The organism is Planosporangium mesophilum (assembly GCF_016863255.1).
GTDB classification, from domain to species: domain Bacteria; phylum Actinomycetota; class Actinomycetes; order Mycobacteriales; family Micromonosporaceae; genus Planosporangium; species Planosporangium mesophilum.
Genome location: NZ_BOON01000055.1, coordinates 1 through 54334, shown reverse-complemented (window position 1 = coordinate 54334; position 54334 = coordinate 1). Strand labels below are relative to the sequence as shown.

Genomic DNA, 54334 nt, shown 5'->3' with positions numbered 1-54334 from the left:
CGTGCCACCGAGGGACGCCGCCCGCCGCGCTCACGTCAGCAGGCCGCGGACGTAGGCCGCCTGGCCGGCGTGCTGGATGTCGTCGTCGGCGATGCTCACCAGTCGGACGCCGAGGGTCACCGGTGGATCCCACCGCTTGTCGACGACCCGGTCGAGATCGTCCGACTTGAGGCCGCGCAGGAAGTCCCGGGTACGCGCGTGGACGGCGTCGTAGTACTCCACGAGGACCTCGGGGCCGTCCGGACGGACCTGTTCGACCTGCCCGGGGGAGTGGCCGTAGCCGGTGTTGGACGGGTCGGCGCCGAGCCCGAAGCGGGCCGCCCACTCACCCTCCGCCCACACCTGGTCCCGGCCGAGCAGCTCGGCGACGTGGTGGTCCTGTACCCGGGTGAGGTGCCACACGAGCCAGCCGATCGAGTTGGTGCCCGGCGCCGGTGACCACCCCAGCTGCTCCGGCGTGAGCCCCTCGACCGCGGACCGGACGTGCTCCGGGATCCGGTCGAACGTCTCGATGAGTACATCGTTCACGTTCACTTCGACGGCAGCCTCCTTCAACGTGTTTCCTGTACCCGTACCGCCCTTACCCGTACCGCTGTGGCCCGCCGACAAACGTTGACGGCCGCCCGCGTCGGGGTGTGTCCGATCACGACGTATTGTTACCGGCGGGTAGAGGTCGATACCTTTGCGCGCGGGGAGGAGATGACCATTAATCATCGTACGGTCGGCGGAGCGCCGGTGAGCGCCACCGCGTGCGTCCCCACGTCACTCGCCGCTAGGGTCAGCAAGTGACCCAGGCCCCACTGCGCGTGGCCCTGCTGTCCTACCGGAGCAAGCCCCACAGCGGCGGCCAGGGCATCTACGTCCGTCACCTGTCCCGAGAGCTGGTACGGCTGGGCCACCACGTCGAGGTCTTCTCCGGCCCGCCGCTACCCGTCCTGGACGACGGCGTCCGGCTGACCTGCCTGCCCAGTCTGGACCTCTACCGCGAGCCGGACCCGTTCCGCGCGCCGCGCCTGTCGGAGTTCCGCTCCGCAGTGGACGTTCTGGAGTGGACCGCCATGTGTACCGGCGCGTTCCCCGAGCCGCTGACCTTCTCCCTGCGCGCCTGGTCGCACCTGCGCCGCCGGTTGTCCGAGTTCGACGTCGTCCACGACAACCAGAGCCTCGGCTACGGGCTGCTGGGCCTGCGGGGGCTGGGCCTGCGGGGGCTGGGCCGGCGAGGGCTGGGTCGGCGAGAGATCCGGCTGCCCGGGCGCGGCGTCCCCGTCGTCGCCACCATCCACCATCCCATCACGGTCGACCGCGACCTGGAACTGGCCGCCGCGAGCACCTGGCAGCGGCGGCTGTCCCTGCGCCGCTGGTACGCGTTCTGCCGGATGCAGGGCCGCGTCGCCCGCCGAATGGAGTGGATCACCACCGTCTCGGACGCGTCGAAGGACGAGATCGTCCAGGCGTTCGGGGTCGCGCCCGAGCGCCTGCGGGTCATCGGCGTCGGCGTCGACGAGGAGACCTTCCGCCCGGTCGGTGAGCAAGCCCGAGTCGCCGGCCGGATCGTGACCGTCGCCAGCGCGGACGTGCCACTCAAGGGGCTCGACGACCTCATCGAGGCGGTGGCGAAGCTACGTACCGAGCGGCCGGTCGCGCTGGTCGTGGTCGGTACCCTGCGCCCCGGCGGCGCGGCCGACCGGACCATCAACCGGCTGGGCCTGGCCGGCACCGTGCGGTTCGTCTCCGGCCTATCAGACGGGGAGCTGGCCGACCTGTTCCGGTCTGCCCAGGTGGCGGTCGTGCCCTCCCGGTACGAGGGGTTCTCGCTGCCGGCGGTCGAGGCGATGGCCTGCGGCACGCCGCTCGTCGTCACCACGGCGGGGGCGTTGCCCGAGGTGGCCGGCCCGGACGGGCACGCGGCGCTGCACGTACCGGCTGGCGATCCCGACGCCCTGGCCGGCGCGGTGGGCCGGCTTCTCGACGACGCCCCGCTGCGGCAGCGGCTGGGCGCCGCCGGCCGCAGCCGGGTGGTGGAGCGCTTCACGTGGCGCCGCACCGCCACGCTCACCGCCGAGTGGTACGCCGAGGCGATCGCGGCCGAGGCGACCGGGGTCGCGGCGACCAGAGGCGAGGCGACCAGAGGCGAGGTGGTCGCGGCCGAACCGACCGCCGCGGCCGGAGGAACGGGGACCGTGTGCTGACCATCGACTACGACCGGCTCGACGTACGGCCGGGGATGCGGGTCCTCGACCTGGGCTGTGGGGAGGGCCGCCACTCCTTCGAGGCGTACCGGCGCGGCGCCCACGTCGTCGCGCTCGACCTGAACGCCCGCGACCTCGCCACCACCCGGGAGTGGCTCGGGGCGATGGAGCTTGCCGGCGAGGCGCCGGCCGGCGCGACGGCCACCGCGGTCCGCGGCGACCTGCTGCGACTGCCGTTCCCGGACCACAGCTTCGACCGGATCATCGCCTCCGAGGTCCTCGAGCACATCCCCGACGACACCGCCGCCATGGCGGAGCTGACCCGGGTGCTCCGGCCCGGCGGGCTGGCCGCCGTCACGGTGCCGCGCTGGTTCCCGGAGCGGGTGTGCTGGGCGCTGTCCGACGAGTACCACGCCAACGAGGGCGGCCACGTACGGATCTACCGCGCCCACGAGCTGGCCGGGAAGCTGACTGCGGCCGGACTGACCGTGACGGGCAAGGGGTACGCGCACGCCCTGCACAGCCCGTACTGGTGGCTCAAGTGCGCGGTCGGCACCGACCGGGACGCGGCGGTCGTACGGGCTTACCACCGCCTACTGGTCTGGGACATCACCGCTCGTCCCTGGCTGACCCGGACGCTGGAGCGCGGGCTCAACCCGGTCATCGGCAAGAGCGTCGTGCTGTACCTGCGCCGCGACACCGTGACTGCGGACCAGAATCCGGCCGAGGACCGGCTGGCCGTCGACGAAGTGCCGGCGAGCAGCCGGCGATGACGGTCCCCGAACTGCCCGGTGTGCTCACCGCCGACGCGGTCCTCGCCACGGTGGCGAGCATCGCCGCCGCCCAGGAGCCGTCCGGTGCCATCCCCTGGTTCCCCGGCGGCGAGGTCGACCCGTGGGACCACGTCGAGGCCGCGATGGCGCTGGACGTGGGCGGCCGGCCGGAAGCGGCGCGCGCCGCGTACGACTGGCTGCGCCATGCCCAGCGGCCCGACGGTACCTGGGCGTCACGGTACCGTCAGGGGGTCGTCGCCGATCCGATCGGGGAGACCAACCACAGCGCGTACGTGGCGGTCGGCTGCTGGCACCACTGGCTGGCGAGCGGCGACGAGGCGTTCCTGGCCCGGATGTGGCCGACGGTCCGGCGCGCCCTGGACTTCGTCGTCGGCCAGCAGGCCGCGTCCGGTGCGGTGTGGTGGGCCGTCGACGGGGCCGGCGCGAGCGACCGGGTCGCGCTGCTGACCGGATGCTCCAGCATCTACCAGGCGCTGCGCTGCGGGGTTGCGATCGCCGACCGGCTCGGCGACCCCCAGCCGGACTGGGAGTTGGCCGCCGGTTGGCTGGCCCACGCGGTACGCCACCACCCGGAGGCCTTCGCGGACAAGGCGCGCTACTCGATGGACTGGTACTACCCGGTGCTCGGCGGCCCGGTCCGCGGCGACGACGGACGGGACCGGCTGCGGCAGCGGTGGCACGAGTTCGTGGTACCGGGGATGGGTGCGCGCTGCGTCGCCGACCGTCCCTGGGTGACCGGGGCCGAGACCTGCGAGCTGGCCCTCGCCCTGGACGCGGTGGGCGAGCCGGACGCGGCGGCCGAGGTCGTCGCCGCGATGCAGCACCTGCGCGAGGACGACGGGTCGTACTGGACCGGGCTGGTCCTCGACGACCACGTCCGCTGGCCGGTGGAGCGGACCACCTGGACCGGCGCGGCGGTCGTACTCGCCGTGGACGCGCTGCACGGCGCGCACCCCAGAAGCGGGATCTTCCGGGGTACCGACCTGCCCGTGGGCGTCGAGATCGGCGGCGTGTGCCCACCCGAACTGCGCTGCGGCGCTGTCGGGAAAGGCGTGACTGAAACCCGGGGCGCAGCCGAACCGCAGTAGGACGCCGCGGTAGGAGGACGCCGCGGTAGGAAGACGCCGCGGTAGGAATCAGCGGCCGCGGCGCAGTAGCCGCAGCGAACCGCAGCCGGGCAGTTCGGTGAACGCGCCGGAGGCCATGGCCTTCAGATAGACGCGGTACGGTGCCTGGCCGCCGTCGGCGGGGTCGGGGAAGACGTCGTGGATGGCGAGGACGCCGCCGACCGTCAGGTGCGGGGTCCAGCAGGCGAGGTCACGTTGGGCGGACTCGTCGGTGTGGCTGCCGTCGAGGAAGACGAACGCGACGGGCCGCTGCCACAGCGCGGCCAGGGTCTCGGACCGGGCCACGACCGCGACCACCAGGTCCTCCGCGTCGGCGGCGGCGATGGTACGGCGGAAGCCGGGCAGCGTGTCGATCCGGCCGGCCTGCGGGTCGACCAGGTCCGGGTCGTGGTACTCCCAGCCGGGCTGGTGCTCCTCGGAGCCGCGGTGGTGGTCGACGGTGACGACCTGGGTACCGCGCTCCCGGGCGGCCGCGGCCAGGTACAGCGTCGACTTGCCGAGGTAGCTGCCGACCTCCAGCAGCGGGCCGTCGGCCGTGACGGCCAGCGCGGCCTGGTACAGGGCAAGGCCCTCGTCGTCGGGCATGAAACCGGGCGCCGCCACGGCGGCTGACAACAGGGTGTCGGACAACAGGGCGTCGGACAACAGGGTGTCGGACAGCAGGGCGTCGGACAACGGTGCTCGCTCCATCGTGGCCGATCGTATCGGCGCCGGTGGGCGGCGGTGGCGGCGGGACCGTCTCCACGATCGCGGAGAGGCGAGCAAGAGGCGGACGGCGGGTTTTCGGCGACCGGAGGTGGGTACGAGGGCGTCGATTCCTCGTCGCTCTGGGTCACGCCGCCGGACGAGACCAGCCAGGTGCCGGTACCGGCCCGGCTCGGTCCGGTCTGCCAGCACAACCAGATCAACATCACCGCGATGTCGCCGAGCCGCCCGTCGCTGTAGGCGGGTTCCCCGACTTTCCCGTACCCGGATAGGTGACCGCCGGACGTGGGTAGGTGAACCGCCGGGCGCCAACAGATTGCTGCGGAGCGGCTCATGAAGCTCGGCGTGAACGTCGTCAACTTCGGTGCCCCGGCCGGCCCGGACAGCCTGCGGGCCTGGGCCGCGCGGGCGGAGAGCGCCGGCTTCGACATCGCGATGCTCTCCGACCACGTCGCCGTGACCCCCGACGTGTACGCCGTCTACCCCACGCCGTTCTACGAACCGTTCACCGCGCTGGCCTGGCTGGCGCCCATCACCAGGCTCGAGCTCGGCACCACCGTGGCCATCGTGCCTTACCGCCACCCGCTCCTGACCGCGCGGATGGTGGCGAACCTGGACCAGCTGAGCGGCGGTCGGTTGATCTTCGGAGTGGGCACCGGCTGGGCGGCCGAGGAGTACCGGGCGCTGTCCGTACCGTTCGAACAGCGCGGCCGGCTCACCGACGAGTACCTGGCAGCCATGATCACGACGTGGACCCACGAGGTCGCGTCGTTCGAAGGCGAGTACGTCTCGTTCGCCGAGGTGCACACCGGTCCGCTGCCGGTACAGCGCCCGTATCCGCCGATCTGGGTCGGCGGCCAGAGCTGGCCGGCGATCCGCCGCGCGGTGCGCTTCGGTACGGCGTGGCACCCCCTCGACGTCAACGTGGGCTGGCTGGAGCACGAGGGCCTACCGCTGCTGCGGCAGGCCGCCGTGAACGTGGGGCGAGACGTACCAGCGCTGGCGCCACGGGTCAAGATCAGATTGAGGGACCGGGCGGTACCGGAGGCCGCGCGCCGTACCGGAGAGGGCGACCTGCACCAGATCTCCGACGACCTGCACCGGCTGCGCTCGCTCAACCCGACGCATCTCGTCCTGGACAGCGACGACTTCGACGCCGACGACCGCGAGGACTTCGACCGGCACTGGCGGGTTCTGGATGCCGTCCGAGAGTTGCTCTGAACCGGCTGCTCCGAACCGGCTGCTCCGAACCGGCTGCGACGGTCAGCTGGCGCCGGCGAGCGCGGCGAAGACGATGATGTTGTCGAGGTAGTTGCCGGTTTGTCGGTCGAAGGTGCCGCCGCAGGTGATGAGGCGGAGTTCGGGTCGGGTGGTGGGGCCGTAGACCTTGGTGGTGGGGAAGTTGGTTTTGGGTGCCTGTTCGGTGCGGTAGACGGTGAAGCGGGTGGTGGTGGCGTCTTTGCGGGTGATGAGGATGGGGTCGCCGGGGTGTAGGTCGCGCAGGTGGTAGAAGATTCCGGGTTCGTCGTAGCCGTCGACGTGGCCGAGGATGACGCTGGCGCCGGTTTCGCCGGGGGTGGGTCCGGGGGCGTACCAGCCGGCTTGTGCGGGGTTGGTCAGGGGTGGGACCTGGACGGTGTGGTCGGGGTTGAGGTTGAGCGGGATGAGGGTGGACTGGGCGTCGATGGTGGGGATGGACAGTCGTACCGGCACCGACCTCGGCAACGCCACCTGGGCCCGCCGGCGTGACGACGGCTGCGCGGACCGTCCCGCCGACGCTTCGGATGCAGTCGGCGGGACAATTTCGGTCGGCTGGTGCAGGCCAGGCGTGACCGGCGCCCCCGCGAGTTGGACGACGCTGGGTACCAGCGCAGCCAGGGCGAGGAGCATGGCGATCACGCCTGCGCCAGGAATCAGCCTCGAGAGGCGATCATTCATCCGTCAGCCGGTGTCGCCTCGTCAGGGCGATACCGCCCGCGATCGCCACGAGGGCCAGCGCGCTCAGCGGCGTCACGAGGTTGTTGCCGGCCCCTGCCGTACCGCCACCACCGGTCACGGGCGCGCCGGTGGGTGTCGGGGCCGGGGTGGTCGGTGTCGGGGTCGGTGTCGGTGTCGGGGTGGTCGGTGTCGGGGTCGGTGTCGGGGACTGCGTCGGTGCCGGTGACGACGCCGTCGGGAACGGCGACTGCGTGGGTGCGGGCGACGACGCCGTCGGCATCGTGGCCGCCGACGGCGATCCCGAAGGATCATCCTCCTGGGCCGAGGCGACCCCGCCGGTAGCGCCCAACGCCAGTACCGCGAACGCCAGCACCGCGAACAGGCGCAGTCCTGCACCGCGGCGGAGACGGCCCGGATTCTCGGCGTGCCGTGGCGATCCATTGTCAATGGGCTTGTGCACCACTACCCCCTTGAAGATCACAAGTCGGTACGACTGACCTTGAACTGCTGGGGTTTCGCTCGGTCTTCAACAGATTTGTGCGACCACGCGTGGTGCGAACCGTGCCGGTGGTATGAGGTACCCGGGTAGGCGGGCTAGGCCATCTGTACTAGGCCGGCAGTAGGCGCGCTACCCGGATAGCGGCGGCCTATCCGCCGGGGCGCCGATTTAATGGAGAGGGCCCCGCCCGTACCGGCCGGCCGTCCATCGTGGACCGCGGCCGAGGGCCCCGAGCCGACGGGTCAGCGGCAGACCGGTGCGGGTGGATGTTCTTCGTTCACGACGACGGGGCGGCCGGCAGATCGAGCGGGATACGGGTCATCGCGGCCGACCGGGGTAGTCGAGTCAAGTGCCGGTTATTCTCCTTTTCCTACCGCTCGGGGTAATCGTCGGTCTCGCGATTCGCCGGCGCGTCAGCGATCAGGCCTTCCGGCTGCTCTTCCGGCGGGCACTCGTGACCTTGACCGTGGTACGCGGCTGCCTCGCGGGCTGGGTCTTCCCGGGGGTGCTCTCCACGATCGGCGTCATCGCCGTCGTGGCCGGCTCCGAGGTGCTCTGCGCGTACGTGCTGGCGCGCGCCGGCCCGTGCGGTCACCGTCCGGTGGCCGGGTTCGCCGCCCACAGCAACACCGGGTACTGGTCGCTGCCGCTCGCCGTCGTCCTGTTCGGACCGGCCGGCGTCACGTTCGTCTCGGTGTACGAGATGCTCGCCGCTCCCCGGGTGGCCCCGTCGATCCGCCGGTTGCAGCGCCAGGCCCCCACGCGTACCAGCGCGGCCGAGCGTACAACCGACCTGAGCCCGGTAGCCGCCGGCCTGCTCGGGCTCGGGGCCCGGACGGTCGTCCCACCGTCGCCGGGGGCCGCCCGCGTACTGCTGCCGCTCGCCGTCGTGGGCGGCGCGATCGGCGCGGTCTCCTTCGGCCTGTCGATCCCCGCCCGTCGACCGGTCGCGCGGTACCTGACCCCGGCGTCGGCCGTGGTCGCCCTCCGCGCCGTCCTACTGCCGGCACCGCTGGTGGTGCTCGCCCTGATGGGGCTCTACGTCCCGGCGGTGGCGTGGGTGGGTGGTGACCGGTCTGGCCCCGTTCAACACGGTGGTGCTGGGCCGGCTGTACGGGTACGACACCGCCTTCGGCACGACCGTCGTCGCAGTGTCCTCCCTCGCCTCCGCGCTCACGGCGCTCGTCGTCGCGCTGGGCTGGCTGGTCCTGCCATAGCCGTCGCAAGCTGCCGGCGGAGCGTGCCGGCGTAACGTCAGGAGCCGAACCCGCCCGTATCCGTGGACGAGAACCGGGGTTGACCAGTGACCACGCATAACTCAGCGACCACGCACAACTCAGCGACCACGCATAACTCAGCGACCGCGCATAATTCAGCGACCAACCCTGACAGCGATGCGGACGCATCCGTCGCCGGCGTACGGGTTCTGGTGACGGGAGCGACCAGCGGACTCGGGCGATCAATGGCGCAGGCCCTGGCCGACGGCGGGGCGAGGGTGGTCATCACCGGCCGGGACGCGGACCGGACGGCCGAGGCCGCCGAGTCGATCGACGCCGGTCGTGGGCGGGTCAGGGGCATCGCGATGGATGTCCGCGACGAGCGCTCGGTGGCCGACGGTGTCCGTCAGGTCCTCGACGATCTGGGCGGTCTGGACGTACTCGTCAACAACGCCGGGATCGGCATGCGGACGGTCAACCCGGGGTTCTTCACCGAACCGCGTGGATTCTGGGAGGTTACGCCCGCCGGCTTCCGGGACGTGATCGACACCAACCTCACCGGGTACTTCCTGGTCGCCCGGGAGGTCGTACCGGCGTTCTTCGCCGCCGGGGGCGGCCGGATCGTCAACGTCTCGCTCAATCAGGAGACCATGGTCCGCAAGGGTTTCGCGCCGTACGGCCCGTCCCGGGCCGGATCGGAGGCCCTGTCCCGGGTCATGGCGGCCGATCTGCGTGAGCACTCGGTATGGGTGAACGTGCTCCTGCCCGGCGGGGCCACCCGCACCGGAATGATCCCCGACGACGTACCGGAGGAGTTGCGCGAGCAGATGCTCGACGCCTCGGTCATGGCGGCGCCGATCCGCTGGCTGTGCTCGCCGGCCGCGGACGGCGTCACCGACGAACGCGTCGTGGCCCGGGATTTCACCGAGTGGCTGAGCGCCCGCGAGGCCGGTACGCCCCGGAAACGGTGAGGCCGTCGCCGGGTAGCGACGAACGCCGGGCCGGCCGGGTTTACCCGTACCGCTCCGGGAAATCATCCCGCGCGTGTGACGAGCGGTTCGGCATGCGGAATGTGACGTGCGGTGACGCGGGGCGGTGACCGCCCGGCTGCGTGGTGACACCGGCGATGTGCGGAGCTGACCTGTCGTGAGGAGGTCGACGTGGCGACGTACGGATACCGGTGCCCGTGGGACGGCGACTTCGAGCTGAGGTTCGCGATCGGTACGGCGACCGCCAGTTCGCCCTGTCCCACCTGCGGCTGCGACGCCCGCCGGGTCTTCTCCCCGCCATCGCTCGCGCGGACGCCACCTGCCCTGGCGGCCGCCATCGACGCGTCGTGGCGAAGCGCGGAGACGCCCGAGGTGGTGTCGAGCGTGCCGGCGAGGTCCCGAGAACCGGGTCGCACCTGAGGATCGCTCAGCACCTGAGGATCGCTCAGTGCCCGAGAACCGCACAGCCACCCGTACCGCAGGCAGCCATCCGCGCGACCGAAGGTGAAGGGGAGCGGCGATGCCCGAGGTCCTGTTCCGACTGGATCCGACGAGGAAGTTCACCGAGCAGGAGAAGATCGGCCACAACAGGTGGCATCCGGACATCCCACCGGTGGCCACCGTCCGACCGGGCCAGTCGTTCCGCGTGCACTGCCGCGAATGGTTCGACGGCTGGATGCGCAACGACGACTCGGCCGACGACATCCGGGATGCGCCGCTGAGCCGGGTGCACTGCCTCAGCGGCCCGTTCGCAGTCGAGGGCGCGGACCCCGGCGACCTGCTCGTGGTCGACATCCTCGACGTCGGCCCGATGGAGGAGGATTCCGGTCCGCTGGCCGGTATGGGCTGGGGGTACACCGGGATCTTCCACAAGCGCAACGGCGGCGGCTTCCTGACCGACGAGTTCCCTGACGCGTACAAGGCGATCTGGGACTTCAGGGGGCAGAAGGCGACGTCGCGGCACATCCCGGGGGTCACCTTCACCGGAATGATCCACTCCGGGCTGATGGGTACCGCGCCGTCGGCGGACCTGCTGGCGAAGTGGAACGAGCGGGAGGCGGCGCTGATCGCGCGGGACCCGCACCGGGTACCGCCGCTGGCGCTCCCGCCCGAGCCCCGGGACGCGATCCTCGGCACGCTGTCCGGGGAGGACTTCGAGCGGGTCGCCAACGAGGCGGCGCGCACCGCGCCGCCGCGCGAGAACGGCGGCAACCAGGACATCAAGAACCTGACGAAGGGGACCCGCGCCTTCTACCCGGTCTACGTTCCCGGCGCGAAGTTCTCGGTCGGGGACCTCCACTTCTCGCAGGGCGACGGCGAGATCACCTTCTGCGGCGCGATCGAGATGGGCGGCTACATCGACTTCCACATGGACCTGATCAAGGACGGGATGCGGAAGTACGGCGTATCGGAGAACACGATCTTCCTGCCGGGAAACACCGACCCGCAGTACTGCCAGTGGCTGGCCTTCTCCGGCATCTCCGTCACAGAGGAGGGCGAGCAGCGCTACCTGGACTCGCAGCTGGCGTACAAGCGCGCCTGCCTGCACGCCATCGAGTACCTGACCAAGTTCGGGTACACCGGCGAGCAGATCTACCTGCTGCTCGGGGCCGCGCCGATCGAGGGGCGGTTCTCCGGGGTCGTGGACATCCCCAACTCCTGCGCCACCATCTACATCCCCACCGAGATCTTCGACTTCGACGTACGGCCGACCGCCGGCGGTACGACCAGGGTCGACGCCGGCCGGGGCGCCCCGAAGTCAAGCTTCTGAGCCGCACGGTCACGACCCGGTGCACGACGTCGTGATCTGTCCGTCGTGCGGTCAACCGCCGCAAGAACGTCAGCCCGCCCTGCATATCGGCTCCCCGCCCGGGCATGGACACCCCGGAGGTGGGCGATGGGCGTACTGGAGACCGTTGCCAGGGTCCGGCACGATCTCGGGCCGGTCGGCGTCTGGCAGGCGCTGCTGACCCGGGCGAACGCCCAGCAGCAGCGCTCCTTCGTACGGAGCGTCGAGGTCCTGGGCTACGGATCGGTCTGGGCCGGCGAGGTCGTGGGCGGGAACGACATCTTCGCGCAGGAGGCCGCCTGGTTGTGCGAGTCCTCGACCATCACGGTCGGTACCGGCATCGCCAACGTCTGGGCGCGCCACCCGGCCACGGCGCGGGCGGCGGCGTCCGCGCTCGGCGACGCCTGGCCCGGCCGGTTCATCATGGGCCTCGGCATCAGCCACGCCGCCATCGTGGACCGTACCGGCCAGAAGTACGAGCGGCCGCTCGACCACATGCGCCAGTACCTCGACGGCATGGAGCAGGCGAGCGCTCCGGCGCCCGCGATCCCCGTACCCCGCGTGCTGGCGGCGCTGCGCCGTCGCATGCTGGAGCTGGCCAGGGACCGTACGGACGGCGCGCACACCTACTTCGTGACGCCCGAGCACACCCGGCGGGCCCGCGAGATCCTCGGACCGGACCGCCTGCTCATCCCCGAGCAGGCCGTCGTCGCCGACGCCAACCCGGTCGCGGCCAGGATGGTGGCCCGCCGGCACACCGGGTTCTACCTGGGCCTGCCCAACTACGTGAACAACCTCAAGGAGCTGGGCTTCGGCGACGAGGACCTCCAGGACGGGGGAAGCGACCGCCTGGTGGACGCCATCGTCGCGTGGGGCGACGGGGACGCCATCGCGGGCCGGGTCCGCGAGCACCTCGACGCCGGCGCCGACCACGTACTCATCCAGACCCTGGCCCCGGACCTCGAAGGCGCACTCAGCCAGCTCGAGGACCTCGTGATCCCGCTGCTGCCGCAGCCAGCCTGACGCTCACCCCGGTACCAGCAGTCGCTGGTACTCGCGGGGCAGCTGCGCGGTGGTGTCCTGGAACTCCTTGTCGCCGACCGCCTCACGCAGTACGGACAGGACCGCCCGGGCGTGCGCGGGGGCCTCCTGGCCGGAGACGCCCTCCCGCTGCGTGATCTTGTTGACGAACTCGTCCAGCGACATCGGCATCGCCTCGCCGCGGCTGCGGGTCAGGCCCCGGTCCAGGGCCGGGCGCAGCTCGTACGGGAGGAACGGCCGGAGGTCCTCGACCTGGCCCGCGCTGACCCGCATCGCGAGCACCTCCAGGACGGCCTCGGTCGCCTTCCGTGCGCCCTCCCGGTCGAGCCCGGCGCGCTCGGCCACCCGGGCGATGAAGTCGTCGTACGACAGGCTCCCATGGAACGGGGGCTCCTCGTCCCGAGGCCGGGGCGGCGCTTCGAGGATGGCCGACTCCAGGAGCGGTACGAAGTCTCCGGGCAGTTGCGAGGCCATGTCGGCGAACTCCTTGGGGCCGACCGCGGTCCACAGCGTGGCGAGGACCGCCCGCGCCACCCGTTCGGCGGTCGGCCGGTCGGCGCCCATCTGCTTCTCGATGCGCCGCATGAACTCCTCGAGGTGGAAGGTCGCGATCGGGCCCTCGTGGGCCACGCACGGCCGCAACTCCTGGGGCAGTCGTCCGGCCAGGTCCGCCGCCTGCCCGGACGAGATGCGCTGCGCCAGGGTGTTCAGGGTGAAGCAGGCGATGGGCTCGGCCTGGTCGCGCGGGATGCGGGCCCGTTCGGCGACGCTCGCGATGAAGTAGTCGTAGTTCATGCCGATCCTCCCGTCCGTACCGGGTCTGGGAGGTAGCTGCCCGCGTGGGTACCCGATATGTCGTCCGGCGGCGGTTAGTCTGCGGCGACGTTGCGCCGCTTGCCGAGGAGGTCGGACCGTGCTTCACCTGCGGGTCATCACGCCCACGGAGCGTAGCCAGGAGGTGATTGACCTGCTCTCCAACGAGCCCGCGGTCGCGCATCTCATCGTGGTGCCCGGTGCGGGCAGGCGACCCGAGGGCGACGTGGTGCTCTGCGACGTCGTACGCGAGGGCGCCAGCGAGGTGCTCGACCGGCTGCGCGCCCTGGGCGTCGACCGGACCGGCGCGATCGCGATGGAGACCGTCGAGGTGGCACTGTCCGAGGCGGCGCACAAGGCGGCCCACGCCGTACCGGGGCTGGGCGTGGACGCGGTGGTGTGGGACGAGATCGAGCAGCGGACCGGCGAGGAGACCAGGCTCTCCGTCGCGTACCTGGTCTTCCTGACCGTGGCCACGGTGCTCGCGGGCATCGGGGTGCTGCTCGACCAGCCGATCCTGATCGTCGGGGCGATGGTGGTGGGGCCGGAGTTCGGGCCCCTGGCGGCGCTGTGCGTCGGGATCGTGCGCCGCCGTGCCTCCATGGTCCGGCGCTCGGTGCTCGCGCTCGCCGTTGGGTTCCCGATCGCCATGCTGGTCACCATCATCACCACCTGGGCGATGACCGCCACTGGCCTGGTCAGCAGGGAGATGCTGCTCGGCCCCCGCCCCATCAGCGGGTTCATCTGGCGGCCGGACGCGCTGTCGTGGATCGTCGCGTTCCTCGCCGGGGTCGCGGGGATGCTCTCGCTCACCTCGGCGAAGTCGGGCGCCCTCATCGGCGTGGTCATCTCCGTGACGACGGTCCCCGCCGCCGCCAACGCCGCCGTGGCCCTCGCCTACGGCGTACGGCACGAGGCTGTCGGTTCGGCCGTCCAGTTTCTCGTCAACGTGGCCGCCATCGTCGTGGCCGGGGTCGCGACGCTGCTCATCCAGCGCCTGTGGTGGCGACGGCGGCCGAGGCGAACCCCGACCGCGATGGTGGTCAAGAGGGTCGGTGCCGCCGACCGGTAACGGTCGTGCCGGTAGCCCAGCCGACCGGTAATCGTTTCCTCGACGGGCTGTTACGTCTACTGAGGACGGTCAACAAGCCGCTATTCCGGGCATTCCACGATCAAAGTATCTTCACTCGGAAGAGGACTTGCGGCGTACGAAAAATCCGCTCTTGGGTTAGCGGCGATCACTGCCTAAGCTGTGCCGATGCGCCGTGTCGCCGACGCCGATCAATTCCCCTGTCCCATCGTTTTTCCGTCACCGCAGCCCCGCGAGAGAGCCCGGAGTGCCGACCGTGCGAGCGGGTTCCGGCTCCGGCCGCTCTTCGCGGTGCCGCTGGCGGCCACGGTTCTGGCGACGCTCGGCGGCGCCGCGCTCACCTTCGGTCGCCCCGTCGACCAGGCGGTCGCCCGCGCGGCCGTACGCGAACTGCTCATCGTCGCCCAGCCGGGGCTCGCCGGTGACCCCGGCGTTGCCAGTCCTTCCCCGTCGCCGACCAGGCGACGGCCAGTGGCCGGCCTGTCGCAGGCGGCGATGGACAACGCGGTCGCCATCGTGGAGACCGGCAAGCGGATGAACCTGCCCAGGCGTGCGTACGTCATCGCGATCATGACCGCGTTGCAGGAGACCATGCTGCGCAACCTCGCCAACGCCACGGTGCCCGCGTCCCTCAACCACCGCCACCAGGGAGTGGAGCGCAACTACGACTCGGTCGGCCTGTTCCAGCAGCGCCCGAGCCAGGGCTGGGGTACGGTCGCCCAGCTCATGGACCCGGCCACCGCCTCACGGCTGTTCTACAACCGACTGGTCAAGGTCGACGGTTGGCAGTCGATGAGTCCCGGCGCCGCCGCCCAGGCGGTGCAGCGTTCCGCGTTCCCGGACGAGTACGCCAAGCACCAGCGGAAGGCGGAGCAGATCGTCAACGCGATCGTCTGACGGTCGCCGTATCCGGACATGCGTCGGGGGCGGGCTGGGCCCGCCCCCGACATCTGTCAATTCTCAGTGGCCGAAGCGCTTGGTCGCCTTCTTGATCGACTTGTCGAAGCGCCTGGTCGTGGTGCGCCACGCCCGCTCGGCCCGCCCCTTGGGCGTACGACGGGCCTGCCGCCACTTCAGGGCGCCGATCGTCGCCACGGTGGCGGCGACCACGCCGGCGCCGATGGACGCCCACCGGGTCGGGTGCCGGCGTACCGACTCACCGACCTCGTCGGCGGCCTGCTGGCCGCTCTCGCGGGCACGCTCGGCGGCGTGCTGCACCGTCTCCCGGGTACGGGCCTTGACGTCGGCCTTCTTCGCCAGCTCAGCGGTGGTCTCGGCAAGAGCCTCGCGCGTTTCGGCGACATCCTCGCTCAGGTCGCCAACCAGGTTGTCGGTACCGACCTTGGTGCCATTCTTCATACTCATTGGTGTCTCCCTTCATGAACTGCGTGGCTCACAGTCCGTACATCGGCCTTGACGCTCTCGATCGTCTGCTCCGGCATGATCGAGCCGACCCGACGGACCCGGCTCCGTCCGGTCAACGCCATTACCCCGGCAGCGGCGAACAGTCCGACGGAGACGATGAGCGCCGCCACCCAGGCGGGCATGACCAGGGCCAAGACCAGGATCAGAGTGGTCAGCAGTGCCGCCACGCCGTACAGGCCGACGACACCGGCGCCACCGAACATGCCGGCGCCGATGCCGGCATGCTTGGCCTTGGCGGACAACTCGTCCCGTGCCGAGTGCAACTCGTCGCGCACCAGCCGGGTGACCTGTTCGGACAGCTGCTGGACCAGTTCGGCGGTGGACGGGTTGCCGCCCGGTTCGCCTGTCCGGTCGGTGACCGTAGCTCTGTTCACCCTTATGGGATGCCCAGGATGGGCTTCGGTCAATCGTTGACAGCGTGATGAATTGACACCTTCGGCTGTCAGATGGCGGGCAGCAGGTCCACCGCGTCGGCCCGGGTGGCGCCCTCCACAGTGCCGAACACCCGCAGCCGGGAGAGCAGGCCCCGGCCGCGGAGCGCCTCGCGCACGGACCGGCTGGGGGAGGCCAGGCGCAGGTCGATACCGGCGAGGGTGGCCGCCCGGTCGCAGGCGTCGAGCATCGCCAGCCCGGCCGAGTCGCACGCCTCGACCTCGGCAACGTCGATCACGAGGGCCTTCCGCTCGCGGGTGAGCAGCCAGGCCACCTCGGGTTCAAGCAGCAGTACCGTGGACGCGCAAAGCCTGCCGGTCAGCGCGAGGACGGTGATGCCGCGCACCTCGTACGTCGACCATCTCAACTCCATCCTCCGCTCATACCCACCGTCCACCTTGATTGCACCGGGCCGCCGCATCTCGGCCCGTCCGACGGTGTCCGTCGGGGGACCCACGACCCACCCCTCCGGGCTCGTCCGTTCGGCTGCCGGGCCCCTGGCCGATCGGTATGGCTAAGATGGCCGAACTATGGACAACGCCCCCGCTGCCCAGGGCAGGCCGAGGCTTCGGATCGCAGTCGAGAAGGTCGGGCCCGACGAGGTCACCGTCTCGGTCCGGGGCGAACTCGACCTCGCCACCGCAGACCAGCTGCGCTCCGCGATATCCGCGCTCCTCAACCGTGGTGCGGTCACCTGCATCGGGCTCGACCTCCGTGGCTTGGACTTCATCGACTCGACGGGCATCGGTACCCTCGTCGTCGCGCAGCGAATTTGTCAGCAGGTAGGGGTGAAGCTGCGGTTGACCGCGGTCAACGCCTTCGCCGCGCGTATCCTCGGCGTGGTCGGCGTCGACGACTCGCTGGGGCTGCCGCCGGCCCACCCTGACACGGTCGACCTGGTCGGCGTCGATTAGCCGTCGGCCACCCGCAGCCCGGCCCGTGCCTCCGAGAAGATCGCCGTACCATTTCGCCGTGTTTGGTGGAGCGACGGTCGGGGTAATGGCCGACGGTTGCCGAAGGCGAAGCGTCGCGGGGAGTTGGTTTTGAGCACTGGTGTGGGTGGACAGATCAGCACCCACCGGTTGGCGGACGGCACGATGGTCGTCGACGTACGCGGTGAGCTGGACGTCGCGTCCACCGCGACGCTGCGCGACGACCTGGCGTCCCGGGTGGTCGCCCTCCGGCCGCCGGCCGTGGTGATCGACCTGGGACTGGTCACGTTTATGGACAGCACCGCCCTGACCGCGCTGATCAACGTACAGCGCAGCGCCCGCAGCGTCGGTGCCACGATGAGGGTCACGAACCCCAGCCCGTTCGTGGCGAACCTGCTCCGCACGGCCGGGGTGGCCGAGGCGCTGGGGGTCGGGTCCGTCCAGCGGTAGCGCGGGTTCAGCGCCGTCGGGGCGCCGGCTGTTGGGGCGCCGTCTGCACCAGTTCCCGGAACTGGTGCGGCAGCTGCGCCATGACCTCGTCGAACTCCCGGTCCCCGACCAGGGGGTGCATCGTCTGGAGGACCGCCCGTACGCCGCGCTCCGCGATGTCGTGCTCCACCCCGGCGCGCTGCGCGACCCGTGCGATGAACTCTTCGTACGGGAAGCCCTGGGCCGGCTCCGTGAACTTGATCAGGAGAGGGCGGAACTGGTCGGGCAGTCGGGCGGGTAGGTCGTCGGCCTCGCCGGCGGTGATCCGCTCCGTCAGGGTTCGCAGGGTGGCCTCGGTCAGGGACGCGGCCTGGTCCTCGGCGACCCTGGCGCGCTCGGCGACCGTCTCGATGAACCTCAGCTCCGCCATGTCCGGCCTTCCGTTTCAGCGAAGACGGTTCGGATACCCGTGCGTCGTCACCTGAAACCGAAGCCACCCGCCAACGGGTCATCCAGGATCCTAGGAAGCTTTTGGCGGTGTGGTGCCCGCCGTCCCGCCGCCGCTCCTGCGGGTCTTGGACACTCAGGCGACCTGGAGACGGCGCACGTGTCCAAGACCCGCGTCGGGGCCGGGGCGGGTCAGACCGGCGGGACGTCGAACGCCGCGACGGCCTCACCGTGCAGGCTGCCGAGCCAGACCACGCCGTGGTGCTCGCGGACGCCGGTGACCATCGAGAAGCCGTCCACCCTCGCCTGCAGGTCGTGGACCAGCTCCCCGGTCGCGGTCACGGCCTGTACCCAGGCGGTGTCGGCGGGCCCGGGCTGGAGCGCCTCCGGTAGCGCCCAGACGGCCTTCCGTAGTACCGGGTGCTTAGGCGCGAGCCAGTCGACGATCGCCTTGCGTGGCGAGGCCATCGCGATCCAGAACAGCCCGTCGCTTCCCAGCGAGACGTTGTCGGCGAACGCCGGCAGGTTGTCGACCAGCCGGTCGACCGTGCCGGCCCGCGGCCCGGTCAACCACAGCCGGGTCAGCCGGTACGCGCCGGTCTCGATGACCACGACGAAGGACTCGTCGGCGGCGAGCGCCACGCCGTTGGCGAAGTGCAGGCCGTCCACGGCCACCTCGGTGTGCCCGTCAGGGTCGCGGCGGATCAGCCGCCCGGTGCCCGAGTGCTCGAGCAGATCGGCCTTCCAGTGCTCCAGCGTGAACCGGCTGGAGGAGTCGCTGAACCAGATCGTGCCGTCGGCGGCGATCGACGCGTTGTCGCAGATGCCCAGCGGTTTCCCGGCCACCCCCTCGGCGGCGGCGACCAGTTCGGTCACCGCGCCGCGGTCCGGGTCGACGCGCAGCAGCCCGCGGTACGCGTCGCAGACGACGTACGTGCCGTCGCGGTCGACCTCGACGCCCAGCGGGCGGCCGCCGGTGGTGGCGACCACCTCGACGTCGCGGCCGTCCATGCCGCCGCGGTCCATGCCGCCGCCGTCGATGCCGCCGCCGTCCATGCCGGTGCCACGGGGGGACAGCCGCAGCACCCGGCCGTCCTCGACACAGGTGACGATGCGACCCTCGGCGTCGAGGGCGACATCCTCCGGGCCGGCGCCGACGATCGGGAACAGCCGGACCGGCGGCAGCGGGGTGTCGCCGGCGGCGCGGCGCGCCCGGGCCGGGAAGGCCGGCGGGTGCCAGACGACGGGCCGGACGTGGGGGCGGTGAGCCCCGCTTCGGGGGGTCATCGTCACGCCATCCGAGACACGGCCGACAGCGGCAGCGCCCGCATGGCGACCGACAACGGCGCCCAGGGCCAGCGCGGCACGTACGCCTTGGCCGGCTCCCGCTCGATGGCCGCGGCGAGCAGTCGGCAGCCGGTCTCGGTGTCGATCATGAACGGGGCCTTCTTCACCTTCTCGTTCATCTCCGAGCGGATGTACCCGGGGTAGATCGTGCTGATCTTGATCCGGGTGCCGAGGACGTCGGCGCGGATGCCCTCGGCCAGCGTCGCGACGGCCGCCTTGGAGGCCGCGTACGCGGTCATGTTGCGCGGCATCCCGCGCAGCGCGCTCATCGACGAGATGACGACCAGGTGCCCGGCCTTCTGCTCACGGAACGTCTCCATCGCGGCCTCGCACTGCGCCAGTGCGCCGAGCACGTTGGTACGGGCGGTCTGGACGTTGGCGTAGAAGTAACCGGTGCCGATGGGCTGGCCCTTGCCGATTCCGGCGTTGACGATGACCCGGTCGAGCGAGCCGAGATCGGCGCGGAACGCGCGGAACACCTCGAAGACCTGGTCGTGGTCGTCGACGTCGAGGCTGCGGACGCTCACCGTGAGGCCGGGGTGGGCGGCGAGCAGCTCCTCGCGCAGCTCCTCCAGGCGGTCGGTCCGCCGGGCGCAGAGGGCCAGGTTGCGACCGCGGGCGGCGAACTCGCGGGCCATCCCGCGACCCAGCCCGGAGCTGGCTCCGGTGATGAGGATGTTGCGGCGCACTTGTCGACCTCTCAGCGGTAGGTGAGCAGCCGGCGTCCGTCGCCGGCCACGTGGGCGTGGTCGTTGTACGTCAGCAGCGAGGCACCGCGACCGCCCATCAGGACGGCGGTGATGCTCGTGTTGACGATGACCCGGTTGAGCGCGAGCCAGCCGTCCGCCGGTACGCCCAGCAGTCCGGCGCAGATCGCGCTGATCGGGCCGCCCGAGCTGACCACCACGGCGGTGGCCCGGCCGGCGGCGGTGACCTCGTCGAGAGCCGCCCGCACCCGGGCGCGGAACGCCGGAAAAGTCTCGGCGTACCCCGCGTGGTCCTCCGCCGTCATCCAGGCGCGCAGCGCGGTGTCGAGCAGGTCCTGCAGGGCGCGCCCCGGTCGGGGAGCGGTGCTGATGTCCGTGGCCAGGGCGATCGGGTCCCGGTGGCGGGGCTCGTGCGCGGCCAGGAGAGCGAGGTGGTCGTACTCGTCCCAGCGGCTGTCGGTCTTGCGTACCGGTACCGACCAGCCGGCCGCTGGCTCGCCGAGCATCGTGAGTAACTCATCGGCGGTCTCGCGCTGACGGCGCAGTTCTCCGGTCACGACCAGGTCCGGCTCCACCCCGCGGCGGGCCAGCTCGGCGCCGACCGCTCGGGCCTGCTCGCGGCCCAGGTCGGTCAGCCCGTCGTAGCTTCCGTCGTTACCGCTGGCCTGCCCGTGGCGGACCAGGTAGAGCACGCCCATCAGTCGCCCTTCCGCGCGGCCGCGCGGAGCAGCCGCCGGCAGCGGTAGTCGAGATAGCCCACCATGATCCAGTAGTGCCGGAAGGCGGGGTTGCGGGTCTGCTTGTGGTGGTAGCGGTAGTAGATCTGCTGGGCGATGACCGCGAGCCGGAACAGCCCGAAGACCTCGTAGAAGGTCCAGTTGTCGACGGGCGTGCCGGTGCGCTCGGCGTAGTGCGCGACGACCTCTTCCCGGCGCAGCATTCCGGGCAGGTACGTGGGCTGGCGGCCGGTGAGCTTGAAGACCCGGTCGTCGTCGGCCTGTACCCAGTAGGCGAGCGAGCTGCCAAGGTCCATCAGCGGGTCGCCGATCGTGGCGAGCTCCCAGTCGAGCACCGCCCGCGGCGCTAGGTCGTCGCCGAGCACCACGTTGTCGAGCCGGAAGTCGCCGTGGATGACGCGGCTGGCGACGTCGTCGGGCTGGTTGGCGGCCAGCCAGGCCATGACACGCTCGAAGCTGGGCACGTTACGGGTACGCGCGGCGCGGTAGCGCTTGGACCAGCCGGCGACCTGCCGCTGGACGTAACCCGGACCCCGGCTCAGCTCTTGAAGTCCCGCCGCTTCCGGGTCCACCCGGTGCAGTTCGACCAGCAGGTCGACCACGTCGGTGCAGAGGGTACGGGTACGTCCGGCGTCCAGCGCCAGGTCCGCCGGGGGCCGGGACCGCAGCACGGTGCCCGGCACCCGCTCCATCACGTAGAAGTCGCTGCCGAGCACGGCGTGGTCGGTGCACAGCGCCACCATCGCCGGCACGTACGGGTAGACCGGCGCGAGCAGCCGCTGCACCCGGTACTCGCGGGCCATGTCGTGTCCGGAGGTGGGCTTCGCGCCGGCCGGGGGCCGGCGCAGCACCAGGTCGCGGTCCGGGTAGCGCAGCAGGTAGGTCAGGTTGGACGCGCCGCCGGCGAACTGCCGTACCTCGGGCGTACCGGTGAGATCGGGGACCTGTTCGCGCAGCCAGACGGCGACCGCCTCGACGTCGAACGCGTCCTCGTCGCGGACCGGACGGGCGCCGTCGGCCGTCACTGCGCGGCCCCGGACCGCGCGCCGCGTTCGATGCGGTCGCGCAGCCGCCGCGCCGCGGCCACCGTCTGGCGGTGCACCAGTCCCGGGACGTACCGCTTGGCCAGCCACGCCACCCGCCCGACCCGCTCGGTCAGCACGAGGTAGCGGCCACGGTTGACGGCGGACACGACCTGGGCGGCGACCTCCTCGGCGGACAACTTGGAGCCGTTGACCAGCTTGTTGGTCAGGTCCACCATGGCCGGGTCGGGGCTGCGTACGGACGCGGCCAGGTTGGTACGCACGAAGCCGGGGCAGACCAGCGTGGTACGGATGCCGTAGGGGGTCAGCTCGGAGCGTAGGGTGTCCGACAGCGCGACCACGGCCGCCTTGGTGACGTTGTAGGAGCCCATCGCGGGCGGGGTCAGCAGCCCGGCCAGCGACGCCACGTTGACCACGTGGCCGTGGCCCTGGGCCTTGAGCAGCGGTACGAAGGTGCGGCAGCCGCGGACGGCGCTCATCAGGTTGGTCTCGAGGATCCAGCGCCAGTCCTCGACCGGGATCGCGTCGATGCGCCCGGCCGCAGCGACACCGGCGTTGTTGACCAGGATGTCGAGCCCACCCCAGTTCTCCTCGCACCACGCCCGGGCTCGCGCCCACGCGTCGTCGTCAGTGACGTCCAGGGGGAGGGCGGCGACGTCCGGAGTCCCACCGAGCGCGGCGGCCGCCTCGGTGACGGCGGCGGCGTTCACGTCGGTCAGCAGCACCCGGCACCCGTCGGCGGCGAACCGGGCCGCGATCGCCCGGCCGAGGCCGGATCCGGCGCCCGTGACCAGTACCCGTCGGCCCCTGATCCGCTGCCCGCTCACCGCGCCTCCTCCAGGTAGGGCGCCAGCTCCAGCCGGGCGACGACGCCGCGGTGCACCTCGTCCGGCCCGTCGGCCAGCCGGATGGCCCGCGCTGTCGTCCACGCACCGGCGAGCGGGAAGTCGTTGGACAGGCCGGCGCCGCCGTGCAGCTGAATCGCCATGTCGACGACCTGCTGGGCCATGGTGGGTACGGCCACCTTGATCTGGGAGACCGCCGACAGCGCCGCCCCGATTCCCTCGGTGTCGAGCAGCCAGGCGGTGTGCAGCACCAGCAGGCGGGCCTGCTGGATGGCGATCCGCGCGTCGGCGATGCGTTCACGGTTGCCGCCGAGGTTGACCAGCGGCTTGCCGAACGCGGTGCGGCCGACGCCGCGCCGGCACGCGAGTTCGAGGGCGCGCTCGGCCAGGCCGATCAGGCGCATGCAGTGGTGTACCCGGCCCGGGCCCAGCCGGCCCTGCGCGATCTCGAAGCCCCGGCCGGGACCGGCGATGATGGCGCTGGCCGGCAGTCGGACGTCGGTGAAGGAGACCTCGCCGTGCCCGCCGGGCTCGTCGTAGAAGCCCATCGTGGGCAGCATCCGCTCGACCCGTACGCCCGGGGTGTCCCGAGGGACCAGCACCATCGAGTGGCGCAGGTACCGGTGGGCGCCCGGGTCGGTGACGCCCATGAAGATGAGCACCTCGCAGTCGGGGTGGGCGATGCCGGTGCTCCACCACTTGCGGCCGTTGAGCACCACCTCGTCGCCGTCGAGCACGGCGGTGGCGGCCATGTTGGTGGCGTCGGAGGACGCGACGTCCGGCTCGGTCATGCAGAACGCCGAGCGGATGCGCCCCTCCAGCAGCGGGACCATCCAGCGCTGCCGCTGCTCCTCGCTGCCGTAGTGGTACAACACCTCCATGTTGCCGGTGTCCGGCGCGGCGCAGTTGAAAACAACCGGCGCGATCGCCGACCGTCCCATCGCCTCCGCCAGCGGCGCGTACTCCACGTTGGACAGGCCTACGCCGTACGTCTCGTCGGGCATGAACAGGTTCCACAGGCCGGCGTCGCGCGCCTTCTCCTGGAGGCGGCGGATCTCGGGGGAGACCGTCCAGCGGTCGGCCCTGTTGTCGTCAGCCCCCTCGCGCAGTGCGGCGAGGTAGGCGGCTTCGACCGGCTCGACCTCCGCGCGCATGAACTCCTGCAGCCGCTCCAGGTACTCCCTGGAGCGGCTGGACGGCGTGAAGTCCACCGGACGCCTCCCGAACGATCGGAACCTTCTTGAGCGTTGCTCAGCGCCAACCTAGCGGTATGTTGAGCATTGCTCAAGAGATGCCGTCGACGAGGATGAGGACATGTCCGAAGAGCCCGCCGCCCACCCGGCCCCGACGGCTCCGTCGGCTCCACTAGCCGTGTCGGCTCCGCCGGCCGAGTCCGCTTTGTCGGCTCCGCCGGCCGAGCCGCGCGGCCGGCGGCTGAGCCAGGACGACCGGCGCCGGCAGCTGATCGGTATCGGGCTGCAGATGCTCGCGAGCCGGCCGATCCACGCGCTCTCCATCGATGCGGTCGCGGCCGAGGCGGGCATCTCACGCGGGCTGCTGTTCCATTACTTCCCGACCAAGCAGCACTACTACGCGGCCGTGGTGCGGGCCGCCGCCCGTCGGCTGCTCAACGCCGCGCAGGCCCATCCGCACGTCGCCCCGGCGGAGCAGGTCCGCTCCATCGTCGCGGCGTACGTGGGGTTCATCGACCGCCACCTCGAGCCGTACGTCGCGTTCTTCCACCGCGGCGCGGGCGCCGACGCCGACCTGCAGGAGATCTTCGACAACGTGCGCGACACCCTGACCGACCGGGTGCTCGCCGCTTCGAAGCTCGAGGCGAACCCCGCGAGTCGGATGACCGTACGCGCGTGGTGGGCGCTGGTGGAGAGCCTCGCGGTCGACCAGGCCACACACCACGCGACCACGTCGGAGGCGCTGGTCCGGTACGCGGTCGACGTGCTCGCGGACCTGCTGGCCCGCGTGGACGAGCTCCGGGGCGAGTGACACTTCCTGGCCGATCCCGACACTCGTGCCACGCCTCCAGGTCGCACCAGTGTGCAAGATCCGGTTACAGCGTCCCGGCGCCGACGGTGGGCGGGTGCGCCGACCCGGGGCTGGTGCCGGCGGGCGAACCGGCGAGCAGTTGCGCCAACGCGGTGGCCGGCATCGGCCGGGCGAAGTGGTAGCCCTGTGCGAGCTGGCACTCCATCTCCTGGAGCAGTCGCGCCTGGCCGGCGGTCTCGACGCCCTCCGCGATGGTGTTCAGGTCCAGCGTGCGGCCCAGCTGCAGGATGGCGCGGGTGAACGCCGCGTTCTCCGCCGAGTCCCCGTCGCTGTCCGGGGTGAACGCCCGATCGATTTTCAGGATGTCGACCGGCAGGTGGCGCAGGTACGACAGGGAGGAGTACCCGGTGCCGAAGTCGTCGACGGCGATCCGGATACCGTGGCGGCGCAGCTCCTCCAGCCGGGCGATGACCCGCCGCGTCTCGACCGCGCCGACCGCGAGCAGCGCGGTCTCGGTGATCTCCAGGATCAGCGCCGAGGGCGGCAGCCCGCTGTCACGCAGGGTGTCGAGTACGGTCTGCGGGAAGTCCGGCTCGCGGAGCTGGCGGGCCGACACGTTGACGGTCAGGACGGTGTCGTGGTACCGGTGCCAGGACACCGCGTCCCGGCAGGCCTGCTGGAGTACCCAGGTCCCGATCGGCACGATCAGGCCGGTCTCCTCCGCGATCGGGATGAACGTCGTCGGCGGCACGGCCCCCGTCTCCGGTGTCCAGCGCAGCAGCGCCTCGACGCCGATCACCGCGCCGCTCGCGAGCTCCACCACCGGTTGGTAGTGCAGCGCCAGCTCCCGGCGCCCGATGGCGTGGCGCAGGCCGGCGGCCAGGCGGGTCAGGTTGAGCCGGTCGGCGCGCATCCGGGGTTCGTACGCGACCACACAGTTCTTGCCGGCGCCCTTGGCGGCGTAGAGCGCCAGGTCGGCGTCGCGCAGCGCTTCCGCCGCGCCGGTCGTACCGTCCAACGGCAGTACGCCCACGCTGGTGGTCACGTACAGCTCACGCCCGGAGACGACGAACGGCGCCTGTAGCGCTTCGACGATGCGCCCACCGGTACTCGCGAGCCCGACGGCCGTGGTGTCCGCGAGCAGGACCGCGAACTCGTCACCGCCGAGGCGGGCAACCGTGTCCGACGCCGCGACGTGGTGGTGCAGCCGTTGGGCGACGTGGATCAGCAGCTCGTCGCCGACCGGGTGGCCGTACGTGTCGTTGACGTCCTTGAAGCGGTCCAGGTCGAGCAGCAGCAGCCCCGGTGCGTTCCCGGCACCCCGCCCCGCCAGTGCGCGGTCCAGCCGCTCCTGCAGCAGCATGCGGTTGGCCAGCCCGGTCAGCGGGTCGTGCAGCGCCCGGTGGCTGAGCTGCCGTTGCAGCGCGGCCTGCTCCTCCAGGGCCTGACCCAGCCGTACCGCGTGGCCGTCGAGGTCGGTCGCGCGCCGGTGCGCCACCGCGGCGACCATGCTCAGCCGCACGATCGCCAGTACCGACAGGCTCGCCGCGATCGCCGCGACGATGAGCAGTTCGATCCAGTGGCCGTCGTCGGTGTTGGCGGCCGCGTACACGGTGAGCACCGAGCCGACGAACGCGCTGACGGTGAACATCGCCAGTCGTCCCCGGGTCGGCACCGCCTCGTTGTGCTCCGACAACCCGGTGGTGCGCGCCATCGACGGGTGCAGCGCGGCGGCACCCAGCAGCAGGCCCCACAGGTGCCAGCCGGTGTGCGCGGCCGGGTGGCCGTAGATGTCCTGTACGTGCAGCAGGGTGGCGCCGTCGGCGGCGAGCAGCGCGCCGAACGCGGCCAGCAGGAGAGCGAAGGCGGCGGTGCGTACCCGTGCCGTCAGCAGCAGGCGTACCGCCATGACCAGGACGACCAGGTCGAGCAGGAGTCGGGTGACGGTGACCCCGAGTTGCGCGCCCTGCATCTGGTGGTGCAGGCCGCGCTGGACGAACAGCACCCACGCCACCGCGGCGAGGCCGGCGCTCACCACGCCGGCGTCGAGCAGGCCTTCCCAGCGCGAGCGCCCCTGCCGCTGCCGTACCAGGGCGGCGAGTCCCAGGGCCATCAGCGGGTTCGACAGCAGGGCCAGCGCGTCGCCGACGAGCTTGTCGGTGACGCCGTGCACCTTGAGCTGCCACCAGATGACGTGCGTGACGCCGGATACGACCAGGGCCACGGCCAGCAGCCGCCAGGCCAGCGACGGCTCGGGCCGGTAGCGGCGCAGTCCGACCAGGACGGCGGCCAGGCCGACGAACTCGACCACGGTGTACAGGGCGCCGGTGTACCGGGCCGGGGATACCGTGACGCCGGCGCCGAGGACGGCCACGGCCAGCAGGTACCAGCTCATGAGGGGACGCCACGCGGCGTTGTACGACTCCGGGGCGTCCGACCCGCTCATGACCATGATCCAGTTGTACGGACCAGTGGTGGCGGGTGGGCAGCGATCCGGTGGTAGAACGGGTGCAGGGCGTACCCGGTGCCCTCCGGTGACATTGGAGAGTCGCAGCCATTGGAGAGTCGCGGCCATGGGAGAGTCGCGCACCGATGGTGGTGCCGAATTCTCCCGGATCGGAAGAGTCGAGCCACCAGCCCGCGCAGGCCTGCCGCCCTGGCCCGGGCGGGCGGAATCCGAATCTGGCATTTGTTCTCATCCCGCCGTTTCGCCCGTCGATGGGAAGTCTGTCGAATCGGTCGACGGACGAGGGATGGCGAGATGAACAAGAACCCGCTTCGGCGGAGCATCCAGGCCCGGTTGATCACCGCTTTCATGGTGGTCGCCGCGCTGCTGGCCGGCGTCGGCCTGCTCAATACCCTGCAGCAGCGTGACCTCACCGACCGCGCGACGATGGTGGCGCAGCGGGACCTGACGCCGCTGGCCGACCTGCGCGCCGCGCAGGCGCTGGCGTACGACTTCTCCGTGCTCGACCTGGTACGCGAGGTGCTGCCGGACCCGCAGGCCAAGCAGTCCTACGCGGACATGTCGCAGAAGACCCTTGCCTCCGTTGACCCGGCGCTGGCCAAACTGCGCGCCGACGCCCCGGCGGAACTGAAGCCGCAGGTCGACAAGTTGATCGAGACGTGGAAGACCTTCATCGCCTCGCACCGGCAGCGCCAGGCCAACACCGACCCGGCCAAGGCCCAGCAGCTCAACGAGGCCACGACGGGGCTGTACAACAAGGTGAACGAGGAGTTCGCCGCGCTCAGCAAGACCCTGACCGAGGACGGGACGAAGCAGCGCCAGGCCGTCGAGGGCCTGTACACCACCGCCCGTAACCGTACGATCGGCCTCGTCGTGGTCGGCGTGCTGCTGGCCCTCGTGCTCGGCGTCGCGGTCGCCCGCAGCATCCGCCGCCCGGTCGCCACCATGGTGACCGCGCTCGAGCGGCTCGCCGACGGCGACCTCAACCAGGACGTCGACGTCCGTTCCGACGACGAGATCGGCCGGATGGGTCACGCCCTGCGCCAGGCGCTGGGCAACCTGCGGGAGACGGTCTCGGCGGTGGCCCGCTCGGCTTCCATGCTGTCGTCCTCCGCCGGCACGCTCTCGGCGACCAGCCGCCAGATCAGCGCGGCGGCGCAGGAGACCTCCAACCGTGCCGGCCAGGTGTCGTCGGCCGCGGACGAGGTACTCGACAACGTACAGACGGTGGCGGGTAGCACCGAGGAGATGGCGGCCTCCATCCGCGAGATCGCGCAGAACGCCGGTGAGGCGGCCCGGGTGGGCACCGAGGCGGCGACGGTGGCCGACTCCACCAACGAGACCATCGCCCGGCTCGGCGAGTCGTCGGCCGAGATCGGCAACGTCGTCAAGGTGATCACCTCGATCGCGGAGCAGACCAACCTGCTGGCGCTCAACGCGACGATCGAGGCGGCCCGGGCAGGTGACGCGGGCAAGGGCTTCGCCGTGGTCGCCAGCGAGGTCAAGGACCTGGCCCAGGAGACCGCGAAGGCCACCGAGGACATCTCCCGGCGGGTGGAGAAGATCCAGCTCGACAGCGAGGGCGCGGTCGAGGCCATCGCCTCGATCAGCCAGGTGATCAGCCGGATCAACGCGTTCCAGACGACCATCGCCTCGGCGGTGGAGGAGCAGTCGGTGACCTCGCAGGAGATGACCCGCAACGTCGCCTCCGCCGCGGACGGCAGCGGAAGGATCACCGAGGGGATCGCCGAGGTGGCAGAGGCGGCCCGGTCGACCAACGCCGGCGTGACCGAGACCGAGCGGGCGGCCGGCCAGCTGGCCGAGCTCAGCTCCGAGCTGGAGCACCTGGTCGGCCGGTTCCGGTACTGAGCTGGTTTCTCCTACCAGGCCGGTAGTCACACTGACGTCCGCGCGCCGGCCGGGGGCACGATCCGCCCCCGGCCGGCGCGCGGACGTTCAGTTGCCGTAGCTGCCGCGTACCGTGCCCTTGAGCAGCTTCCCGGCGGCGTTGCGTGGCAGGGCGTCGACGAACACCACCGACTTCGGGATCTTGTACCGGGCGAGCCGGCCGCGCAGGAAGTCGAGGAGCTCCTCCTCGCTCACGGTGGTCCCGGCCTTCAGTACCACCACCGCCCGGCCCACCTCACCCCACCGGTCGTCGGCGACCCCGATCACCGCGCACTCGGCGACCGCCGGGTGGTCGTACAGCGAGCCTTCGACCTCGGCGGGGTAGATGTTCTCCCCGCCCGAGATGATCATGTCCTTGATCCGGTCGACGATGGCGATGTACCCGTCGGCGTCCGGGCTGCCGACGTCGCCGGAGTGGAACCAGCCGTCAGCGTCGAGGACCTCCGCGGTCGCCTCCGGCCGCCCCCAGTAGCCGCGCATCACGTTCGGCCCCGAGACGACGATCTCGCCCTTCTCACCGGGGCGGACCTCGGTCAGGTCCGGGCCGACCTGACCCGCCTCGGTCCGGCCCGGCCGGACCACCCGGACGTCGGTGAAGAAGTGCGGTTTGCCCGCGGTACCGGCCTTGGCGGTGCTCATGTCCCGAGCCAGGTACAGCGCACCGGGCGACGCCTCGGTCATCCCGTACCCCTGGCTGAATGCCAGGCCGCGCTGAAGGTACGTCTGGATGGTGGCTTCCGGGACCGGCGCGCCACCGCAGTTGACCTGACGGAGGCTGGACAGGTCGGTGTCGGCGAACGCCGGGCAGGCGGCGATGGCGTTGTACATGGCCGGCACGCCGAACATGTACGTCACCCGCCGGGTCTCGACCAGGTCCAGTACGACCGCCGGGTCGAAGGCGGGCACGATCACGACCGTGCCGCCCTTGAGCAGGGTGGGCAGGCAGGTCATGTTCAGGCCGGCGGTGTGGAACAGCGGCGCCACGACCAGGGTCACCTCGTCGCTGGCGAGGTCGATGTCGACCAGGACGTTGACGCTGTTCCAGGTGATGTTGCCGTGGGTGAGCACGGCGCCCTTGGGGCGCCCGGTGGTGCCGGACGTGTACATGATCATGCAGTCGTCGTCGAGCCCCACCGGCGTGTCGATCGCGTCGTCGGGGGACGATGCGATCAACCGTTCATAGTCGGCATCCAGCGCGACGAACTCGCGTACCGGCACGTCGACGCGGATCGCGTCGACGACGCCGGCCTGCTCCGGCGCGTACACCAGCACGTCGGTACCGGAGTCCGACAGGTTGTAGGCCAGTTCCGGGCCGGCCAGGCGCATGTTCAGCGGTACGAAGACCGCGCCGATCATCCCGGCCGCGAACAGGGTCTCCAGGATGGCGGGGTGGTTCGGACCGAGGTACGCGACCCGGTCACCCGGCCCCACGCCCAGCCCGCGCAGCCCGTGCGCGAGCCGCAGCACCCGCTCGTGGAGCTGCCGATAGGTCCACTCCCGGCCGGCCCCCTCCCGATCGACATGGACCACGGCCAACCGGTCGGGGGTCTTGCCCGCCCGGCGCGCGGTCCATGAGCCGATACCCTGGTTGCGCATGTGCCACGTCCTCCGGTCTGCCGTCGGTACCGAGCCGCGCGGACACATCGAAGCTAGGCGCATTCATGACGACGGTCAAGAGCGTGTCTAACATTGGTGTGGTGCCCGCCCAGGGCACGGTTGGGAGGCGACGTGCGTGACGCCCGGTCCGTTCAGGCGGAGGCGCCTCCCGGTTCGGACGCGCCGGAACAGACGGCGTCCGCGCGGCCACAATCCTTGAAACCGCAGTCCTTGAACCCACCGTTCTTGAAACCGCAGTCGCTGATGCTCAGCTTCCTGGGCATTCACGTCCTCGACCGGCGCGTCGCGGTCTTCTCCGGCAGCGTCATCGACGTCTTCGCCCGGGTCAGGGTCTCCGAGGAGGCGGTGCGGACCACCCTGACCCGGATGGTCAAGCGGGAACTGCTCGCCCGGCACCGGCGTGGCCGCCGGATGTACTTCGGCCTCACCGCCCGCTCGACCGCCGTCCTCGAGGACGGGTACCAGCGGGTCTGGCGCAGTGTGGTCAACCGCGACTGGGACGGCACCTGGACGATGGTGGGCTTCTCGCTACCGGAGTCCGCCCGCAGCCAGCGGCACGATCTGCGCTCACGGCTGATCTGGGGCGGGTTCGGCACGGTTCAGAACGGGCTGTGGATCGCTCCCGGCGAGGTGGACGTGCCCGGGCTCGTCGGTGACCTGGAGTTGGACGACCATCTGCGGGTGTTCACCGTGCGTACCGCCAAGCCGACCGAGGCCGGGCAGATCGCGCACTCCGCGTTCGACCTGCCCGCGGTAGCCGCGCGCTACCAGGCCTTCCTGCGACGATGGGACGGCGACAACCCGTACCCGGACGCCCCGGACGACCTGGCCCGGCAACTGTTGCTGCACACCGAGTGGCTGCACCTGGTACGCCGTGACCCCCGGCTGCCGGCCGAGCACCTGCCGGGGGACTGGCCGGCGATCCGGGCCGAGCAGGTCTTCCGCCGGCTCGCCGAGGGGTACGGGGAGTCGGCGCGGACGATCGCGGAGTCCGTGCTGGACACGATCCGGCCGTGACCGGCGAGGAGCTCGCGCTGCCCCGGCAGCGCGAACTCCTCAACTCAGGAGCGGTTACTTGCCCTGGGTCGGGCTCTCACTGCCGCCCGGGCCGCCCTGCTCGCCCTGGTCACTGCCCTGGTGGTGGTAGTGGTGATGGTGGTGCCCCTCGCAGCAGCAGCAACACTCCTCCTCGCCGGGAGTCGCCGGGGCGCCTTGGCCGGGCGCGGCCGGCACCGTTGTCGCCGGTGGAGTTGTCGCCGGTGGGATAGTCGGTGCCGTCGTGTCTGGGGCGGCGGGTGCGACCGGCGCGGTAGCTGTACCGGGTACACCGCCCGGGCTGGGGACGGTCGTGGTGCTGGGCGTGGGTGGCGGCGGGCCGTCGGCCAGGGCCGTGCCGACGCCACCGCCGAGCGCGATGGTGGTGGCCGCCACGGTGACCATCACGATGCGCTTGATCGGCTTCATGCCGGGCCTCCTGCTGTACTCGACGGTGGCCCGGTCGCCCGGGCCACCGTGCGTCCAACTCCAAGGCTGCTCGCGGTTGGCTGTGTAAACGCTGAAGAGCAACTGGGAGTCGGGCGCCGGAAGCGGGAGTGCCTGGAAGCGGAGCGCCTGCAAGCAGAACGCCTGAAAGCGGGGCGCCGTCAGAAGTCGCCTGAGCCGCTGTCGCTGCCCCCGCCCCCGGAGTCGCCGCCGCCGCCCCCGAAGTCGCCACCTCCGCCACCACCGAAGTCGGCGTCGGCGCCGCCGCCTCCGTACCCGCTGTCGCCGGACCCCTGGTCCTGCTGCTCGTGGTGGCGCTCTTCCTCGCGCCCCTCCATGCGGCCCAGTTCGTAGCCGAGCAGGCCGCCGGCCGCCGCGCCCGCGCCGCCGGCCACCCATGGGTTGACGCCACCGCCGCCGTAGCCGGGACCGTAACCAGGCCCGTAGCCCGGCTGTCCGTAGCCCGGTTGTCCGTAGCCCGGGCCGTAGCCGCCGGGCTGACCGTATCCGGAGCGGCCGTAACCGCCGGGCGGGCCGAAGCCCCGGCCGGACCGGCGGGGGCGCCGGGTCAGGCGCACGAGCGCGACGATGACGCCGACCACGATCAGGACGGTCACGACCAGGCAGAGCAGGCCGCCGAGGGCCGAACCCCCCGACGAGTGGGACGTCCGGGGCTGGGCCGGCGCCGGGGCCGCGTTGCGGATCGCGCTGCGCAGCGAGTCCAGGGCCGCGATGGTCGCCGCCGTGTAGTCGTTGTTGGTGCGGTACGCGTTGACGAACGCCTGCGTCGCCGTCGCCGCGTCCTGCGGTTTGACCCGCGACTTCGGGCCGGACCGGATCGCCAGATGGTGCGACTGGGTGTTGATCGCGATCGCGATGACCGTCGGCCCGGTCACCTTCGCCTGGGTCTCCCGGTCGAACGCGGCCTTGTCCTCGGCGAACTTGGTCGTCGTGTAGATCGCGACCGGGTCGGGCAGCGTCGCGGCCTCGTTCTGCACCCGGGTGACGTCCAGGACGTGCGAGTCGTCATGGATACTGACCGCCGCGGCCGCCGCCGGGCCGGCCGCGAGTCCGAGCACGATCACGGCCGCGGTGACGGTGGCGATGACGACCCTGATGCCAGCTGTGATGACGGCGGTGATGCCGCTGGCGCTGATGCCGGGTCGGGCCACCGGGGTCAGGGCCGAGCCGCGGCGTCGAGGGTGCCGGCTTGGTGCCGCCCACATGATCATCTCTCCCTGCTGTCGGCGCCCCGCTGTTCGCGACGGGCGTGATCGAGTGTGTACCCCCGACACAAATCGATAAGCAAGCTTTTCGTCGATGGCGGTCGACGAAAAGGCGCTCAACGAAAGAGGCTCAGAGCGTCGAGAAGATCTGGTCGCTCGCCGCGACCACCGCCCCCAGCACCCCGGCGGTCTCGCCGATCTCCGACAGCACGATCGGGAGGTTGCCGGTCGCCAGCGGCATCGCACGGCTGTACACCGTCTGCCGGATCTCGGCGAGCAGCACGTGCCCGAGGCGCGACACCCCACCGGACACGACGACCAGCGGCGGGTTCATGAAGTTGACCAGGCCGGCGAGCACGTTTCCCAGCCGCTGGCCGCCGGACCTGATCAGCCGTACCGCGACCGGGTCGCCGTGGCGGGCTGCGACGCCGACGTCGACGGCGGTGAGCACGCCGTTTCGGGCCAGCAGGTCGGCCAGAACGGTCGACTCGCTCGACGTGGCGGCGGCCGTCGCCTGTCGGGCCAGCGCGGCGCCGCCGAACGTCGCCTCCAGGCAGCCGCGGCTCCCGCACGGGCACAGCGGCTCGTCGTCGACCCGGATGTGGCCGATGTCCCCGGCGCAGCCGGCGATGCCCCGGTAGACGGCTCCGTTCATGACCAGGGCACTGCCGATCCCGGTACCGATTTTGACGAAGAGGAAGTCGTCCATGCCCTTCGCGACGCCGCCCCAGCGCTCGCCGACGGCCATCAGGTTCACGTCGTTGTCCACGGTGACCGGGCAGCCGTACTCGCGGGCGACCTGGTCGCGCAGCGGGTAGTGGTGCCAGCCGGGCATGAGCGGCGGGCTGACCGGTACCCCGTCGCGGTAGCTGACCGGGCCGGGCACCCCGATGCCGATACCGCTCGGCCGGTCCGTGCCCACCTCGCCCGACACCTTGGTGATGAGGTCCCGTACCTGGGCGAGCACCTTCCGGGGGCCGTCCCGGATGTCGACGGGCTCCTCGACGAACGCGAGCAGGTCGAGTCGGCTGTTCGCGACCCCGACCGCGACCGAGGTGGCGCCGAGGTCTACGCCGACGAAGCGAAGATCGTCGGCGAGGGCGACCAGCGGCGACGGGCGGCCTCCGCGCGAGACGCCCGGGCCGTCGCGCTGGACCAGCCCGACGGTGGCCAACTCGTCGAGTTCCCCGGCGAGGCGGGACCGGCTGACGCCGGTGAGGCTGACGAGTTCGGCCCTGGTACACGGGCCGCGGTCACGCAGCAGCCGCAGGATCCGTGACTGCTCGGGCGTCCGTTGCGAGTGCGGAGTCACTACCGCCCTCCCGTCGCGACCAGGGCCGCCGGGATGTCGGTACGGCCACGGGGCGAACCGGCGTCGATCCACAGCGGCAGGTGCTGCCGGGAGAACAGCTCGTCGATGACCATGTACGCGGCGCCCATGAGCCCGGCGCGGTCGCCCAGTGCACTGTGGACGATGCGGAGGTCGCGGGTTGCCAGCGGCAGCGAGCGGCGGTAGACGACCTGGCGGATCGCGGCGAGCAGCACGTCGCCGGCGTTGGCGACCTGGCCGCCGATGACGATGAGTGACGGGTTGTAGAAGTTGACCACGGTCGCGAGCGTGGTACCGATCAGCCGGCCGGACCGGGCCAGCAGCTCCACGCTGACCGGGTCACCGTGGCGCGCCGCCGTACTGATGTCGCTGCCGTTGATCGGCCGGCCGGAGGCGAGCACCTCAGCCAGGTAGCCGCTGCGGCCCTCCCGGGCCGCGCGGGTGCCTTCGCGGGCCAGCGCCCCGCCGCCGGCCAGAGCCTCCAGGCAGCCGACGTTGCCGCAACGGCAGACCACGTCGGTGTCGTCGACCACGGCCACGTGCCCGACGTCGCCGGCGCAGCCCTGGCCACCCCGGTGCAGCCGGCCGCCGGAGATCAGACCGGCGCCGATCCCCGTACCGATCTTGACGTACACCACGTCGTCCACGCCCTTGGCCAGGCCGGCCCGGTACTCGCCGAGCGCCATCGTGTTGACCTCGTTGTCCACCCAGGTCGACACCCGGTAGCGGGTGGCCAACCGGTCGCGCACCGGATAGTCGTCCCAGCCCGGCATGATCGGTGGTGCGATCGGGCGCCCGGTGGCGAACTCCACCGGACCGGGCACGCCGACGCCGATACCCCACAGGAGGTCCGCCGCGTCCGGCCGCTCGGCCAGGATCCGGTCGAACAGCGCCTCGACGCGGTCGAGGGTCCGCTCCGGGCCGGCCGCGATGTCGTTGCGCTCCCGGTACTGTGTGAGCAGGTGGCCCGAGAGGTCGGCCAGCGCGACGTTGAGGGCGGTGGCGCCCAGCTCGGCCACGAGCACGTGACCGGCGTCGGCGCGGAACGTCAACTGTCGCGGGGCCCGGCCCCCGGTCGACGGGCCGAGTGCGCCGTCGCCGACCAGGCCGTGCTCCATCAGCTCGGCGACCCGCTGGGCGATGACCGTACGCCCGAGCCCGGAGTGCCGACCGAGCTCCGGTCGGGTCGCGGCCGCGCCGGCGCGTACCAGATCCAGGACGGCGACGAGGCTGTCGAGCCGCTCGGACGCGAGCGGAGCGCGCTCCGCCGGTTCACCCATGCCCGCCTCCTCCTCGCCGCATCAAGGAAATCGGCTACACGCCGTCAGTAGTGCACGTCGTCGTCGGCCGGGCCGAACGCGAAGAGACGGTCCAGGATCGGCTCCGGGTTCCCCGACCAGTCCAGCGCCGCCACCTGCCGTCGGCTGCGCCGGCCCATCAGTACCCGGCCGAGCGTGAACGCGTCGCAGTGCAGCGTGGCGATCGGCTCACCCGTACCCAGGAGGTGCTCCGCGCCGTCGACGGCGAACCGGATCGGGGGCAGGGTCGACTTCGCCCACCGCGCCTGGAACCCGGACACGAGCCGGTCGCGTACCCAGGCGGTCTCGGCCGGGGTGTCCGCCGGCAGGCCGAGCGCTCCCCGGATGTCGTGCTCGTGGCTCCACGCGTCGACCCCGAGGTGGAACACCTCGTCGCCGTGCAGTCGTTCGTCCAGCGTGGAGCCGCGCGCCGTCCACTCGGCGACCACGTCGGTCAGGCTCTGGTCACGCCGCTCGGCCACGGTCCGCTCGCCCCAGCCCGGGTGCGCCGCGCGGCGGTCGTCGAGCACGTCGGCGCAGACGCCTGCCAGGTGCGCGTACGTGTCCTTGATGCTCCAGCCGGGACAGGCGGGCACGCTGCGCGCGGCGGCGTCGTCGTCGAGTCGGCCGGCGAGGTCGAGCAGGCGGGAGCGGGTCGCGGCGTACACCTCGCGCGTGGGCATGCCGGGACAGTACCAACGGTCAGGGGCGGCTGGGTCACGGTGTTGCGGGGTCACGGCGTTGCGGGGTCACGGTGTTGCGGCGGCGTTGACCCAGTCCGGGTGGGCGGCGACGAAGGTGGCGAGCGTGTCGTTGCGGGCGGCCGCGAACATCTGCTTGCTGACGTCGGTGAAGAACTCGAACTCCCGACCGCCGATGACCTGGGTGTTGTACTGGCCACCGTTGGTTTTCACCATCGTGATGGCGTTCGGTTCGATGTTCTTCAGCATCATGACCCAGTCCGGAAGGGACACTCCGTTGCCGTCGAAGGTCACCGCGTCGCCGACGGCGCGCAGGGCCCGGTCGGTCGCGAGCGGGTCGGTCAGCAGGCCGGCCTTCGCGATCTTCTTGTACAGGGTGCTGATGAGCTGCTGCTGGTGCCGCTGCCGGCCGTAGTCGCCGTCCGGGATGAGCTCGCGCTGGCGCACGTAGTCGAGCGCCTGCCAGCCGGCGAGGGGCTGGCATCCGACCTGGTAGACCTGCGGCCGTACGCCGGGGATCGGCACCGGGTGGTAGTCCGGCGGCACCAGCCGGTACGGAGCGGCCAGCCGGCCGTCGGCGTCCTGGCCGATGTGTACCGAGGCGGTCTGCTCGTCGATGCACATGCTGACCCCGCCCACCGCGTCGACCACCGCTCGGAGGCCGTCGAAGTTGACGATCGCGCCGGCGTTGAAGGTGATGCCGGTGAGCCGGTTGATGGTGAGGGCGAGCAGTTCGAACCCGCCGGCCCGGCCACCCCGCTCCAGGAACCCGTACGCGAAGGCAGCGTTGATCTTGTCTGTGCCGCCCGGATATCCGGTCCTGCCGTACGGTGGGATCTCGACCTGGCTGTCCCGCGGAATCGAGATCAGGTACACGTGGTCGTGGCTCGCCGGGATGTGGACGATGATGATCGAATCGGCCCGCGCACCATTGGAGGGGTCCTCGACGCGTTCGTCGATACCGACCAGCAGCAGGTTGATCGGCCCGTCGATCAGGGCGTGCGCCGACGCCGGCCGTACGGCGACCGGGCGGGGCGCGGCCGCGGCCCCCAGCAGGGACTCCTGATGTACGTTGCCGAGGTAGCGGTCGGCCAGGAACCGGCCGCCGGCCAGGGTGAGCCCGCTGAGCAGCATCATCAGCAACCCGAGCGCGACGAGCAGGCGCGCCCAGCGGGGGCTCCGCTCCGGTCGGGCTTCACGCGCCGCTGGGTTCTTCTTCGCCGCCAGGGACTGCTGGCCGCCCTCGCCCGGCGCCGCGTCGGCGTCGCGACGGTCCTCATACACCCCGGTCCTCCGCCCTCACGTCATGGCGGCCGGGTGGCTGTCCCTCCACCTTGTACGGTCGGGCCCGGCCTCGCGGTTGGCCCCCTGCCCACGCCTACGGCGTTCGAACCCGCGAACCTGGTGGATGCCCCGGTCGGCCGCTGTCGCCGGCCGTTGCTGCGCCATCCGTTCTTACGGCGTCGGTCCGGCTGTCGGGCCGGTCGCGCTCGCCTCGCGGCGGCGCTCCCACGACCGCCTCACCTCGGCCTCGGCCTGTTCGCGCCCGACCCAGTTGGCGCCCTCGACGCTCTTGCCGGGCTCGAGGTCCTTGTAGACCTCGAAGAAGTGCTGGATCTCCAGCCGGTCGAACCTCGGCAGGTCCTCGATGTCCCGAAGATGCGCCTGCCGCGGGTCGTGGGCGGGTACGCACATCACCTTGTGGTCGCCGCCCTTCTCGTCCCACATGCAGAACATGCCGATGGCGCGACAGTAGATCAGGCAGCCAGGGAAGGTCGGCTCCCGTACCAGTACCAGCGCGTCCAGCGGCGAGTCGTCATCACCGAGGGTGCCGTCGATGAAGCCGTAATCTGCCGGGTACTGCGTGGCGGTGAAGAGCGTCCGGTTGAGCCGAATCCTCCCGGTGGATTCGTCCATCTCGTACTTGTTCCGCTCGCCCTTGGGGATCTCGACGGTCACGTCGAACTCCAAGGTCTCCATGGAAGACTCCTCCGCTCGCCCCGTGGCGGTCACGGGCTGGCCGGGTCGAGCGGGCAAGACGGCGCCACCTGACCGCAGCGCTCCCTACCACGGTAGACCCGTTGGCCGGGAGACCTTCGCTCAGGTACCCGCCGCGCTCAGGTACCCGCCGCGCCGGCCCCGGGCCGCTCGGACTCGGCGTTACTGTCGTGCCCGCCCGGCCCCTGCCGCCACAGCCAGGCCATCGCGAGGGCGAACGCCGGGTCGCGCGGATAGGCCGAGTGCCCGTACGTCGGCGGGTACCGGGTGTCACCGGGAGCCCTGCCGAAGGACGGGTCGAGCAGGGCGCAGTCGATGTGGTGCTCGATCTGCTCCCGGTCGGCCCGCCGGCGTTGCGCCTCGTCCGGCCACTCGGACGGCCGGCGATCCTCGAGGACGTACCCGCCGATCGGGTCGCTCGGCCGGTACAGGTTGCGCCACCGCGCCGCGGCGAGGTCGTCGGACCGGATCCCGTCGGTCGCGCTGGTCGCGCCGAGGAGTTCGCTGAGCCGGTACAGCGCCTCGGCGCCCAGGTACGACGGGAAGAACCGCGCGTACAACTGCCGCAGCGGGCTGCCGTAGGTCAGCAACCGGACGTGGCCGCTCGTTTCGGCGCTGAGCTGCATGACCGCCGCCGCGGTGATGACCGAGCCCTGTGAGTGGCCCGCCAGCAGCACCTGCCCGTCCCGTGGCGGCGGCCCCCAGCCCGCCTCCTCCTCGGCCCGCTCCCACGTCCCGGCCAGGTACGTGACCCGGGTGAGGAGGTCGGGAACGGCCCGCTCGGCGTAGCAGGGCGGCGCGAGCGGGTGGGTCGCCCGGGGCCAGAACGTACCGACGTCCCAGAGCACGCCGACGGTGCGGCGCCAGCCCGGGCTGGAGTAGGCCTGTCGACCGATGGAGAGGAGCACGAGTACGAGCCCGCCGAGCAGCCAGGCGCCGAGGGCGACCGCCCAGCGCCAGGAGTGCGCGAAGATGCCCGAGGGCGTCGCGAGGTCCGCGATGACGGCGGTCGTCACGACGACGGCCACCGCCGCGGCCAGCCGCCCGCCGTGGCGTTCGAGGTTGTCGATCATGGCGCCACGGCTCCAGTCCCGGATGATCGCCTGCGCGCGCCGCTGCCGTGGCGAGCCGGGCGGTGCCGACTCCAGGTTCTCGTACCGGTACGCCTGTCTGACCCGGTCCGCGATCGACTCTGCCGGGGAGCGTCGCACCACCAGCCAGATGGCGGCGGTGATCAGGACGACGGCCGCGACGCCGACCGCGGTGACCGCGGTCCACAGGACCGTCGGCGCGACGACCAGCCCCTGATGGTTGCCGGCGCCGTCGGGTGGCGGTTCCGGCGTACCCAGCCGGTCGGCGACCAGCAGCGTGACGCCCGTCATCAGGCCGTCCGCAAGCAGCCAGGCGAGGCCGGCGGTGACCACCGGCGCCATGCCGTGCCACGCGGGTCGTGCGGCCGGTGGCCTCGCTGCCGCTCGCCGTGACAACCACAGGCACGCCGTCAGGACGATGGTGACGGCGGCCTGACCGACGAACAACAGGTTGACGGTGCCGGACAGCCAGGGCAGGGGAGTGGGGTGACCGGCAGTGCGAGCGGCCGAGCCGGCCGGCCGGAGCGCCGCGACGGCGGCGAGCACGACCAGCGCGCCGCCGAACCAGGGCAGCCACCGGTACAGCGGCTCCTCGAACGGGTGCGGCCTGACGGCGTCGCCGGGGCGGTCGCGGCGGCCCATCATCGGCAGCAGTACCGCCACGGTCAGGGCCGCGAGCAGGGCGAGCGACACCGTCAGGACGGTCACGACCGGCCATCCCCAGGGGCGCCGCCACTCGTCGGGGTTGATCACCGACGGTAGCCCGCGCGCCGGCGTGGCGAGCGAACCGGCCGCGAGGAACACCGCGATGACCGCGAAGGCCGCCGCCACGTGGATCGCGCGCAGCATGCGTACCGACCGCCGACCGTTCCACATGCGACGGTCCTCCAGTGGCGTGAGCGCCCCGATCGAGGTCGCGGCCGGCACCGGTACCGACTCCATCTGCTGCCAGGTCCGGTTGCCCAGCCACCACAGCAGCAGTACCAGGGCGACCGGGACGGCCGCCGTCAGCACCAGGCGTCGCGGAGCGGTCAGCCACGGCCAGGCCAGGAAGCTGAGCGTCGAGTTGCAGGCCCGGCCGTCGACCACGCACTGCGAGCCGGCGAGATCCATGGCGACCGCGGTCGCGGCCACGACGAGTACGGCGGTCAGCGACAGTGCCAGGAGCCGCTGCAGGGCTTCGACCGTACGCTGAAGGCGCTGCCGCCGTCCGCCGGTGCCCTCCTCGTCCGGAAGGGGGGCCGGCCCCATCCAGTAGCCGACGTTCGCCAGCATGAACGGAAGGAGCAGCAGCCACAGCGCGCGGGTCCAGTTGCCCGAGGTCAGGCCCGCCCAGCTGTACGCCTCCGTGCGACCCGGCCCGGCGTCCGTGCCTTCGGGCGCTGAATGCTCGGGCGCTGAATGCTCCGGCGCCGAGCGCCGGTAGAAGCCGGCATCGCCGTCGCCGGCGACGGGTCGGACCTGTGGCGGGTCGAGAATCTCGGCGGCGGCGTGCCCACCCACGCCCGGGACGAGCACCCGTGTCCGGCCCGCACGCTCGCTGCCGGCGTGATCGTCACCGATGTACTCGATCTGCTCATTCATTGCCGCACCTCTACCGGGCTCGTGGTGGTGGGCGTCAGGAGCAACGATGTTCGCGACCCGGCGGTCCGTCAAGGCCGTCAGAATCGCGCCCCGCTTCACATATCGGCAAATTCCTAATGTCGGGTAATCGACTCGTTACCCGCTCGCTATCCTGAGGCAGGTCCCTCTCCGGGTGACCTTCCCCCTCCAGTCAGGAGGCGGCACCGTGTCATCTGAGCTGGCCCGAGCCCTGCGCAGGGCCCGCGCGACCGTGCCGGCCATGGCGATCATGCCGGCCATGGCGATCATGCCGGCCATGGCGATCATGCCGACCGTGGCGGCTGCCGTGCTGCTCGTCGCCGGGCTGACCGGCGGGTTGCCGACCGTCGCCGCCGTCGCGTCGGCCGTCGGCGTGTCGGTCGCCGCACACGCCACCCGGCTCGTCCGCGTCGCCCTGGCAATCCACCGGGGGAGTCGCGGCCTCGGCCCGTGCCGCGGTGCCGGCCTGCTCGGCCTCGGCCTGCTGGCCGGCGGTTGCACCGTCGTCGGCCTTGCCGGGTACCCGGCCGGGCTCACCGGCCGCCTCGGCTTCGCCGGGTTCCTGGTGGCGGTCGGGGTCCAACTGACGGGGTTGCTCATGCTGCCCGGGGCGGCGGCCACCCCGGCTGCCCGGCTGCAACGACTGCTCGACGGGGTTGCCGTCGGCACCTGCCTGTTCTACATCGCCTGGCTGCTGGTCCTGGCACCGCACGGTGGCGGAGGCCCTCGTACCTTCCTGGCCGGCCTCATCAGCTGCGCCGCCGCGTCCGTCGCGCTCATCACCGGCCTCCGCGCCGCCCGGTACCGTACCGCCGCGCTCGCCTGCAGCGGTGGTACCGCATTGTCGATCGCCGGGCTGGCAGGGCTGGTCGCCGCCGGTCTCACGCCGGGTGCGGCGACCTGGCTGGCAGCGGCGGCCCTGGTCGCCGGCCCGGCGCTGGCGGCGGAGGGTGCCCGTCGCGCCGAGCCCCGCGAGCCGAACCCCGCCGACGCGGACGGATCCTTCGCCGGGTACCCGCTGCTCGCGCCGCCCATCGGCGCCGCGCTGCTGGCCACGGCGTACCTGGTGGTCACCGGCGGCGGTGTGCCGGATCGCAGCGCGATCGTGCTCGGGTTGACGGCCGTCGCCGCGCTGGCGGTCCGTGAGGCGCTGGCGGCGCTCGCCGTCCGGCGGTACGCGAGGCGCCTGGCCGGTCGGGAGGCGCACTTCCGCTCCCTGGTCGCCGGTTCGCGCGACGTGACCGTCGTCATCGACACCGACCTCGTGGTCCGCTGGCTGTCGCCCGCGGCGGCCCGCCAGTTCGCGCTGTCCGAACAGGACGTCGTCAACCGTCCGTTCACCGCGATGCTGCACCCCGAGGATGCCGCGCGAGTCGTGGACTGGCTCTCCGCACCCGGTAAGGTCTCCGCGCCCCCTGACAAAGCGCAGCCGTCGCTGCTCGAGGCCCGGCTGCGCGACGGGTACGGCCGGTGGCGCGACACCGAGTCGACCCTCAGTGACCTGCGCTCCACCCCGGAGGTGGCCGCGTTCGTCGTGCACATCCGCGACATCGGTGACCGGCGTGCGATGGAGCGCACGCTGCACCAGATGGCCTTCACCGACCAGTTGACCGGGCTTGCCAACCGGCGTGAGCTGCTGCGCGCAGTCGCCGCGGCCCGCTCGGCGCGGGAGCCGGCCGGCGCCGTTCTCATCATCGAGCCGGACGGCTTGACGGTCCTCAACGATCTGCACGGGCGCGAGTTCGGCGACGCGGTCCTCATCGAGCTCGGCCGCCGGCTGCGGTCCGGCCTCGACACCGGGGACCTGCCCGCGCGGCTGGCCGGCGACCAGTTCGCCGTGCTGACCCCGGCCGGCTCCATCCTGGCGTACGCGCTGGCGAGTCGACTGGTCACGGTGCTCAGCGAGCCGTACCGGCTTCCCGGCGTCACCGCGCACCTGTCCGCCATGGTCGGGCTGGCCGAGGTGGCCGGGGCGACCGGCGTCGACGAGGTGCTGCGCTGGGCCGACCTCGCGCTGCTGCGGGCCAAGCGCACCGGTCGCGGCTCTGTCGAGTGGTACGACAAGTCGATGGAGTCGGCGCTGCTGCGCCGGATGGCCGTGGAGCAGGAACTGCCCGGCGCGATCGACCGCGGTGAGCTGGACCTGGTGTACCAGCCGGTGCTCGAGCTGACCCACCGCAGGGCCGTTGGAGCGGAGGCGCTGCTGCGCTGGCGGCATCCCCGCCTCGGTGCGGTACCACCCGCCGAGTTGATCCCGATCGCTGAGGACCTCGACCTGACCGACGAGATCAGCAGATGGGTGCTCCACCGGGCCTGCCGCCAGTTGTCGTCATGGCTGCGCGACGGCTGGGACCTGTGGCTGTCGGTCAACGTCTCGGCCCGTCAGCTGGTCTCACCCGGTTTCGTGCCGGCGCTCAGCGGTGCGATCGAGGCTCACCTCGTCGCCCCCGGGCGGGTACTGGTGGAGGTCGCCGAGACAGCGACCGGTGACCGCCCGACCCCGGATGCTCGGGAGGCCGCCTTCGCCGCGGTCCGGCTCCTGGGCGTACGTACCGCGATCGACCACTTCGGCACCGACCCCACGTCACTGGCGCACCTGCGCCGGATGGCGGTCGACGTCTTGAAGGTCGACCGGCCGCTGTTCACCGAGCCGGCCGGCCGCGGCAGGCTGGCCGCCCCGATCATGGATGTGGTGATGAGCCTGGCCGACCGGCTCGGGCTGGAGGTCATCGCCTGCGGGTTGGAGGCGGAGGCGCACCTTGAGACGGTACGGGCCGCCGGCTGCCACGTCGGACAGGGCAACCTGTTCGGCGCGCCCGCGCCCGCGGAACGCGTCGAGGCGTACCTGACCGACAACCGGTCACCGTCGCTGTAACGGCGCGCGCTCCTTGCGTGATCGTGAAGCGTATGCGCTGCTATGACCTCCCTTGCTCGGCACGATCACGGGAAGGTCTCAGGTACGGCGCCGACCCGCCGATGCCGACGTCGTGACCAGACTTCGTGCCGGCATCGGTACCAGCGCGCTCGACGATGCCGCCGCTGCCGGCCGCGCCGCCGCCGCAGCCGCGGCCGCCGACCTCGCCGCGCGCGGCGCGCAGGGGCAGCCCGCGCTGGTCATCGTGTACACGTCGGTGCGCTACGACCTGCCAGTACTGCTCTCGGGCGTCCGGGAGGTGACCGGGGAGACTCTGCTCGTCGGGGCGACGACCGCGGCCCACTTCCAGAACGGCGACCTCACGCCCGCGCGTACCGGTGTGTCGGTAATGATCATGACGTCCGGTTCCTACCGGTTCGGGGTGGCGTCGGGGGAGGGGCTCCGCGCCGACGCCTTCGAGGTTGGACGAGCGGTTGCCCGGGCGGCCCGCGCGGCTGTGGAGTCGTCGGGTCCGGCCGAGTCCCACAACGCGCTTCTCCTGCTCACCGACGGTCTGGCCGGACACCAGCAGGCGCTGCTGAATGGGATCCACCGGGTCGCGGGAGCGGCGGTGCCGGTCGTCGGGGGCGCGGCCGGGGACGACCGTCGCATGCAGGAGACGTTCGTCTTCTGCGGCGACCGGGTCCTCACCGACGCGACGGTCGCCGTGTGGATCACCTCCGCCGAGCCACTGCACGTGGTGACCGGGCACGGCTGGCGCCCGGTCGGCCTGCCGCTGCTGGTGACCAGGGTGGAGGAGTCGGTGGTACACGAGATCGCCGGACGCCCCGCCATGGACGTGTACGAGGAGCACCTGCGCTACGGCGGCGTCATGCCCGACGTGGAGAGCGACGGGCTGCAGCCCTCCCGCCGTGCTGTCCATGCGCTCGCCGTCATCGAGCCCAGCGGCGCCCAACTGATCAGGTCGATCTACCTCGCGCCGGACGGCCTGATCCGCAGCTTCACCCCGCTGCCGCACTATGCCGCCGTCCAGGTCGTCTCGGGCGTACCGGACGACCTGCTCGCCGCCAGCAAAGGCGTCGTCGACGAGGTGTTCGCCGGTCGTGAGCCCGGTGTGCTGCTCGCCTTCAGCTGTCTGACCAGGCTGGAGGTGCTGGCGGAGCGCAGCCACGAGGAGCCGGCCCGGATCCAGGCCGCCGCCGGGACCACCCCGACCTTCGGCTTCTACACGCTGGGCGAGTTCGCGCGTACCACCACCGTGGCCGGTTTCCACAACGCGACGATTGCGGCGATTGCGCTGTGACCCACAGCGTCTATGGTTCCGACGTGAGCGGTACCGACCTGAACAATGCCGCCGTGAGCAACGCCGGCGTGAACGGTGCTTCCATGAACGGTGCTCCCATGAACGGTGCTGCCATGAACGGTGCTGCCATGAACGGTGCTTCCATGAACGGTGCTCCCATGAACGGTGCTGCCGTCAACGGTGCTGCCATGAACGGTGCTGCTGCCGTGAGCGGTGCCGAGGTCCGCGTCGCGCGGCTGGAGGCCCAGCTGGCGGCCGCGACCGCCGCCGCGCAGGAGGCGTACCGCGACACCACGCGCCTGATCCGGCTGCTGACCGTCATCAGCCAGCCCTCCTCCTCCGCCGACCTGGTGGAGGACACGCTGAGCACGCTCTCGGACGTCTTCGCCGCCGACGTCGTCTGCATCGGCCGGCTGGTCGGCGACAAGCTGACCATCCAGAGTTCGTGCGGCCTCACCGAGGGCGACCCGGCGCATACGGAGGGCTGGTCCGCCAGCAACACCGCGCGCACGGCCCTGGCCGACCGGCGTACCGTGGCGGCCGCCTACGACCACTCCGTCGAGCTGCCCCCGGCGCTCGCCACGCTCGGCGTGCGCACCGCCGCCTGGGTCCCGCTCGCGACCGGCCCGGACGAGCTGCTCATCCTGTACCGCCGCTCCGAGGAGTTGTTCACCTCGGGAGAGCAGCAGGTGCTGTCGTCCGTGGCGGACCGGCTGTGTCTGGCGCTGCGGTCCCGCGAGCGCAGCGCAGCCACCGAGCGGCTGGCCGAGTGCGGTCCCCGGCTGACCCGCCACCTCGACCTCGAGCCGCTGCTGTCGGAGGCGGCCGAACTGCTCCACCAGCTCACCTGCTCCCAGCGCGCGTGGATCGCGGTCGTCGACGGGGACACGGCCGAGCTGCGGTCGCGGGCGGGGCTGGCGCTACAGGAGGGGCTGGGCTCACCGGAGGGACAGTCGCCGGTACCGGCGGGTTGGCCGCGGCCCGTCGTGGAGCTGCCGGGCTGGGAGACCCTGGTCCAGGGCCAGCCCCACCACGGCGTGGACGGATCGCACGCGGTGCTGTGCGTACCCGTCATGCGGGCCGACGCCCCGACCGCCCTGCTGTACGTCGCCCGGGACGCCCGGCGGCCGTTCCTCGCGGACGTGGTGGAGGTATGCACCGTCTTCGCCAACTATCTCGGTGCGGCCCTGGTGAACGCACAGCTCTACCAGGCGCTCGCGCGCAGCGAGGCGTCGCTGCGACTGATCACCGATTCGATCAGCGACATGATCGCGGTGATCGACGCGGACAACCGTTTCATCTACGCCTCACCGTCGTACGCGCGGGAACTGGGCTACGACCCGGCGACGCTCATCGGCCAGCCGGCGGCGGACATGATCTACCTCGACGACCTGGAGTCCGTGCGCGCCGTCCGGGGAGAGCTGGCCGGATTGTCCAAGGTGGAGTACCGGGTCTGGGACGGCAACGGCTCGCTGGTCTGGGTGGAGAGCGCCCTCCGCCCCGCGCCGTCCGAGGACGGCTCGATCGTGGTTTCGTCCCGCATCGTGGACGAGCGCAAGTGGCTCGAGGAAGAGCTGCGCCAGCGGGCCACCCACGACCCGCTGACCGGGCTGGCCAACCGGGCGCTGGTCGGGGAGTTCCTCGACGAGGCGCTCAGCGTGCCCGACATCACCGAGGTCGGCCTGCTCTTCTGCGACCTCGACAAGTTCAAGGCGATCAACGACCGGCTCGGCCACGAGGCGGGTGACCAGCTTCTCGTGCAGGTCACCGACCGGCTCAGCCGGTGCCTGCGCCCGACCGACCTGCTCGCGCGCTTCGGCGGCGACGAGTTCGTGTTCGTCCTGGACGGGGTGAACGACCTGACGGAGGTCACCGAGGTCGGCCGGCGGGTGCTGCGCGCCCTGGACAAGCCGTTCCAGCTCGCAAACGAGTGGGTACAGATGTCGGCCAGCGTCGGCGGGGTCACCGGTACCCGTCGCCAGACGACCGCCAGCGACATGCTCAGGGACGCCGACGCCGCCATGTACCAGGCGAAGGAGAACGGTCGGGGGCTCGTCGAGGTCTTCGACGTGGACGCCTCCACCCGCTCCCGGGACCGCCTCGACATCCGCTCCGACCTGCAGCGCGCGCTGGAGCGCAACCAGCTGTCGGTCCACTACCAGCCCATCTGGGCCCTCGACAGCGGGGAGATCGTCAGCTTCGAGGCGCTGGTGAGGTGGCACCACCCGGAGCGGGGGCCGATCGGGCCGGACGTGTTCATCCCGTTCGCGGAGGAGACCGGCGCCATCGTCGAGATCGGGCGCTGGGTGATGGCACAGGCGTGCCGCCAGCTCGTGTCGTGGCAGCAGCGCTTCCCCGGCCGACCGCTCGGGATCAACGTCAACGTGTCCCCGGCTCAGCTGCGACGCCCCGAGGTGGCGGCGGATCTGCTGGCGGCCATCCGGGACACCGGGGTGGAGCCGGCGGACGTGTGGCTGGAGGTCACCGAGCACAGCTACGTCCACGACGACGTGACGCAGTGGGCGACCGCGCTGCGCGCCTCCGGGGCGCACTTCGCCCTCGACGACTTCGGTACGTCGTACTGCAGTCTCGCGTATCTGAAGCGGTTCCCGATCGAGGGGTTGAAGATCGACCGGTCGTTCGTGTCCGGCATGGTCGACGGGAGCGCCGACCGCAGCATCGTGCGGGCCGTGCTGGCCATCGCGGAATCCCTGGACCTGCGGGTCGTGGCCGAGGGTATCGAGACCGAGGAGCAGCGGGAGATGCTGATCGAGCTGGGCTGCCGCACCGGACAGGGCTACCTGATGTCCCGCCCGGTGACCGCCGATGAGGCGACCGCCCTGCTGATACCGGTACAGGGGTCCAGTCACCGCCTCACGGCGTGACCTTCGCACCGTACGACCTCGCACCGTACGGCCTAATCCGGCCGGGTGGCGCGGCTCGTCTTCGGCGCGTCGGCACACTCAGTACCCAGTCGTGCTCGTAGGGTCGAACCCTGGTACGAGCGGGAGGTGCTCATGGGGGAGTCGAGGCGGCCGACCGAGGTGGCCTGGGTGTTCCGGCCCGACCTGTCGCAGCGGCGCACGCAGCCGCTGCACGCCCTGGTCGGCAAGCCGGTGTACGGCGTGGGTGCGCCGGGTGACGACGGCCGGGTCGAGATCGTCCTGCAGGACGGGACCCGGGTACGGGCCACCCCCGGCGAGGTCGTCGCCGAGTAGGGGTCCGTCGGCTACCGTGACTCAATGATCGTCTCGGCGGGGCCGGGTCGCGGTCCGCTCGCAGCGGTGGCGGTTGGCGCGGCGGCTGCCCGATTCCGGCGCGCCCGCGGTGTGGCCCGCTCGGCAGCCGGCGCTGCCGTCGTGGCCCTGCTGGTCACGGGTCTTTCGGTCATGGGCCTCTCCGGATGCGCCACCGACGCGTCGGCGGGCCGGTTCATCGGGCCGTCGGCGTCCGCACAGCCGCACTCCGCGGCCCCGCACTCTACGGCCCCGAATGCTGAGCCGTGGCTGCTCGAGGCGCGCCGGACCGGCGGCCCGGGCAAGGGTGTCTGGACGTCGATGACGCTGCCCGGCCGGCGCACCGGGTACCAGCTCCCGGCCCAGGTCTACGTGCCCGACGCGTACTTCGACCCGCAGCAGCCCGGCCGGCGCTTCCCCGTCGTCCTGCTGCTCGCCGGCTTCCCGGGCGCGATCGAGCACTGGGACACGCAGGGTCACGTGCTGCCGATCCTCGACCGGATGATGGCCGAGCAGAAGATCCCGCCGATGATTCTCGTGTCCCCGTCCCAGAACCCCGAACCCGACCGCGACAGCGAATGCATCGACGCGGTCGGTGGGGCGCGGGCCGACACATACCTGAGCCAGGACGTACCGGAGGCGATCGCGGCGCACCTGCGGGTGACGCAGGACCGCGCGGGCTGGTCGGCGATGGGGTACTCGACCGGCGGGTACTGCGCCGTCGACCTCGCGCTGCGCCACCCGGAACGGTTCGCCTCGGCGGTCAGCCTCGACGGGTACTTCGCCCCGGCGATCGACAACACCACCGGGGACCTGTTCAAGGGGGACGCCGCCGCCGAGCGTTCGTACACGCCGACGCGGATCGTGCGTGACCAGCGCCCGGCCGCGCTGCGGTTCTACCTGGTCGCCGGTACGACCGAAGCGAAGGTCAGGAGCGAGGCGCGCGCGTTCGCGGCGGCCGTGCACGCGCCCGACACGGCGACGGTCGTGGAGGTACCCGGCGGTCACAACTGGGACACCTGGAACAGGGCGATGCCGGGCGCATTGACGTGGTTGTCTGCCAGTTGAGGCTGTCTGTCGCCTGAGCTTGACGCTTCTATCGACGTTGGCGGATCCTTCGTTGGTCTGAGTGTCGGTGATCCAGGGGAGGACGAAGACGTGCGCTCCAGAATGGCGGCTACGGCGTTGACAGGTACCGTATTGGCCGCTGCAGTGCTCGCCGCCACGGCGCTGGTCGTCCCGGGCGGCCCGGCTTCGGCCGCCACCGGCGGGAACGCTTCGGCCGCCACCGGCGGGAACGCTTCGGCCGCCACCGGCGGGAACGCTTCGGCCGCCACGGGGGGCGGCGCCCCGCCGCCGAGAACCACCCATGGCCCGTGCGGGTACACCGAGACCCCGGACGAGCCGGCCGCCCGGCCGGTGCCGCTGCCTCCGGACCCGCGCCGGACTCTGAACCGCGGCACCGTCGACACGGTCCTGAAGACCAACCACGGCGACATCGGGCTCACGCTCGACCGGGCCGAGGCGCCCTGTACCGTGCAGAGCTTCCTGCACCTGGTCAGGCACCGGTTCTACGACCGGACCCCGTGTCACCGGCTCACCGCGTACCCGACCCTCAAGGTCCTGCAGTGCGGCGACCCGACCGGCACCGGCGAGGGCGGTCCCGGGTACCGGTACAAGGACGAGCTGCCGACCGACCTGCCGCCCGCGCCGACCGACCCGACCGGTGCGCGCAAGGTGTACAAGCGCGGCGTCCTCGCCATGGCCAACGCCGGCCCGGACACCAACGGCAGCCAGTTCTTCCTCGTCTACGCCGACTCCGCGCTGCGGCCGAACTACACCATCTTCGGGACGGTCGACTCCAACGGCCTCGCCGTCCTGGACGAGATCGCCGCGGGCGGCGTGAAGCCCAACCCTGACAGCCCCGTGGACGGGGAGCCCGCGCTACCGGCGAACATCATCCGGGCAAGGATCGATTACTTCTGAGCGACCAGGTCCGAGGACGCAGCGGGGGAAGGTCCGGAAGGCCGGGTCCTCATCCGTCGTGCTGTGCCCTCGGCTGCGCGCCGATCTCGCTCTCGCTGACGCGGGTCGGCTCGAGTACGCGGTGCAGGAACTCGGCGGTCCGGCGTTCCCGGGGCGCGCCGAAGACCTGGGCCGGCTCGCCCGACTCCACGATCACGCCGCCGTCCATGAAGACCACCCGGGACGCCACCTCCCGGGCGAACGCCATCTCGTGGGTGACCACGAGCATCGTCATCCCGTCCGCGGCCAGCCCGCGCATCACGGCGAGAACCTCACCTACCAGCTCCGGGTCGAGCGCGCTGGTCGGTTCGTCGAACAGCATGAGCTGCGGATCCATCGCCAGCGCGCGGGCGATCGCGACCCGCTGCTGCTGCCCGCCGGACAGCTGCGCCGGGTACGCGTCGGCCTTGTCTGCCAGGCCGACGCGCTCCAGGTTCGCCGCTGCGATCCGCTGCGCCTCGGCCCGCGACCGGCGCAGCACACGGCGCTGCGAGATCGTCAGGTTCTCCCGTACCCGCAAATGGCCGAACAGGTTGAACTGCTGGAACACCATGCCGATCCGGCGGCGGACCCCGTCGATGTCGCAGTCGGGGTCGGTGACTTCCACGCCGCCCACCCGGATCGTGCCGCCGGTCGGCACCTCGAGCAGGTTCACGCAGCGCAGCAGCGTCGACTTGCCCGAGCCGGAGGGGCCGATCACGCAGACGACCTCGCCGCTGTCGACCGACAGGTCGATACCCCGCAGGACCTCAAGCGCGCCGAACGACTTGCGCAGGCCGCTGATCTCGATGGCGGACAGGGCGCTCACCTCTCTGTGTTTCACCTATCCCGCGTTCATCTCTCCCGCGCGGCGCGGCGTTCGAGCCACCGCACCAACTGCGACAGCGGCAACGTGATCGCCAGGTACAGCAGGCCGGCCACGACCAGCGGGGTCGGGTTGACCTGCGAGTTCAGCGCGTCGCCGGCGAACTTCGTCAGCTCGATGGTGGACGCGGTCACGCCGAGGACGTACGCCAGTGAGGTGTCCTTGGTGAGTCCGACGAACTCGTTGGTCAGCGGCGGGATCACGATGCGGAACGCCTGCGGCAGGACGATCGAGACCATCGCCCGGCCGTGCGACATGCCCAGCGAGCGGGCGGCCTCGGTCTGCCCCTTCGGTACCGCCTGGATGCCCGCCCGGATGGTCTCGGCCATGTACGCGGCGGCGGTGGCGCCCAACCCCAGGGTCACCGCGCCGTACACGCCGCCCGGGATCTCCCGGTCGGGGAAGGCCTGCGGGATGCCGTAGCCGACCATGAACAGCACCAGCAGCCTCGGCAGGCCCCGGAACAGTTCGATGTAGGCGGTGGCGAACCACCGGTACGGCGCGATCGTCGACAGCCGCATCAGCGCCAGGACCAGGCCGAGTACCAGCCCGAAGGCGAACGCGAGCAGGGTGTAGACGATCGTGTTGCGCAGCGCCGTGGTGACCGCGCCGGGGAACATGGCGCGCGCGACATCGACCCGGAAGAACGAATCGGCGAGGCGCTGCCAGTCGGCGGCCGCCGCGACACCGACCACCACGAGGACGAACACGGCGTAGCCGGCCGCCCGTACCAGCCGCTCGCGCCGGCGGCGCCCGAGTCGACGACGGCCGGGTTCCTGGATCACCGGAGCCGTCGTCGCAGGGCTGTTCGTGTCGGTCACGCTGCCGTCGGTCACGCCGCCGGCTTCGCGCCGATCCACTTCTCGTACAGCTTGTCGTAGGTGCCGTCGCGCTTCGCCTCGGCGAGCGCCTCGTTGACGGTCTGCAACAGCTTGGCGTTGCCGCCCTTCTTGACCGCGAACCCGTACTGCTCACCGGTGTTGAACCCGGCGGCGATGACCACCTTGTCCGGGTTGTTGCGGACGTACTCGTTCCAGACCGGCAGGTCACCCACGGCGGCCTCGATCTGGCCGGTGGCGAGCGCCTGCTGCTCGGAGCCCAGGTCCTGGTAGGCCACGACCTCGATGTTGAGGCCCTTCTCCTTGACCTGCTTCTTGACGTACTCGTCGCCGGTGGTGTTGCCCTGCACCCCGAGCCGCTTGCCGGCGAGGTCCGCGAGGGACTTGTACGGCTTGCCCGCCGGTACGGCGAGGGCCTGGGTGGCGTCGAAGTACGGGTCGGAGAAGTCGAGCACCTGGCGCCGCGCGTCCGTGATGGTCATGCCGGCCGCCGCCACGTCACACTTGCCGCTGTTGAGGTCCTGACCGGACTTGATTCCCTCGAACGGGGTGTCGATGACCTCCTGGGTGACGCCCAACTTCTTGGCGGTCAGGTCGATGAGGTCGACGTCGAAGCCGATCACCTTGCCGCTGGTGTCCTTGGACTGGAACGGCGGGTACGGCAGGTGCGTACAGGTCACGAGCTTTCCGCTCTTCACCAGTTTCACGCCGTCGGCGGTCGTCGCGCCGCTGTCCTTCTTCGCGCAGCCCGCGATGGCCGAAACGGCGAGCAGCATCGCGGCGGCAAGCGTGACGGACCTGGAAACGACGGGCCTGGAAACCATGGATCTGGAAACCATGGATCTGGAAACCACCGGTCTGGGAGCCATGGGGCCAGACCCTAACAGACCTGTCGAACCATCAATGACATGCGTATTCAGGTGTTGCGGGCTGCACAGTGGTTGGGCGTGAAGATCATCGGGTACTCCCGTCGATGTCCGAGCCGGACGGGTTCGACCTGAGCGGGGGGTGGGTGATGGGAGCGGGCACTGTCGCCGTGGTCGCGCACCGGCGCAAGACATTCGGCGGCGGCCTCGACGAGCTGCGCAAACGGGTCACCGACGAGTGCGTCGGCGAACTTCTCTGGTACGAGGTGTCGAAGAGCCGGAAGGCCGGCAAGAAGGCCCGCAAGGCGCTCGAGAAGGGCGCCGACCTCATCTTCGTGTGGGGCGGCGACGGGACGGTGCAGCGGTGTATTGATGCGCTGGCCGGCTCCGACGCGGCGGTCGCCATCGTCCCCGCGGGTACGGCCAACATGCTCGCCGGCAACCTCGGCATCCCGCAGGATCTGCCCGCCGCGGTGAGCATCGGATTCCACGGCCCGCGTCGCAAGCTGGACCTGGGGAAGGTCAACGGCGAGCACTTCGCGGTCATGGCGGGAGCCGGCCTCGACGGCGGGATGATCCGCGATGCCGACCGCGGCATGAAAGACAGGGCGGGGCGCCTCGCGTACGTGTGGACCGCGCTCAAGCACGTGCGCGACGACACGGAACCGGTGAAGATCCGTATCGACGGCACGACGTGGTTCGACGGCAAGGCGAGCTGCGTACTGGTGGGCAACGTCGGCACCATCACCGGCGGTATCCGCGTCTTCGACCGCGCTCGCACCGACGACGGCTGGCTGGAGATCGGTGTCGCGACGGCGCGGGGCGCGTGGCAGTGGGCGCGTACGTTCGGCCGGATCGTCGCGGGGCGGCCGGAGCGGTCGCCGTTCGTACGGACCACCCGGGCGAAGAGGATCGACGTGCGGGCGCGCCGGCCCATCCCGTACGAGCTCGACGGCGGTGACCGGGGGACGACCACCCGTCTGAAGGTCCGCGTCGCACCGGCCGCCATCACGGTCTGCCTGCCGGATTGACGTTCTCCCGGCCCTAAAGGACGGGGATTCCTTCC

The 54334-nt window shown here is 71.5% G+C and carries 51 protein-coding genes; 23 read left to right on the top strand and 28 right to left on the bottom strand.

The window, feature by feature from the left end; all coding sequences use genetic code 11:
• Positions 1-30: 30 nt before the first annotated feature.
• Positions 31-534: a mycothiol transferase gene (locus Pme01_RS26245; protein ID WP_168116140.1), complete on the bottom strand. Its 504-nt coding sequence runs from the start codon at positions 532-534 to the stop codon at positions 31-33.
• A 251-nt stretch (positions 535-785) separates the two neighbouring features.
• On the opposite strand from Pme01_RS26245, the gene Pme01_RS26240 reads away from it, so the two are divergent.
• From Pme01_RS26240 to Pme01_RS26230, 3 genes are read left to right on the top strand one after another with little or no spacing between them, the layout of a single operon-like run.
• Positions 786-2189 carry a glycosyltransferase family 4 protein gene (locus Pme01_RS26240; protein WP_168116141.1) on the top strand — a complete coding sequence of 468 codons (1404 nt, stop codon included), beginning with the start codon at positions 786-788 and terminating at the stop codon, positions 2187-2189.
• Positions 2183-2962 carry a class I SAM-dependent methyltransferase gene (locus tag Pme01_RS26235; protein WP_168116142.1) on the top strand — a complete coding sequence of 260 codons (780 nt, stop codon included), beginning with the start codon at positions 2183-2185 and terminating at the stop codon, positions 2960-2962. Before Pme01_RS26240 ends, Pme01_RS26235 begins: the two co-directional genes overlap by 7 nt.
• Positions 2959-4071, top strand: coding sequence for a glucosidase family protein (locus Pme01_RS26230; RefSeq protein WP_239088474.1), 1113 nt, complete (start codon positions 2959-2961; stop codon positions 4069-4071). The genes Pme01_RS26235 and Pme01_RS26230 overlap by 4 nt, the downstream gene beginning before the upstream one ends.
• A gap of 48 nt (positions 4072-4119) precedes the next feature.
• Here the strand turns inward: Pme01_RS26230 and Pme01_RS26225 are convergent, their stop codons facing one another.
• The gene (locus Pme01_RS26225; protein ID WP_168116143.1) at positions 4120-4800 is read right to left on the bottom strand and encodes a class I SAM-dependent methyltransferase; all 681 of its coding nucleotides are present in this window, start codon (positions 4798-4800) and stop codon (positions 4120-4122) included.
• Positions 4801-5148: 348 nt separating this feature from the next.
• Here Pme01_RS26225 and Pme01_RS26220 point away from each other — a divergent pair, with 348 nt between their 5' ends.
• Positions 5149-6036, top strand: coding sequence for a TIGR03619 family F420-dependent LLM class oxidoreductase (locus Pme01_RS26220; RefSeq protein WP_168116144.1), 888 nt, complete (start codon positions 5149-5151; stop codon positions 6034-6036).
• Positions 6037-6078: 42 nt separating this feature from the next.
• On the opposite strand, the gene Pme01_RS26215 is transcribed toward Pme01_RS26220, so the two are convergent.
• Positions 6079-6705, bottom strand: coding sequence for a class F sortase (locus tag Pme01_RS26215; RefSeq protein WP_203935876.1), 627 nt, complete (start codon positions 6703-6705; stop codon positions 6079-6081).
• Between the two features lie 40 nt (positions 6706-6745).
• Complete coding sequence (locus Pme01_RS26210) at positions 6746-7213, bottom strand: hypothetical protein (protein WP_168118161.1); 468 nt, start codon at positions 7211-7213, stop codon at positions 6746-6748.
• 493 nt (positions 7214-7706) lie between these two features.
• Between Pme01_RS26210 and Pme01_RS26205 the strand changes: the two genes are divergently transcribed.
• From Pme01_RS26205 to Pme01_RS26185, 5 genes are all read left to right on the top strand, one after another.
• Entirely contained in the window at positions 7707-8504 is a 798-nt protein-coding gene (locus Pme01_RS26205) for a hypothetical protein (protein WP_168118162.1), read from the top strand.
• A gap of 177 nt (positions 8505-8681) precedes the next feature.
• Positions 8682-9440, top strand: coding sequence for an SDR family NAD(P)-dependent oxidoreductase (locus tag Pme01_RS26200; RefSeq protein ID WP_275408568.1), 759 nt, complete (start codon positions 8682-8684; stop codon positions 9438-9440).
• A gap of 189 nt (positions 9441-9629) precedes the next feature.
• On the top strand, positions 9630-9878 hold the full coding sequence (locus tag Pme01_RS26195) for an FmdB family zinc ribbon protein (protein ID WP_168118164.1): 249 nt from the start codon (positions 9630-9632) through the stop codon (positions 9876-9878).
• A 100-nt stretch (positions 9879-9978) separates the two neighbouring features.
• A complete protein-coding gene (gene fmdA, locus Pme01_RS26190) occupies positions 9979-11229 on the top strand; it encodes a formamidase (protein WP_168118165.1) in 1251 nt (416 codons plus the stop codon).
• A gap of 126 nt (positions 11230-11355) precedes the next feature.
• Positions 11356-12270 carry a TIGR03620 family F420-dependent LLM class oxidoreductase gene (locus tag Pme01_RS26185; protein WP_168118166.1) on the top strand — a complete coding sequence of 305 codons (915 nt, stop codon included), beginning with the start codon at positions 11356-11358 and terminating at the stop codon, positions 12268-12270.
• A 3-nt stretch (positions 12271-12273) separates the two neighbouring features.
• Here the strand turns inward: Pme01_RS26185 and Pme01_RS26180 are convergent, their stop codons facing one another.
• Positions 12274-13083, bottom strand: a complete 810-nt coding sequence (locus tag Pme01_RS26180; RefSeq protein WP_168118167.1) for a DUF2267 domain-containing protein — start codon at positions 13081-13083, stop codon at positions 12274-12276.
• A 118-nt stretch (positions 13084-13201) separates the two neighbouring features.
• On the opposite strand from Pme01_RS26180, the gene Pme01_RS26175 reads away from it, so the two are divergent.
• The gene (locus tag Pme01_RS26175) at positions 13202-14173 is read left to right on the top strand and encodes a DUF389 domain-containing protein (RefSeq protein WP_168118168.1); all 972 of its coding nucleotides are present in this window, start codon (positions 13202-13204) and stop codon (positions 14171-14173) included.
• 309 nt (positions 14174-14482) lie between these two features.
• Positions 14483-15088, top strand: a complete 606-nt coding sequence (locus Pme01_RS26170) for a hypothetical protein (RefSeq protein WP_168118169.1) — start codon at positions 14483-14485, stop codon at positions 15086-15088.
• A gap of 63 nt (positions 15089-15151) precedes the next feature.
• On the opposite strand, the gene Pme01_RS26165 is transcribed toward Pme01_RS26170, so the two are convergent.
• The 3 genes from Pme01_RS26165 to Pme01_RS26155 form a co-directional block, all read right to left on the bottom strand.
• Positions 15152-15556, bottom strand: coding sequence for a DUF3618 domain-containing protein (locus Pme01_RS26165; protein ID WP_239088473.1), 405 nt, complete (start codon positions 15554-15556; stop codon positions 15152-15154).
• Positions 15553-15990: a phage holin family protein gene (locus Pme01_RS26160; RefSeq protein WP_168118170.1), complete on the bottom strand. Its 438-nt coding sequence runs from the start codon at positions 15988-15990 to the stop codon at positions 15553-15555. Before Pme01_RS26160 ends, Pme01_RS26165 begins: the two co-directional genes overlap by 4 nt.
• A gap of 68 nt (positions 15991-16058) precedes the next feature.
• Positions 16059-16421, bottom strand: a complete 363-nt coding sequence (locus tag Pme01_RS26155; protein WP_168118171.1) for an STAS domain-containing protein — start codon at positions 16419-16421, stop codon at positions 16059-16061.
• 157 nt (positions 16422-16578) lie between these two features.
• Here Pme01_RS26155 and Pme01_RS26150 point away from each other — a divergent pair, with 157 nt between their 5' ends.
• Entirely contained in the window at positions 16579-16962 is a 384-nt protein-coding gene (locus tag Pme01_RS26150) for an STAS domain-containing protein (protein WP_168118172.1), read from the top strand.
• Positions 16963-17091: 129 nt separating this feature from the next.
• Entirely contained in the window at positions 17092-17430 is a 339-nt protein-coding gene (locus Pme01_RS26145; protein ID WP_239088472.1) for an STAS domain-containing protein, read from the top strand.
• Between the two features lie 7 nt (positions 17431-17437).
• Here the strand turns inward: Pme01_RS26145 and Pme01_RS26140 are convergent, their stop codons facing one another.
• The 7 genes from Pme01_RS26140 to Pme01_RS26110 form a co-directional block, all read right to left on the bottom strand.
• Entirely contained in the window at positions 17438-17839 is a 402-nt protein-coding gene (locus tag Pme01_RS26140; protein ID WP_168118173.1) for a DUF2267 domain-containing protein, read from the bottom strand.
• Between the two features lie 209 nt (positions 17840-18048).
• Entirely contained in the window at positions 18049-19143 is a 1095-nt protein-coding gene (locus tag Pme01_RS26135) for an SMP-30/gluconolactonase/LRE family protein (protein WP_168118174.1), read from the bottom strand.
• 2 nt (positions 19144-19145) lie between these two features.
• On the bottom strand, positions 19146-19892 hold the full coding sequence (locus tag Pme01_RS26130; protein WP_168118175.1) for an SDR family oxidoreductase: 747 nt from the start codon (positions 19890-19892) through the stop codon (positions 19146-19148).
• A gap of 11 nt (positions 19893-19903) precedes the next feature.
• Positions 19904-20608, bottom strand: a complete 705-nt coding sequence (locus tag Pme01_RS26125) for a histidine phosphatase family protein (RefSeq protein WP_168118176.1) — start codon at positions 20606-20608, stop codon at positions 19904-19906.
• Positions 20608-21672 (bottom strand): phosphotransferase family protein, encoded by a 1065-nt coding sequence (locus tag Pme01_RS26120; protein ID WP_168118177.1) that lies wholly within the window; start codon positions 21670-21672, stop codon positions 20608-20610. The genes Pme01_RS26125 and Pme01_RS26120 overlap by 1 nt, the downstream gene beginning before the upstream one ends.
• The gene (locus tag Pme01_RS26115) at positions 21669-22517 is read right to left on the bottom strand and encodes an SDR family oxidoreductase (protein WP_203935871.1); all 849 of its coding nucleotides are present in this window, start codon (positions 22515-22517) and stop codon (positions 21669-21671) included. The genes Pme01_RS26120 and Pme01_RS26115 overlap by 4 nt, the downstream gene beginning before the upstream one ends.
• A complete protein-coding gene (locus tag Pme01_RS26110; RefSeq protein ID WP_168118178.1) occupies positions 22514-23746 on the bottom strand; it encodes an acyl-CoA dehydrogenase family protein in 1233 nt (410 codons plus the stop codon). The genes Pme01_RS26115 and Pme01_RS26110 overlap by 4 nt, the downstream gene beginning before the upstream one ends.
• Before the next feature lie 103 nt (positions 23747-23849).
• On the opposite strand from Pme01_RS26110, the gene Pme01_RS26105 reads away from it, so the two are divergent.
• Complete coding sequence (locus tag Pme01_RS26105; RefSeq protein WP_168118179.1) at positions 23850-24539, top strand: TetR/AcrR family transcriptional regulator; 690 nt, start codon at positions 23850-23852, stop codon at positions 24537-24539.
• A gap of 64 nt (positions 24540-24603) precedes the next feature.
• On the opposite strand, the gene Pme01_RS26100 is transcribed toward Pme01_RS26105, so the two are convergent.
• Positions 24604-26985 carry a putative bifunctional diguanylate cyclase/phosphodiesterase gene (locus Pme01_RS26100; protein WP_168118180.1) on the bottom strand — a complete coding sequence of 794 codons (2382 nt, stop codon included), beginning with the start codon at positions 26983-26985 and terminating at the stop codon, positions 24604-24606.
• A gap of 315 nt (positions 26986-27300) precedes the next feature.
• Between Pme01_RS26100 and Pme01_RS26095 the strand changes: the two genes are divergently transcribed.
• Positions 27301-28875: a methyl-accepting chemotaxis protein gene (locus Pme01_RS26095; protein WP_168118181.1), complete on the top strand. Its 1575-nt coding sequence runs from the start codon at positions 27301-27303 to the stop codon at positions 28873-28875.
• 87 nt (positions 28876-28962) lie between these two features.
• Here Pme01_RS26095 and Pme01_RS26090 read toward each other — a convergent pair whose 3' ends face one another.
• The gene (locus tag Pme01_RS26090; RefSeq protein WP_168118182.1) at positions 28963-30510 is read right to left on the bottom strand and encodes an acyl-CoA synthetase; all 1548 of its coding nucleotides are present in this window, start codon (positions 30508-30510) and stop codon (positions 28963-28965) included.
• Positions 30511-30756: 246 nt separating this feature from the next.
• On the opposite strand from Pme01_RS26090, the gene Pme01_RS26085 reads away from it, so the two are divergent.
• A complete protein-coding gene (locus Pme01_RS26085; protein WP_239088471.1) occupies positions 30757-31548 on the top strand; it encodes a PaaX family transcriptional regulator in 792 nt (263 codons plus the stop codon).
• Positions 31549-31602: 54 nt separating this feature from the next.
• Here Pme01_RS26085 and Pme01_RS26080 read toward each other — a convergent pair whose 3' ends face one another.
• The 8 genes from Pme01_RS26080 to Pme01_RS26045 form a co-directional block, all read right to left on the bottom strand.
• On the bottom strand, positions 31603-31995 hold the full coding sequence (locus tag Pme01_RS26080) for a hypothetical protein (RefSeq protein WP_168118183.1): 393 nt from the start codon (positions 31993-31995) through the stop codon (positions 31603-31605).
• Positions 31996-32174: 179 nt separating this feature from the next.
• Entirely contained in the window at positions 32175-33239 is a 1065-nt protein-coding gene (locus Pme01_RS26075; RefSeq protein WP_203935870.1) for a hypothetical protein, read from the bottom strand.
• A 130-nt stretch (positions 33240-33369) separates the two neighbouring features.
• The gene (locus Pme01_RS26070) at positions 33370-34551 is read right to left on the bottom strand and encodes an ROK family transcriptional regulator (protein WP_168118184.1); all 1182 of its coding nucleotides are present in this window, start codon (positions 34549-34551) and stop codon (positions 33370-33372) included.
• Positions 34551-35849, bottom strand: a complete 1299-nt coding sequence (locus Pme01_RS26065; RefSeq protein ID WP_203935869.1) for an ROK family protein — start codon at positions 35847-35849, stop codon at positions 34551-34553. The genes Pme01_RS26070 and Pme01_RS26065 overlap by 1 nt, the downstream gene beginning before the upstream one ends.
• A 44-nt stretch (positions 35850-35893) precedes the next feature.
• Positions 35894-36550, bottom strand: a complete 657-nt coding sequence (locus Pme01_RS26060; protein WP_168117398.1) for a maleylpyruvate isomerase N-terminal domain-containing protein — start codon at positions 36548-36550, stop codon at positions 35894-35896.
• 66 nt (positions 36551-36616) lie between these two features.
• Positions 36617-37852 carry an LCP family protein gene (locus tag Pme01_RS26055; RefSeq protein WP_168117399.1) on the bottom strand — a complete coding sequence of 412 codons (1236 nt, stop codon included), beginning with the start codon at positions 37850-37852 and terminating at the stop codon, positions 36617-36619.
• A 171-nt stretch (positions 37853-38023) separates the two neighbouring features.
• Complete coding sequence (locus Pme01_RS26050; protein WP_168117452.1) at positions 38024-38539, bottom strand: inorganic diphosphatase; 516 nt, start codon at positions 38537-38539, stop codon at positions 38024-38026.
• 146 nt (positions 38540-38685) lie between these two features.
• On the bottom strand, positions 38686-41241 hold the full coding sequence (locus tag Pme01_RS26045; protein WP_168117400.1) for a hypothetical protein: 2556 nt from the start codon (positions 41239-41241) through the stop codon (positions 38686-38688).
• Positions 41242-41446: 205 nt separating this feature from the next.
• Here Pme01_RS26045 and Pme01_RS26040 point away from each other — a divergent pair, with 205 nt between their 5' ends.
• From Pme01_RS26040 to Pme01_RS26015, 6 genes are all read left to right on the top strand, one after another.
• Positions 41447-44134 (top strand): putative bifunctional diguanylate cyclase/phosphodiesterase, encoded by a 2688-nt coding sequence (locus tag Pme01_RS26040; protein ID WP_168117401.1) that lies wholly within the window; start codon positions 41447-41449, stop codon positions 44132-44134.
• A gap of 112 nt (positions 44135-44246) precedes the next feature.
• On the top strand, positions 44247-45437 hold the full coding sequence (locus Pme01_RS26035; protein WP_168117402.1) for an FIST signal transduction protein: 1191 nt from the start codon (positions 44247-44249) through the stop codon (positions 45435-45437).
• A 188-nt stretch (positions 45438-45625) separates the two neighbouring features.
• Positions 45626-48322: a putative bifunctional diguanylate cyclase/phosphodiesterase gene (locus tag Pme01_RS26030; RefSeq protein WP_168117403.1), complete on the top strand. Its 2697-nt coding sequence runs from the start codon at positions 45626-45628 to the stop codon at positions 48320-48322.
• 132 nt (positions 48323-48454) lie between these two features.
• Entirely contained in the window at positions 48455-48655 is a 201-nt protein-coding gene (locus Pme01_RS26025; RefSeq protein ID WP_168117404.1) for a hypothetical protein, read from the top strand.
• Positions 48656-48679: 24 nt separating this feature from the next.
• The gene (locus Pme01_RS26020) at positions 48680-49741 is read left to right on the top strand and encodes an alpha/beta hydrolase (RefSeq protein ID WP_168117405.1); all 1062 of its coding nucleotides are present in this window, start codon (positions 48680-48682) and stop codon (positions 49739-49741) included.
• 132 nt (positions 49742-49873) lie between these two features.
• Positions 49874-50659: a peptidylprolyl isomerase gene (locus Pme01_RS26015; RefSeq protein WP_239088470.1), complete on the top strand. Its 786-nt coding sequence runs from the start codon at positions 49874-49876 to the stop codon at positions 50657-50659.
• Between the two features lie 49 nt (positions 50660-50708).
• Here Pme01_RS26015 and Pme01_RS26010 read toward each other — a convergent pair whose 3' ends face one another.
• The 3 genes from Pme01_RS26010 to Pme01_RS26000 are packed head-to-tail and all read right to left on the bottom strand — an operon-like array spanning position 50709 to position 53226.
• On the bottom strand, positions 50709-51497 hold the full coding sequence (locus Pme01_RS26010; protein ID WP_168117454.1) for an amino acid ABC transporter ATP-binding protein: 789 nt from the start codon (positions 51495-51497) through the stop codon (positions 50709-50711).
• A 35-nt stretch (positions 51498-51532) separates the two neighbouring features.
• Positions 51533-52423 carry an amino acid ABC transporter permease gene (locus tag Pme01_RS26005; protein ID WP_239088469.1) on the bottom strand — a complete coding sequence of 297 codons (891 nt, stop codon included), beginning with the start codon at positions 52421-52423 and terminating at the stop codon, positions 51533-51535.
• Positions 52396-53226 carry a basic amino acid ABC transporter substrate-binding protein gene (locus Pme01_RS26000; protein WP_168117406.1) on the bottom strand — a complete coding sequence of 277 codons (831 nt, stop codon included), beginning with the start codon at positions 53224-53226 and terminating at the stop codon, positions 52396-52398. Before Pme01_RS26000 ends, Pme01_RS26005 begins: the two co-directional genes overlap by 28 nt.
• A gap of 149 nt (positions 53227-53375) precedes the next feature.
• On the opposite strand from Pme01_RS26000, the gene Pme01_RS25995 reads away from it, so the two are divergent.
• Positions 53376-54299, top strand: a complete 924-nt coding sequence (locus Pme01_RS25995) for a diacylglycerol/lipid kinase family protein (RefSeq protein WP_168117407.1) — start codon at positions 53376-53378, stop codon at positions 54297-54299.
• Positions 54300-54334: the final 35 nt, after the last annotated feature.

Excerpts from the sequence above, each read along its gene's own strand:
- Pme01_RS26230 (WP_239088474.1), top strand. The coding sequence starts at position 2,959 with ATGACGGTCCCCGAACTGCCCGGTGTGCTCACCGCCGACGCGGTCCTC.
- Pme01_RS26225 (WP_168116143.1), bottom strand. The coding sequence starts at position 4,800 with ATGGAGCGAGCACCGTTGTCCGACGCCCTGCTGTCCGACACCCTGTTG.
- Pme01_RS26220 (WP_168116144.1), top strand. The coding sequence starts at position 5,149 with ATGAAGCTCGGCGTGAACGTCGTCAACTTCGGTGCCCCGGCCGGCCCG.
- Pme01_RS26215 (WP_203935876.1), bottom strand. The coding sequence starts at position 6,705 with ATGCTCCTCGCCCTGGCTGCGCTGGTACCCAGCGTCGTCCAACTCGCG.
- fmdA (WP_168118165.1), top strand. The coding sequence starts at position 9,979 with ATGCCCGAGGTCCTGTTCCGACTGGATCCGACGAGGAAGTTCACCGAG.
- Pme01_RS26185 (WP_168118166.1), top strand. The coding sequence starts at position 11,356 with ATGGGCGTACTGGAGACCGTTGCCAGGGTCCGGCACGATCTCGGGCCG.
- Pme01_RS26180 (WP_168118167.1), bottom strand. The coding sequence starts at position 13,083 with ATGAACTACGACTACTTCATCGCGAGCGTCGCCGAACGGGCCCGCATC.
- Pme01_RS26165 (WP_239088473.1), bottom strand. The coding sequence starts at position 15,556 with ATGAGTATGAAGAATGGCACCAAGGTCGGTACCGACAACCTGGTTGGC.
- Pme01_RS26155 (WP_168118171.1), bottom strand. The coding sequence starts at position 16,421 with ATGGAGTTGAGATGGTCGACGTACGAGGTGCGCGGCATCACCGTCCTC.
- Pme01_RS26150 (WP_168118172.1), top strand. The coding sequence starts at position 16,579 with ATGGACAACGCCCCCGCTGCCCAGGGCAGGCCGAGGCTTCGGATCGCA.
- Pme01_RS26140 (WP_168118173.1), bottom strand. The coding sequence starts at position 17,839 with ATGGCGGAGCTGAGGTTCATCGAGACGGTCGCCGAGCGCGCCAGGGTC.
- Pme01_RS26135 (WP_168118174.1), bottom strand. The coding sequence starts at position 19,143 with ATGACCCCCCGAAGCGGGGCTCACCGCCCCCACGTCCGGCCCGTCGTC.
- Pme01_RS26125 (WP_168118176.1), bottom strand. The coding sequence starts at position 20,608 with ATGGGCGTGCTCTACCTGGTCCGCCACGGGCAGGCCAGCGGTAACGAC.
- Pme01_RS26105 (WP_168118179.1), top strand. The coding sequence starts at position 23,850 with ATGTCCGAAGAGCCCGCCGCCCACCCGGCCCCGACGGCTCCGTCGGCT.
- Pme01_RS26100 (WP_168118180.1), bottom strand. The coding sequence starts at position 26,985 with ATGAGCGGGTCGGACGCCCCGGAGTCGTACAACGCCGCGTGGCGTCCC.
- Pme01_RS26095 (WP_168118181.1), top strand. The coding sequence starts at position 27,301 with ATGAACAAGAACCCGCTTCGGCGGAGCATCCAGGCCCGGTTGATCACC.
- Pme01_RS26090 (WP_168118182.1), bottom strand. The coding sequence starts at position 30,510 with ATGCGCAACCAGGGTATCGGCTCATGGACCGCGCGCCGGGCGGGCAAG.
- Pme01_RS26080 (WP_168118183.1), bottom strand. The coding sequence starts at position 31,995 with ATGAAGCCGATCAAGCGCATCGTGATGGTCACCGTGGCGGCCACCACC.
- Pme01_RS26075 (WP_203935870.1), bottom strand. The coding sequence starts at position 33,239 with ATGTGGGCGGCACCAAGCCGGCACCCTCGACGCCGCGGCTCGGCCCTG.
- Pme01_RS26065 (WP_203935869.1), bottom strand. The coding sequence starts at position 35,849 with ATGGGTGAACCGGCGGAGCGCGCTCCGCTCGCGTCCGAGCGGCTCGAC.
- Pme01_RS26060 (WP_168117398.1), bottom strand. The coding sequence starts at position 36,550 with ATGCCCACGCGCGAGGTGTACGCCGCGACCCGCTCCCGCCTGCTCGAC.
- Pme01_RS26045 (WP_168117400.1), bottom strand. The coding sequence starts at position 41,241 with ATGAATGAGCAGATCGAGTACATCGGTGACGATCACGCCGGCAGCGAG.
- Pme01_RS26030 (WP_168117403.1), top strand. The coding sequence starts at position 45,626 with ATGAACGGTGCTGCTGCCGTGAGCGGTGCCGAGGTCCGCGTCGCGCGG.
- Pme01_RS26025 (WP_168117404.1), top strand. The coding sequence starts at position 48,455 with ATGGGGGAGTCGAGGCGGCCGACCGAGGTGGCCTGGGTGTTCCGGCCC.
- Pme01_RS26020 (WP_168117405.1), top strand. The coding sequence starts at position 48,680 with ATGATCGTCTCGGCGGGGCCGGGTCGCGGTCCGCTCGCAGCGGTGGCG.
- Pme01_RS26000 (WP_168117406.1), bottom strand. The coding sequence starts at position 53,226 with ATGGTTTCCAGGCCCGTCGTTTCCAGGTCCGTCACGCTTGCCGCCGCG.
- Pme01_RS25995 (WP_168117407.1), top strand. The coding sequence starts at position 53,376 with ATGTCCGAGCCGGACGGGTTCGACCTGAGCGGGGGGTGGGTGATGGGA.